Source organism: Microvirgula curvata, from assembly GCF_054781615.1.
Genome location: NZ_BAAGUB010000012.1, coordinates 1 through 55600 on the forward strand (window position 1 = coordinate 1; position 55600 = coordinate 55600).

54 protein-coding genes and 1 riboswitch (1 of these 55 cut by a window edge) are annotated in these 55600 nt (G+C 64.4%); of the genes, 22 read left to right on the forward strand and 32 right to left on the reverse strand.

The annotated features are described in order from the left end of the window. The 5 genes from ACYVG8_RS06755 to trkA form a co-directional block, all read right to left on the reverse strand. A partial coding sequence (locus ACYVG8_RS06755; protein WP_460745251.1) for a hypothetical protein occupies positions 1–677 on the reverse strand: 677 nt, incomplete at its 3' end. 94 nt (positions 678–771) lie between these two features. Continuing rightward, a complete protein-coding gene (locus ACYVG8_RS06760; RefSeq protein WP_315384855.1) occupies positions 772–1716 on the reverse strand; it encodes a complex I NDUFA9 subunit family protein in 945 nt (314 codons plus the stop codon). A gap of 24 nt (positions 1717–1740) precedes the next feature. Continuing rightward, on the reverse strand, positions 1741–3678 hold the full coding sequence (locus tag ACYVG8_RS06765; protein ID WP_460745252.1) for a lytic transglycosylase domain-containing protein: 1938 nt from the start codon (positions 3676–3678) through the stop codon (positions 1741–1743). A 37-nt stretch (positions 3679–3715) separates the two neighbouring features. Next, positions 3716–5170 (reverse strand): TrkH family potassium uptake protein, encoded by a 1455-nt coding sequence (locus ACYVG8_RS06770; RefSeq protein WP_028499741.1) that lies wholly within the window; start codon positions 5168–5170, stop codon positions 3716–3718. Continuing rightward, positions 5170–6543: a Trk system potassium transporter TrkA gene (gene trkA / locus ACYVG8_RS06775; RefSeq protein ID WP_028499740.1), complete on the reverse strand. Its 1374-nt coding sequence runs from the start codon at positions 6541–6543 to the stop codon at positions 5170–5172. Before trkA ends, ACYVG8_RS06770 begins: the two co-directional genes overlap by 1 nt. A 195-nt stretch (positions 6544–6738) precedes the next feature. Between trkA and ACYVG8_RS06780 the strand changes: the two genes are divergently transcribed. The 3 genes from ACYVG8_RS06780 to ACYVG8_RS06790 all read left to right on the forward strand — a co-directional run bounded on the left by ACYVG8_RS06780 (position 6739) and on the right by ACYVG8_RS06790 (position 10018). Further along, on the forward strand, positions 6739–7476 hold the full coding sequence (locus tag ACYVG8_RS06780) for a glutathione peroxidase (RefSeq protein ID WP_460745254.1): 738 nt from the start codon (positions 6739–6741) through the stop codon (positions 7474–7476). Positions 7477–7681: 205 nt separating this feature from the next. Next, positions 7682–9079, forward strand: a complete 1398-nt coding sequence (locus ACYVG8_RS06785; RefSeq protein ID WP_460745255.1) for a dihydrolipoyl dehydrogenase — start codon at positions 7682–7684, stop codon at positions 9077–9079. Positions 9080–9217: 138 nt separating this feature from the next. After that, positions 9218–10018: a VanW family protein gene (locus ACYVG8_RS06790; protein ID WP_460745256.1), complete on the forward strand. Its 801-nt coding sequence runs from the start codon at positions 9218–9220 to the stop codon at positions 10016–10018. A 5-nt stretch (positions 10019–10023) separates the two neighbouring features. Here the strand turns inward: ACYVG8_RS06790 and ACYVG8_RS06795 are convergent, their stop codons facing one another. The 3 genes from ACYVG8_RS06795 to dapF are packed head-to-tail and all read right to left on the reverse strand — an operon-like array spanning position 10024 to position 12043. Then, positions 10024–10596, reverse strand: coding sequence for a hypothetical protein (locus ACYVG8_RS06795; RefSeq protein ID WP_112692590.1), 573 nt, complete (start codon positions 10594–10596; stop codon positions 10024–10026). Then, the gene (locus ACYVG8_RS06800) at positions 10593–11237 is read right to left on the reverse strand and encodes a DUF484 family protein (protein ID WP_028499736.1); all 645 of its coding nucleotides are present in this window, start codon (positions 11235–11237) and stop codon (positions 10593–10595) included. The genes ACYVG8_RS06795 and ACYVG8_RS06800 overlap by 4 nt, the downstream gene beginning before the upstream one ends. Further along, positions 11234–12043: a diaminopimelate epimerase gene (dapF, locus tag ACYVG8_RS06805; protein ID WP_233495254.1), complete on the reverse strand. Its 810-nt coding sequence runs from the start codon at positions 12041–12043 to the stop codon at positions 11234–11236. Before dapF ends, ACYVG8_RS06800 begins: the two co-directional genes overlap by 4 nt. Before the next feature lie 130 nt (positions 12044–12173). Between dapF and ACYVG8_RS06810 the strand changes: the two genes are divergently transcribed. The 3 genes from ACYVG8_RS06810 (at position 12174) to ACYVG8_RS06820 (ending at position 13928) form a co-directional block, all read left to right on the forward strand. Then, positions 12174–12341: a hypothetical protein gene (locus ACYVG8_RS06810; protein WP_156952550.1), complete on the forward strand. Its 168-nt coding sequence runs from the start codon at positions 12174–12176 to the stop codon at positions 12339–12341. Between the two features lie 271 nt (positions 12342–12612). Further along, complete coding sequence (locus ACYVG8_RS06815) at positions 12613–12978, forward strand: H-NS histone family protein (protein ID WP_107889896.1); 366 nt, start codon at positions 12613–12615, stop codon at positions 12976–12978. A 134-nt stretch (positions 12979–13112) separates the two neighbouring features. Beyond that, complete coding sequence (locus tag ACYVG8_RS06820; RefSeq protein ID WP_460745257.1) at positions 13113–13928, forward strand: crotonase/enoyl-CoA hydratase family protein; 816 nt, start codon at positions 13113–13115, stop codon at positions 13926–13928. A 6-nt stretch (positions 13929–13934) separates the two neighbouring features. Here ACYVG8_RS06820 and ACYVG8_RS06825 read toward each other — a convergent pair whose 3' ends face one another. The 3 genes from ACYVG8_RS06825 to ACYVG8_RS06835 form a co-directional block, all read right to left on the reverse strand. Beyond that, the gene (locus tag ACYVG8_RS06825) at positions 13935–15578 is read right to left on the reverse strand and encodes a PipA/GogA/GtgA family type III secretion system effector (protein ID WP_112692591.1); all 1644 of its coding nucleotides are present in this window, start codon (positions 15576–15578) and stop codon (positions 13935–13937) included. Positions 15579–15725: 147 nt separating this feature from the next. After that, a complete protein-coding gene (locus ACYVG8_RS06830) occupies positions 15726–16073 on the reverse strand; it encodes a carboxymuconolactone decarboxylase family protein (protein WP_199489822.1) in 348 nt (115 codons plus the stop codon). 252 nt (positions 16074–16325) lie between these two features. Next, positions 16326–17288 carry a LysR family transcriptional regulator gene (locus ACYVG8_RS06835; protein WP_460745258.1) on the reverse strand — a complete coding sequence of 321 codons (963 nt, stop codon included), beginning with the start codon at positions 17286–17288 and terminating at the stop codon, positions 16326–16328. A gap of 110 nt (positions 17289–17398) precedes the next feature. Here ACYVG8_RS06835 and metE point away from each other — a divergent pair, with 110 nt between their 5' ends. Then, positions 17399–19690: a 5-methyltetrahydropteroyltriglutamate--homocysteine S-methyltransferase gene (gene metE, locus ACYVG8_RS06840; protein ID WP_460745259.1), complete on the forward strand. Its 2292-nt coding sequence runs from the start codon at positions 17399–17401 to the stop codon at positions 19688–19690. 125 nt (positions 19691–19815) lie between these two features. Next, positions 19816–20757, forward strand: coding sequence for a class I SAM-dependent methyltransferase (locus ACYVG8_RS06845; protein ID WP_051528938.1), 942 nt, complete (start codon positions 19816–19818; stop codon positions 20755–20757). Positions 20758–20799: 42 nt separating this feature from the next. Here the strand turns inward: ACYVG8_RS06845 and ACYVG8_RS06850 are convergent, their stop codons facing one another. Then, positions 20800–21351: a hypothetical protein gene (locus ACYVG8_RS06850; RefSeq protein WP_460745260.1), complete on the reverse strand. Its 552-nt coding sequence runs from the start codon at positions 21349–21351 to the stop codon at positions 20800–20802. A gap of 558 nt (positions 21352–21909) precedes the next feature. Between ACYVG8_RS06850 and mgtA the strand changes: the two genes are divergently transcribed. Next, positions 21910–24675 carry a magnesium-translocating P-type ATPase gene (gene mgtA, locus ACYVG8_RS06855; RefSeq protein WP_460745261.1) on the forward strand — a complete coding sequence of 922 codons (2766 nt, stop codon included), beginning with the start codon at positions 21910–21912 and terminating at the stop codon, positions 24673–24675. Positions 24676–24741: 66 nt separating this feature from the next. Here mgtA and ACYVG8_RS06860 read toward each other — a convergent pair whose 3' ends face one another. From ACYVG8_RS06860 to ACYVG8_RS06870, 3 genes are all read right to left on the reverse strand, one after another. After that, positions 24742–25395 (reverse strand): energy-coupling factor ABC transporter permease, encoded by a 654-nt coding sequence (locus ACYVG8_RS06860; RefSeq protein WP_028499727.1) that lies wholly within the window; start codon positions 25393–25395, stop codon positions 24742–24744. A gap of 40 nt (positions 25396–25435) precedes the next feature. Beyond that, positions 25436–25634: riboswitch (cobalamin riboswitch) on the reverse strand. After that, positions 25633–26055, reverse strand: a complete 423-nt coding sequence (locus ACYVG8_RS06865; RefSeq protein WP_051528937.1) for a MerR family transcriptional regulator — start codon at positions 26053–26055, stop codon at positions 25633–25635. (Overlaps the previous riboswitch by 2 nt.) A gap of 38 nt (positions 26056–26093) precedes the next feature. Further along, the gene (locus ACYVG8_RS06870) at positions 26094–26675 is read right to left on the reverse strand and encodes an NAD(P)H-dependent oxidoreductase (RefSeq protein ID WP_028499726.1); all 582 of its coding nucleotides are present in this window, start codon (positions 26673–26675) and stop codon (positions 26094–26096) included. Positions 26676–26813: 138 nt separating this feature from the next. Here ACYVG8_RS06870 and ACYVG8_RS06875 point away from each other — a divergent pair, with 138 nt between their 5' ends. Further along, complete coding sequence (locus ACYVG8_RS06875) at positions 26814–27731, forward strand: LysR family transcriptional regulator (protein ID WP_028499725.1); 918 nt, start codon at positions 26814–26816, stop codon at positions 27729–27731. 77 nt (positions 27732–27808) lie between these two features. Then, the gene (locus ACYVG8_RS06880; RefSeq protein WP_036386288.1) at positions 27809–28546 is read left to right on the forward strand and encodes an SDR family NAD(P)-dependent oxidoreductase; all 738 of its coding nucleotides are present in this window, start codon (positions 27809–27811) and stop codon (positions 28544–28546) included. Positions 28547–28582: 36 nt separating this feature from the next. Here the strand turns inward: ACYVG8_RS06880 and ACYVG8_RS06885 are convergent, their stop codons facing one another. Together ACYVG8_RS06885 and ACYVG8_RS06890 are read right to left on the reverse strand one after the other, a co-directional pair. Beyond that, complete coding sequence (locus ACYVG8_RS06885; protein ID WP_460745262.1) at positions 28583–28750, reverse strand: hypothetical protein; 168 nt, start codon at positions 28748–28750, stop codon at positions 28583–28585. A gap of 45 nt (positions 28751–28795) precedes the next feature. After that, positions 28796–29710: a hypothetical protein gene (locus ACYVG8_RS06890; protein WP_460745263.1), complete on the reverse strand. Its 915-nt coding sequence runs from the start codon at positions 29708–29710 to the stop codon at positions 28796–28798. A 135-nt stretch (positions 29711–29845) separates the two neighbouring features. Between ACYVG8_RS06890 and ACYVG8_RS06895 the strand changes: the two genes are divergently transcribed. Both ACYVG8_RS06895 and ACYVG8_RS06900 read left to right on the forward strand, forming a co-directional pair. Further along, the gene (locus ACYVG8_RS06895; protein WP_146745070.1) at positions 29846–30079 is read left to right on the forward strand and encodes a hypothetical protein; all 234 of its coding nucleotides are present in this window, start codon (positions 29846–29848) and stop codon (positions 30077–30079) included. 202 nt (positions 30080–30281) lie between these two features. Continuing rightward, entirely contained in the window at positions 30282–31382 is a 1101-nt protein-coding gene (locus ACYVG8_RS06900; protein ID WP_028499722.1) for a methyl-accepting chemotaxis protein, read from the forward strand. 46 nt (positions 31383–31428) lie between these two features. Here ACYVG8_RS06900 and ACYVG8_RS06905 read toward each other — a convergent pair whose 3' ends face one another. The 9 genes from ACYVG8_RS06905 to ACYVG8_RS06945 all read right to left on the reverse strand — a co-directional run bounded on the left by ACYVG8_RS06905 (position 31429) and on the right by ACYVG8_RS06945 (position 40345). Beyond that, positions 31429–32178: a hypothetical protein gene (locus ACYVG8_RS06905; protein ID WP_460745264.1), complete on the reverse strand. Its 750-nt coding sequence runs from the start codon at positions 32176–32178 to the stop codon at positions 31429–31431. A gap of 115 nt (positions 32179–32293) precedes the next feature. Beyond that, positions 32294–32722, reverse strand: a complete 429-nt coding sequence (locus ACYVG8_RS06910) for a TOBE domain-containing protein (RefSeq protein WP_084300151.1) — start codon at positions 32720–32722, stop codon at positions 32294–32296. A 62-nt stretch (positions 32723–32784) separates the two neighbouring features. Beyond that, on the reverse strand, positions 32785–34212 hold the full coding sequence (modD, locus tag ACYVG8_RS06915) for a ModD protein (RefSeq protein WP_460745265.1): 1428 nt from the start codon (positions 34210–34212) through the stop codon (positions 32785–32787). A 1-nt stretch (position 34213) separates the two neighbouring features. After that, entirely contained in the window at positions 34214–35014 is an 801-nt protein-coding gene (locus ACYVG8_RS06920; protein WP_460745266.1) for a class I SAM-dependent methyltransferase, read from the reverse strand. Continuing rightward, on the reverse strand, positions 35011–35796 hold the full coding sequence (locus ACYVG8_RS06925) for an ABC transporter ATP-binding protein (RefSeq protein ID WP_460745267.1): 786 nt from the start codon (positions 35794–35796) through the stop codon (positions 35011–35013). The genes ACYVG8_RS06920 and ACYVG8_RS06925 overlap by 4 nt, the downstream gene beginning before the upstream one ends. Then, positions 35793–36806, reverse strand: coding sequence for a FecCD family ABC transporter permease (locus ACYVG8_RS06930; RefSeq protein ID WP_036386282.1), 1014 nt, complete (start codon positions 36804–36806; stop codon positions 35793–35795). The genes ACYVG8_RS06925 and ACYVG8_RS06930 overlap by 4 nt, the downstream gene beginning before the upstream one ends. Continuing rightward, positions 36803–37828: an ABC transporter substrate-binding protein gene (locus tag ACYVG8_RS06935; RefSeq protein WP_460745268.1), complete on the reverse strand. Its 1026-nt coding sequence runs from the start codon at positions 37826–37828 to the stop codon at positions 36803–36805. Before ACYVG8_RS06935 ends, ACYVG8_RS06930 begins: the two co-directional genes overlap by 4 nt. Further along, positions 37825–38376, reverse strand: coding sequence for a DUF2478 domain-containing protein (locus ACYVG8_RS06940; protein ID WP_169735654.1), 552 nt, complete (start codon positions 38374–38376; stop codon positions 37825–37827). Before ACYVG8_RS06940 ends, ACYVG8_RS06935 begins: the two co-directional genes overlap by 4 nt. Then, complete coding sequence (locus ACYVG8_RS06945; protein ID WP_199489823.1) at positions 38351–40345, reverse strand: TonB-dependent receptor plug domain-containing protein; 1995 nt, start codon at positions 40343–40345, stop codon at positions 38351–38353. Before ACYVG8_RS06945 ends, ACYVG8_RS06940 begins: the two co-directional genes overlap by 26 nt. A 383-nt stretch (positions 40346–40728) precedes the next feature. On the opposite strand from ACYVG8_RS06945, the gene folE reads away from it, so the two are divergent. Together folE and ACYVG8_RS06955 are read left to right on the forward strand one after the other, a co-directional pair. After that, entirely contained in the window at positions 40729–41439 is a 711-nt protein-coding gene (gene folE / locus ACYVG8_RS06950; RefSeq protein WP_051528936.1) for a GTP cyclohydrolase I, read from the forward strand. A gap of 11 nt (positions 41440–41450) precedes the next feature. After that, positions 41451–41975 carry an acetate and sugar kinases/Hsc70/actin family protein gene (locus ACYVG8_RS06955; protein WP_107889913.1) on the forward strand — a complete coding sequence of 175 codons (525 nt, stop codon included), beginning with the start codon at positions 41451–41453 and terminating at the stop codon, positions 41973–41975. On the opposite strand, the gene ACYVG8_RS06960 is transcribed toward ACYVG8_RS06955, so the two are convergent. Beyond that, complete coding sequence (locus ACYVG8_RS06960; protein ID WP_036386278.1) at positions 41972–43282, reverse strand: ABC transporter ATP-binding protein; 1311 nt, start codon at positions 43280–43282, stop codon at positions 41972–41974. The genes ACYVG8_RS06955 and ACYVG8_RS06960 overlap by 4 nt on opposite strands. A 9-nt stretch (positions 43283–43291) precedes the next feature. After that, complete coding sequence (locus ACYVG8_RS06965) at positions 43292–45025, reverse strand: ABC transporter permease (RefSeq protein ID WP_107889914.1); 1734 nt, start codon at positions 45023–45025, stop codon at positions 43292–43294. Between the two features lie 523 nt (positions 45026–45548). Here ACYVG8_RS06965 and ACYVG8_RS06970 point away from each other — a divergent pair. The 4 genes from ACYVG8_RS06970 to ACYVG8_RS06985 all read left to right on the forward strand — a co-directional run bounded on the left by ACYVG8_RS06970 (position 45549) and on the right by ACYVG8_RS06985 (position 51455). Continuing rightward, on the forward strand, positions 45549–46268 hold the full coding sequence (locus ACYVG8_RS06970; protein ID WP_084300143.1) for a fumarate reductase cytochrome b subunit: 720 nt from the start codon (positions 45549–45551) through the stop codon (positions 46266–46268). Continuing rightward, the gene (locus tag ACYVG8_RS06975) at positions 46265–48196 is read left to right on the forward strand and encodes a fumarate reductase flavoprotein subunit (RefSeq protein WP_028499710.1); all 1932 of its coding nucleotides are present in this window, start codon (positions 46265–46267) and stop codon (positions 48194–48196) included. Before ACYVG8_RS06970 ends, ACYVG8_RS06975 begins: the two co-directional genes overlap by 4 nt. A gap of 1 nt (position 48197) precedes the next feature. Beyond that, the gene (locus ACYVG8_RS06980) at positions 48198–48944 is read left to right on the forward strand and encodes a fumarate reductase iron-sulfur subunit (protein WP_028499709.1); all 747 of its coding nucleotides are present in this window, start codon (positions 48198–48200) and stop codon (positions 48942–48944) included. A 210-nt stretch (positions 48945–49154) separates the two neighbouring features. Continuing rightward, positions 49155–51455, forward strand: coding sequence for an EAL domain-containing protein (locus ACYVG8_RS06985; RefSeq protein ID WP_051528935.1), 2301 nt, complete (start codon positions 49155–49157; stop codon positions 51453–51455). Here ACYVG8_RS06985 and ACYVG8_RS06990 read toward each other — a convergent pair. Next, positions 51433–52035 carry a hypothetical protein gene (locus ACYVG8_RS06990; RefSeq protein ID WP_107889916.1) on the reverse strand — a complete coding sequence of 201 codons (603 nt, stop codon included), beginning with the start codon at positions 52033–52035 and terminating at the stop codon, positions 51433–51435. The two genes, ACYVG8_RS06985 and ACYVG8_RS06990, sit on opposite strands and share 23 nt — an antisense overlap. A gap of 153 nt (positions 52036–52188) precedes the next feature. Between ACYVG8_RS06990 and ACYVG8_RS06995 the strand changes: the two genes are divergently transcribed. Both ACYVG8_RS06995 and ACYVG8_RS07000 read left to right on the forward strand, forming a co-directional pair. Next, the gene (locus ACYVG8_RS06995) at positions 52189–52374 is read left to right on the forward strand and encodes a hypothetical protein (protein ID WP_028499707.1); all 186 of its coding nucleotides are present in this window, start codon (positions 52189–52191) and stop codon (positions 52372–52374) included. A 106-nt stretch (positions 52375–52480) separates the two neighbouring features. Further along, entirely contained in the window at positions 52481–52669 is a 189-nt protein-coding gene (locus ACYVG8_RS07000; RefSeq protein WP_028499706.1) for a hypothetical protein, read from the forward strand. 61 nt (positions 52670–52730) lie between these two features. Here ACYVG8_RS07000 and ACYVG8_RS07005 read toward each other — a convergent pair whose 3' ends face one another. Continuing rightward, entirely contained in the window at positions 52731–52979 is a 249-nt protein-coding gene (locus ACYVG8_RS07005; RefSeq protein WP_199905483.1) for a hypothetical protein, read from the reverse strand. Positions 52980–52991: 12 nt separating this feature from the next. Then, entirely contained in the window at positions 52992–53216 is a 225-nt protein-coding gene (locus tag ACYVG8_RS07010; protein WP_107889917.1) for a hypothetical protein, read from the reverse strand. Positions 53217–53730: 514 nt separating this feature from the next. On the opposite strand from ACYVG8_RS07010, the gene ACYVG8_RS07015 reads away from it, so the two are divergent. After that, a complete protein-coding gene (locus ACYVG8_RS07015; RefSeq protein WP_331637901.1) occupies positions 53731–55356 on the forward strand; it encodes a methyl-accepting chemotaxis protein in 1626 nt (541 codons plus the stop codon). 68 nt (positions 55357–55424) lie between these two features. On the opposite strand, the gene ACYVG8_RS07020 is transcribed toward ACYVG8_RS07015, so the two are convergent. Next, on the reverse strand, positions 55425–55600 hold the 3' portion of the coding sequence (locus tag ACYVG8_RS07020; protein WP_028499702.1) for an ECs_2282 family putative zinc-binding protein. The gene runs 19 nt beyond the window's last position; 176 of the gene's 195 nt are visible here — the last part of the coding sequence; its start codon lies off the right edge, out of view — the gene reads right to left on this strand; the stop codon is at positions 55425–55427.

Genomic DNA, 55600 nt, shown 5'->3' on the forward strand with positions numbered 1-55600 from the left:
ACGTTCAGGGTCTGCCGGCGGCGGTTGCCGACGGCATCGGTCAACTGCCGCAGCGTACCGAGTGCGTCGTAATGGTAGCGGGAGGTGTAAACGGTGGTTTCCAGCGTCTTGCCGTCGTCGCCGAGGAACTGGCGCTGTTCGGTCAGCAGCAGGCCGGTCAGCGCGTAGGCGGGCGTGGAGACGCGTCCGGCCGGGTCGTCATGCTGCAGCAACTGGCCGCGGCGATTGGCACCGGCGACGACGGCCGTTTCGCCGTAGACCAGCTGTTCGCTGCTGACGCCGTTGTCGCTGACGCTGCTGAGGCGGTGCAGCGGGTCGTGGGCAAAGCGTTGCGAATTGCCGAGGGCATCGCGGTTCCAGACCGAAGCGCCCTCGATATCGAACAGGATCTGGCTGGCGCCGGCATCCTGGCTGGCGGTGGCCAGCGCGCGGCCGGACAGCGAGCACTGGTAACGGAAGTTGGCCGACTGGCCGCTGTCGGCCAGTCGGGCATCACTGCTGTCGAGCGGGAAGCCGGTGTGCGAGAAGGTGTGGCGCTCGATACGCTCGTCGGCGGCTTCATCGTCGAGGTGGTTGTAGCGAATGACGCGAACGGCCCGGCGCTGGTTGTCGTGGACAGTGACGGTCGGGGTGCCGGCGCAGCGATGGGCCGTCGGCATGTCTGGGAGCGTTGGCATCGCATGCTCCAGTGGCAGGCGCATTGACAGCTCTCAGCATAGAAAGCCCGCCATCACGGCAAGTGACATGCCGACAAACGTGCCTGTCCGCGTCTCAGCGGCGGGCGCCCGCGCGCAGCCGGTCGAAGGCGCTGTCGCCACCCGCCAGCCAGCCGGGGGCAATCGCATTCAATGACGACGGCGCAAAACCGAGCAGGCCGGACGGAAAACCCTGGCTGCCGACATTGTCGGTGGCCAGCGAACGCACATTGTCGCGCGACATCAGTGGCTGGCCGGGCAGGCACTCCATCAACCCGGCCTGCAGCAGTGCCAGTCCGGTCGGCAGGCCGATGACCGGCCGGGGATGACCGCTCCAGCGGCCGACCTTCTTCACCAGTTCGCGCAGGGTCAGGATGTCGGGTCCGACCAGCTCCAGTGTCTTGCCGACCGCGGCATCGCAGGCCAGCGCGGCCACAATGGCCCGGGCGACATCGTCGACCCAGACCGGCTGGAAACGGGTATCGGCACCGGCCAGCGGCAGCAGCGGCAGATAGCGCTGCAGGCAGGCGAACAGGTTCAGGAAGTGATCCTCGCGTCCGAACACCACCGACGGCCGGAACAGGGTCCAGTCCAGCCCGGAGTCGCGCACCAGGGCTTCTGCCTGCGCCTTGCTGCGCTGGTAGTCGCTGGCCGCGTCCGGGGCGGCACCGATGGCGCTGATATGGCCATAGCGGCGGACGCCAGCCAGCTGGCAGGCGCGCAGGATCGTGCCGGTCAGGTCGACATGGGCCCGCTCGAAATCCTGGCGACTGCCATGCAGGATGCCAACCAGATTGACCACGGCATCATGGCCGCGCAGCAGGGCAGCCAGCGCATCGGCGTCACCGATGTTGACTTCGGCCAGCTCAAGTTGCGGCAGCGACAGCACCCGCCGCTTCGCCCGCTCGAACTGCCGGGTCGGGATGGTGACCCGCTTGCCGGCACGGATCAGCCGCTCAGCGAGATAGGTGCCGATAAAACCGCTGCCGCCGATCAGGCAGAAGCGTTGCAGTGGGTACATGGTTGTTTCTCCGCAAGGGACAAATCAGTTGCCGTCCGGAGACGGGGACGGGTTGGCGACGGCTGCGCCACCACGCGGCGGAATGACGCCGAGGCGGTCCTTCAGTGCAATCCGGCTATGGCCGAATACCGATGCATAGTGGACGGCGTTGGCCATCACCTTCTGCACGTAATCGCGGGTTTCCGTGAACGGAATGGTTTCTGCATAGATCGCGCCCTCCAGCGGCCGCTCGGCCTGCCAGGCCCGCGCCCGGCCCGGGCCGGCGTTATAGGCGGCCGTGGCCCGCACGGCGTCGCCCAGCGAGGTATACACGTAGTTCAGATACCAGGTGCCGAGCTGGATATTGTGTTCGATATCGTTGACCGAGTAACTGCCCATGCCCGACTTGCTGGCCACCCATTTGGCGGTGGCCGGCATCAATTGCATCAGGCCGGAGGCGCCGACGCCGGAGCGGGCCACGTTGACGAAGCGGCTTTCCTGGCGGATCAGGCCATAGATCCAGGCTTCATCCAGCCCCATCTGGCTGGCGTAGCGCCGCGTCACGTCGCGGAACGGCGACAGGTAGCGCAGGCTCCAGTCGTGCTGGCTGCGGGTGCGGTCGGCACTGTAGATGCTCATGTCGTAGAAATTCGCCTGGCGGGCGATTTCGGCAGCGGACAGCAGCCAGGCGTCATTCTTGTCACGCATGGCCCAGCGCCATTCACGCTTGGCATCTTCGCGGAATTCCGGACGGGCATAGCTGTTGGCGATATTCAGCAGCGCCAGCGAGCGCTGCACCGCCGGCTGGGTGCGCACCTTGTCGATTTCGCGCGCATCGGGCTTCCAGGCCGACTGCGCCGGCTGCGAACTGCTGCCGAGCTCCTCGCGCGACATCAGCGGGTAGAAACCGTTGCCGGTGTCACTGGCGCGCTGGTAATCGCGGTTCGCGCCCGGCTTGCCCTGGGCGGCCAGGGCGCGACCGTGCCAGTACAGCCAGCTGGCGTTGTCGGCCAGCGTGGCGGGCATCGACTCGATCACGCTCTGTACCGTCGGCCAGCGGCCTTCGCGCAGCGCCGCACGTGCCCACCATTCCCACTGTTCATTGCTCAGCGACGCCTTGTCGGCGCGCGCGAAGTACGACAGGGCGCCAATGGTGTCCAGCTTGCGGGCCGACGCCAGTCCGATCTGCCCCCACAGCACGCCGACGTCCCGTGCCGGCAGCCGGTCCTGCAGCGAGGCCAGCTGTGCCGCGGCGCCGGTGATGTCCTTGCGCATCTGTTTCTGGATCGCATACAGCCGCAGAGTACGGCCGGCCGGGGTCGACATGTCGGCCAGTTCAGGCCGGGCGATGCCGGCGGCGGTCAGCGGCGTGGCGGTGCCGGCGGTCAGCTCGCGCGCAGCCGTGGTGCGATCGGCTGCCAGCAATGCCTGGGCCCGCAGCCACAGGTCGTCGTCGGTCACCATGCCGCTGCGGGCCACGGTGCGGATCAGGGTTTCGCAGCCGGCGGACTGGGCCCTGCCGATGCGCCAGCGCGTTTTCAGTGCGGTGGCGACGGCCGCCTTGTCGTTGTTGTCGAGAATGCGCTCGGCCAGGGCATAGCATTCGACTTCATCATCGCGTGCCGCTTCCGGCAGTGCCGCATACTCGGCGGCAAAATCCCGCCACAGGCCGGACTTCGCCAGCTGCTTGGCCCACAGCAGGCGCAGCTGTTCACCGAGCGGGCCGTCGCTGTTGCGGTCGATAAAACCATGCACTTCCGTGGGGGAGGCACGGTCCAGCGAGCGGGCCAGCCGCCAGAACTGAGGATAGCCGGCCAGCAGGTCGTTTTGCGCCGCGGCAGCAGCGGCGTCCAGCGCCACGCTGTCATTGCGTCGTGCCGCGTCGCGTGCGGACACGATGTCGGCATCACCGGCACAGGCCGGCAGCGAGAAAACGGCGAGGCAGGCGAGGGTGGTCAGTGTCAGTCGGGGAAACGTCATCATGGCTCAACTTGATTCATAAACGGTTTGCAACAGGCGGTCATTTGCGCCAGAACGCCGGGGTAACGATGATCAGCAGGGTGAAAATTTCCAGCCGGCCGAGCAGCATCAGCAGCGAACCCATCCAGATCTGGAAATCGTTCAGCACGCTGAAATTCGACGACGGGCCGACGACGCCCAGCCCGACGCCGGTATTGTTGATGCAGGCAATGACGGCGGTGAAGGCCGACAGGAAATCCAGCCCGCTCATCATGAAGACAAAGGTCGACAGTACCATGCAGGCGATGTAGGCAAAGATGAAACTCAGTATGGACTGCACCACCTGCGGTGGCACCACGCGCTGATTGATCTTGACCGGCACGACGGCCGTCGGGTGCAGCAGACGGATGATGTCGCCCGAGGCCTGGCGGAACAGGATCAGCGCCCGGCCCATCTTGATGCCGCCGCCGGTGGAGCCGGTGCAGACGGCAAAGCAGGACAGCATCAGCATCCACAGCGGCACCGACAGCGGCCAGTTGCCGAAGTCGGCGCTGACGAAGCCGGAACCGGTTGCCACCGACACCAGGTTGAAGCTGACCAGGCGCATGGCGGTGAAATAGTCGTAATTGCTGTGCCAGGCCAGGTAGCCGGACAGGCCGATGATGCTGACGCCCATCACGCCGAGCACGCTGCGGGTTTCGGCATCGTGCAGGAAATGGCGGATCGAACGGTTGCGGAAGGCCAGGAAGTGGTTGGCGAAGTTCATGGCGCCGAGCAGCATGAACACGATCATCACCAGCTCGATCGCCAGCGAATCGAAGTAGGCAATGCTGTCGCTGCGCGACGAGAATCCGCCCAGCGACAGCGAAGTGAACGCATGGCACAGCGCATCGAACCAGCTCATGCCGGCCAGACGCAGGCACAGGAAGGCCGCCAGTGTCAGCGCCGCATAGGCCGTCCACAGGTTTTTCGCGGTCTGCATGATGCGCGGTGTCAGCTTGCTGTCCTTCATCGGCCCGGCCATCTCGGCCTTGTACAGCTGCATGCCGCCGACGCCGAGCAGCGGCAGCACCGCGACCGCCAGCACGATGATGCCCATGCCGCCGAGCCAGCTGAGGAAGTGACGCCAGAAATTGATCGACTGCGGCAGGCTGTCGAGATCGGACAGCACCGTGGCACCGGTGGTGGTCAGTCCGCTCATCGCCTCGAAGAAGGCCTGGGCGACATTCATGTGCGGGTAGTACAGCAGGAACGGCGTGGTGGCCGTCGCGGCAAAGCCGATCCACAGCAGCGATACCAGCACGAAGCCGTCCCGCGGCCTCAGCTCGCGCTCGTAGCGGCGGGTCGCCGCCCACAGGAACAGACCGACGGACAGACCGACGAACATCGAGGCCAGAAAATCGTCGAGGGCGCCATCGTGGTAATAGATCGACACCAGCGACGGGAAGATGAACAGCCCGGAAAACAGCATGACCAGCTTGGACAGCACATGCAGGATGGGCATGAGCTTGTACATCAGAAGAACCCCAGCTTGACTTCGAACAGCTGTTCGACCTTGCGCACCTGGCGGCGACGGGCCACGAAGACGATCAGGTGATCGCCGGATTCGACCACCTGGTCATGGTGGGCCATCATCACCCGCTCATCGCGGACGATGGCACTGATATAGCAGCCCTGCGGCAGATCGACGTCCTGGATCATCCGGCCGACCAGGCGCGAGGTCTTGCGGTCGCCGTGGACGATGGCCTCCAGCGCTTCGACCTTGCCGCGCCGCAGCGGATGCACCGCCTCGATGTCGCCGCGGCGGATATAGGCCAGCAGCGAGCCGATGGTCGACAGGTGAGGGGACAGCACCACGTCAATGCGGTCGCCCTGCAGCAGGTCGGCGTACGACAGCCGGTTGACCAGCGCAATCACCCGCCGGGCCCCCATGCGCTTGGCCAGCAACGCGGACATGATATTGTCCTCGTCGTCGTTGGTCAGCGCGCAGAACATGTCCATCTCGTCGATGTATTCCTGCTCGAGCAACTCCTCGTCGGTGCCCTCGCCATGCAGCACCAGCGTGCTGCCCAGTCGTTCGGTCAGCCACTCACAGCGCTCGCGGCGCTTCTCGATCACCTTGACCTCGAAATCGGTTTCCAGCCGGCTGGCGAGCCGGAAGCCGATATTGCCGCCACCGGCGATCATGACCCGCTTGATCGGCGTTTCGCTGGCACGCAGCGCCCGCAGGATCGCCGGCACGTGCGGTGTCGCCGCGACGAAGAACACCTCGTCGCCGCTGTCCAGTACGGTCTTGCCATCGGGAATGATCAGCCGGTCGCCGCGATAGACAGCGCTGATCCGGCACTCGGCATCGGGAATGTCGTCGGCGATGGTGTCCAGCGTCTTGCCGACCAGTTCGCCGCCGGTATGGGCGCGAACCGCGACCAGCTGTGCGCGACCGTTGGCGAACTCGACTACCTGCAGGGCGCCGGGACAGGTAAACAGCCGGTACAGGTTGTCGGTCACGATCTGTTCCGGGCACAGCGTGGTGTCGACGCCAAACTGTTCCAGCGTGTGCCCATCACCATGCTCGACATAGTCGGCGGAGCGGACCCGGGCGATCTTGGTCGGCACGTTGAACAGGCTGGAGGCAATCTTGCAGGCGACCAGATTGGTCTCGTCATCGCGGGTCAGCGCCAGCAGCATGTCGCAGTCGGCGGCGCCCGCCGCCTGCAGCACTGACGGATGGGCGGCGTTGCCGACCAGGGTCTGAATGTCCAGCCGGTCCTGCAGCAGTTTCAGTGGCGCCGCGTCCAGATCGATCACGGTAATGTCATTGGCTTCGCTGGCGAGATTCTCGACCACGCTGGCGCCGACCTGCCCACCGCCCAGAACCAGTATTTTCACGTAAGCCCGCCATCCGTTTGCAGTTTGTCGATCGGGGTATTTTACGTGACGGACACGGCGAACCGAACCCCGCCGCCACAGCATAGTCAATTACAATCGACACATTGATGATAATAAATTAGACGCATACTGTGGCTGGCGGGATACTGCATCCCATCGAAGCTCCCCAGACAACGTCAACCCAAGGAGATGAACATGACCCAACTGACCCATCGTGAAGGCCAACGCGTACCGAACGTCACTTTCCGTGTTCGTGAAAACAACGAGTGGAAGGATGTCACCACCGATGATCTCTTCAAGGGCAAGACCGTCGTCCTGTTCTCGCTGCCCGGTGCATTCACGCCGACCTGCTCGTCGACCCACCTGCCGCGCTACAACGAACTGGCCCCGGCCTTCGCCAAAAACGGCGTCGATGCCATCCTGTGTGTATCGGTCAACGACACCTTCGTCATGAATGAATGGGCGAAGGACCAGGAAGCCGGCACCATCGTCATGGTGCCGGACGGCAACGGCGAGTTCACCGACGGCATGGGCATGCTGGTCGACAAGGCCGACCTCGGCTTCGGCAAGCGCAGCTGGCGCTATTCCATGCTGGTCAAGGACGGCGTGGTCGAGAAGATGTTCATCGAGCCGCAGGAACCGGGCGACCCGTTCAAGGTGTCCGACGCCGATACCATGCTGGACTACATCAACCCGAACGCCAAGAAGCCGGATCAGGTCGTGGTGTTCTCCAAGGTCGGTTGCTCGTTCTGCGCCAGAGCCAAGCGCCTGCTGGAAGAGAACGGCTATGTGTACGCCGACGTGCCGCTGGACAACAAGATCCGCGGCAAGGTGCTCGGCGCCGTGTCCGGCGAAATGACCGCGCCGCAGATCTTCATCAACGGCCGCCTGATCGGCAATGCCGAAGCGCTGGAAAAGTTCCTCGCTGCCTGATGCGTGATACCCCGCCTGCGCCGTCCGGCGCGGGCGGGACAGGATGCGGCGTCCTTGCCTGCGTTCGCGACATCCGGCGGCTTCCGCCGGCCGGATGTCTTTCCCGGTTTTCCCCTGATCCTGACCCGAGCCCGAACATGCCAGCGCAGTTCGCTGCCGCCGTGTTGCCATTTTCCGGTTCGCCCCCCTTTTCACGGAGAGCAAAATGCAAGAGATTCGTCCTGATGTCGCCATCATTGGTGCCGGCACTGCCGGCCTCGCTGCCTATCGCGCGGTCAAGGCTGCCGGCAAGACCGCTGTCCTGATCGAGGGCTATGCCCACGGCACTACCTGCGCCCGTGTCGGCTGCATGCCGTCCAAACTGCTGATCGCCGCCGCCGAAGCCGCCCATGAAGCCCGCCATGCGGCCCCGTTCGGCGTGCAGGTGGCCGGCGTGTCAGTGGACGGTCGCGCCGTCATGGAACGGGTACGGCGCGAACGCGACCGTTTTGTCGGCTTTGTTGTGCGCGGTGTCGACGACATTCCGGCCACGGACAAGCTGTCCGGCATTGCCCGCTTCATCGACAACACCACGCTGCAGGTCGGCGACGATATCCGGGTCCGCGCCGGGCGCATCGTGCTGGCCACCGGCTCGTCGCCGGTCGTGCCGCCGCCGTTCCGCGCTGCCGGCGATCGCCTGATCATCAATGACGATGTGTTCTCCTGGGACACGCTGCCGGGCCGGGTTGCCGTGTTCGGCCCCGGCGTGATCGGGCTGGAACTCGGTCAGGCGCTGTCGCGGCTCGGGGTCGGGGTGCGCCTGTTCGGCATGAGCGGCAGTGTCGGTCCGCTGTCCGACCCGGCCATCCGCGACCATGTCACCGCGCTGTTCCAGCAGGAGTTCTATCTCGACCCGGCGGCCACGGTCGGCGAGATCCGCCGCGACGGCGACGAGATCGTGATTCCGTATGTGAATCTGGCCGGCGAACAGGTCGAAGAGCGCTTCGACTACCTGCTGGCTGCCACCGGACGGGCGCCGAATGTGCGCGGGCTGGGGCTGGAAAATACCGGCCTGGCGCTGGATGCGCGTGGCGTGCCGCTGTTCGACCCGGTCACGCTGCAATGTGGTGACGCGCCGATTTTCATTGCCGGCGACGCCAACAATGTCCTGCCGCTGCTGCACGAAGCCGCCGACGAGGGGCGACTGGCCGGCGAAAACGCGGCGGCATGGCCTGCGCTGTCGGCGCTGCGCCGCCGCTCGACGATCGCCGTGGTGTTTTCCGATCCGCAACTCGCGATGGTCGGCCAGCGCCATGCCGAACTGGACCCGGAACGGATCGTGGTTGGTGAAGTCGATTTCGCCGATCAGGGCCGCAGCCGGGTCATGCTGAAAAATCGCGGGCTGATGCATGTCTACGCCGATCGTGACAGCGGTCGCTTCCTCGGCGCGGAATGGGCCGGGCCGCGTGCGGAAAACATTGCCCACCTGCTGGCCTGGAGCCATCAGCAGTCGCTGACCATCGAACAGATGCTGGCGATGCCGTTCTACCACCCGGTGGTGGAAGAAGGGCTGCGCACCGCACTGCGCGATGCTGCCACCAAACTGGCCGCGATCCGCAACTGAGTCCCCCGGGCGGGCCAGGCAGACTCACGCCTGGCCCGCCCGGGCAGTGCATGGACGCCCTGTTCCGGATAGGCTAAGGTGCCGGCGAAACTGTTTCCGCCGAGCACCAGAACCCCATGATTCATGAAGTAACGCGGCATGCGTAGGCCGCTGTCCTCGTACCATCCCGTGCTGTACTGGCTGCGCGTGCTGCAGAAAAGAACGTATCGTCGTCTCGGCTGGTGGCTGTCGTCCCGCCACTATGCGCGTACCCGCACGCCGATGCAGCGACTCGCCTATCGCCATATCAAGCACACGTCAAAGCTGATACGCAAACTCGGTGACAGCGATATCCGCCTGCAGCATAACAAGGTGATCAATCTGCGGCTGGCCAGCGCCGCCATCCACGGCACGACCATCGGCCCGGGCGAGTATTTCTCGTTCTGCCGGCTGGTCGGAAAACCGACCCGAAAGCGGGGTTTTGTCGAGGGCATGGAATTGTCGATGGGTGAGGCGCGCAGCGGGGTCGGGGGCGGGATTTGCCAGCTGAGCAATCTGATCCACTGGATGATCATGCATTCGCCGCTGGTGGTGGTAGAACGCGCCAATCACAGTTTCGACCCGTTTCCCGACGAAGGGCGCATTCTGCCATTCGGTTCCGGCGCCGCCATTTTCTACAATTACGTGGACCTGGTATTTCACAACCCGACGGCCAGCACGTTTCAACTGGTGTTCAACATGACCGGGGAACAGCTTGAGGGGGAGTTGCTGTGCAACCAGCCCCGCGACAGGAAATACCACGTCTATCAGAAAGCGCACCGCTTTGTTCGCCAGGGCGAAACCGTGTTCCGGCACAATGAAATCTGGCGCGATGTGTACAGCAAGGGTCACGACCCGGTGCTGCTGCATTCCGAACGGCTGTACCGCAATCACGTCGTGGTCAAATACCCTGTCGACTGAAGCCGTCAGCGGCCCTGCCACCAGGACGACAGTGCGGAGAAAAAGACAATGGCGGCCGGCGGCAGCACCAGAATGGACAGCGACACAAAGAGCCCGCCCAGGCGCCGGCCATGCCGCCGGGACTGGTACCCGCCCAGAATCAGGAAATAACAGAGGAAACACAGTGCCGTCGCTGACGGTGCATACAGGTAGGCAAGCAGGGCCGGCCGCGCCCACAGCGCCAGCACGGCGAAGCCGGCATGTCCGATCAGCACCGACAGGAACAGCGCATGCGGGCCATCCGGCCGGGCAGGGGACAGCAGCCAGTTCCATTTTTCCCGCGCCGTATCGCCCTGTGCCCGGCTGATCGACCAGAATACGCCGCTGATGCCGAGCAGCGCGTACGGGTACAGTCCGGGCAGCCAGACGGCGGCCAGTGGCATCGACGGACGCAGCGCCTTGAACAGCAGGGCCAGTACCAGCCAGGCGGCGAGGCTACAGGCAATGGCGATACCGTCGCGGCGCGAAACCATCAGCCATAGCGCATGCAGGTGGACCAGGATGAGCGGCAGCAGTGCCGCAGCCACCAGCAGGCTCATGCCCGGTCGAGTTCGCGCGTCAGGGCCGTGGCGATCAGTTCGGCAATATCGGCCAGCAGCAGGGTTTCCATGTCGGTGGCAAAGCGCTGCTCGTCCTCGCTGGCCAGCACCAGCGCGCCAAATGGTTCGCCATCAGCGGTTTTCAGCACGGCAAGGCCGAACGACTGCCAGACATGGTGGCCGGGCAGCCAGTCCATCGCCTGCTGGCTCAGGTAATGGCCGACGTATGGCGCCGCCACGGTGCGCTCCGCCAGCGGCAAGGGCGCCGCGTGCAGGCCGAAAGCTTCTGCCTTCGGATGCCAGAGCCGGATCGCCCAGCCACGCAGCTGGAAATCGTCTTCCAGCGAGCGCCGCACGGCAGCCATGATGTCCTCGACCCGGCGCGCGGCCAGCAGGCCGACCGCCAGCCGGTGCGCCTGGGCGACGATATTGCCATTGCTCTCGCCGTAGGCCATCAGGCGGGCCATGGCCACATTCAGCTGCCGCGCCTGATCCTTCAGCGCCAGCACCTGTCGTTCGATCAGCGGAATGGTATCGCCGCGCGCCGGTGCCGGAATGCGCAATTCCAGCAGGGTTTCGGGGTGACGGTCGAAGAAATCAGGGTTGGCGATCAGCCATTCGGCTACGGCTTGCGGAGTCACAGAGCAATTTCCCCTTGATAGACAGTGACGGCGGGTCCGGTCATCAGCACCGGCGATTGGTCGCCTTGCCAGCGGATGGTCAGGTCCCCGCCCCTGGCATGCACCAGGACCGTGTCATCCAGCAGTCCGCGCCGGATACCGGCCACCACGGCGGCACAGGCGCCGGTACCGCAGGCCAGCGTCTCGCCGGCGCCGCGTTCGAATACCCGCAGGCGGATCTCGCTGCGGGACACAATCTGCATGAAGCCGGCGTTGACCCGGGCGGGGAAACGCGGATGGGCCTCGATCAGCGCGCCGATGGCCGTGACCGGCGCGGTATCGACATCATCGACCACCTGTACCGCATGAGGGTTGCCCATCGACACGACCGTCAGGTCGATGGTGCGCCCGGCCACCTCCAAAGGGTGGATAATGGCGTCTGCCTCGGCCAGAAACGGGATCTGCTCCGGTATGAAACGCGGACTGCCCATGTCGACGCTGACCAGCCCGTCGGCTTCCAGCTTCGGCACGATCACGCCACGCGCCGTCTCGACCCTGATCTCGGCCTTGTCGGTCAGATGCTGGTCGTGAACGAAGCGGGCGAAACAGCGCGCGCCATTGCCGCATTGCTCGACCTCGCTGCCGTCATTATTGAAAATCCGGTAACGGAAATCATGGCCGGCTTCCCGGGCTGGTTCGACCAGCAGCAACTGGTCGAATCCGATGCCGAAGCGACGGTCACCCAGTCGACGGATCTGTTCAGCGGACAGCGAAATGGACTGGCGTACCCCGTCCAGCACGACAAAATCGTTGCCGAGGCCCTGCATCTTGGTAAACGGAATCTTCAATTTGAGCCAACTTTTATTGTAGAATCAACGCATTGAACGCAAGACGGCTTGCGCTTCGCCGCCTCAATATAACAAGAAAGCCATCGCCACAGGCCGGAGGCGGGATGTCATGTCGCGTCACGGTCCTGCAGGAAGTTGCAAGAATAGCAAAGGATGGCAGGGGCTGGCGTTGAATCGCAGCAATATTGCCGGTGAGGATGGTGCCGGTTTCGCATTACCGGATTTCCGTCCGGCGGAAACGCTGAAAATTTTTTTACAAAAGATTGATCACCATTGAAAAATGGCTAATCATGCAAGGGTGTCCACCATTCGGACGAGGGGCACACAACAGCTGTTAACGGCATGCGCTTGAAGACCGCTGTTCAGGCCCCCATCCTTGCGGGGGCGAGACGCCGGATCCGCCTCCCTTCCTCCGGGCCCACCTGCGGTCCGGAATATACTGTCATGCAACGGCTTGCGTAATGAACAGCCCCCGGCAAACACAGCGGGCGCGGTACCCGTTACCGGGATCCGGACGCCATTGAATTGGTGAGAAAGAGAATACACAAATGACAACACACAATGCAAAAGGCAGTGGCATGTCGACCAAGGACATGAAACAGCTTGTGAAAAACATGAATCTGTTTGAATTGTCCAGCCTGGCCGATGTCGTTCAGGAACAGATAGCCTCCCTCAGAAAGCACGAACGGCTTGAAGCCATCAATGCAGTCAAGCAGCTGGCCGCCAAGTTCGACATCGAACTTGAGGCCACATTGAGCAACAAGTCGCACGTTCCGGCCGAACCTGCGCCGTCTTCTTCCGCCCAGGAATCGCCTGCTCCGGCAAACCGTCAGAACAGGACGGGAAAACCGTCCAGAACGGCAGCAAAATCCATTCCCAAGGAATTGCTCGATTTATTCAACAATGAGGAGTGAATCGTACTGCTGTTTCAATTCAGTTTCACTTTTGCGGCGCTGCTTCCGATAATGAACCTGGCGATGCAATTCGTCGCAAGTTCGCTGCAGCACGGTATGATGGCCGCTGTCCAGCACTTGCCTATCGGGGAATCATGTTGAAACTTGAATCGATTGCCATTTTCGTTGAAAACCAGGTTGCCCACCTGAAACTGAACCGCCCTGATCGCGCCAATGCGATGGATGACACGCTGTGGCGTGAGCTTCACCAGGCATTCGACTGGGCAAGTGACGCGCCGGAAGTCCGCGCCGTTGTCCTGTCCGGCAATGGCAAGCATTTCTGCGCCGGCATTGACCTGCAGATGCTGATCGGCCTGCAGCAGCAGATTCAGGATCACTGTGAAGCCCGCAAGCGGGAAAAACTGCTGCTGACCATCGAGCGTCTGCAGCGCGCCGTCAGCAGCATCGAGCATTGTCGCAAGCCGGTCATCGCCGCCATTCATGGCGCCTGCGTCGGCGGCGGGCTGGATATTGCGCTGGCGGCCGACATGCGCCTGGCCGCCGGAGATGCGTTTTTCTCGGTCAAGGAAGTGGATGTCGGCATGGTCGCCGACCTGGGTACACTGCAGCGTCTGGCCGGCAATGTCGGTGAGGGCAGGGCACGGGAACTGGCCATGACCGGCCGCAGGATCGATGCCGCGGAGGCCGGGCGCATCGGCCTGGTCAACAGCTGCCATCCGGACGCCGAAGCCGTGCTGGCCGCCGCCGATGCCCTGGCCTGCGAAATCGCCACCAAGTCGCCGCTGGCCGTACGTGGCACCAAGCAGGTAATGAACTACAGCCGGGATCACAGCATTGCCGAAGGACTGGCCTTTGTTGCCCACTGGAACGCCGCCATGCTGGTTTCCGACGATATCCAGGTCGCCATCCTGGCGCAGATGAGCAAATCGACACCGAAATTCGCCGACTGAAGCGGCTTATGACCCGGCCGGCCCGTCATCGGGCCGGGAGACCGCCGCGATCGCCCGCCGGATCAGACCCAGCCGCTTGTATTCAATAGAGGGGCGGCTGCCGGAAGAGGCTCCCGCCTGCTCCGGCCGACGGCCTGCTTCGATCGATGCCATCTTGAGGCGAAGCAGGGCGCGCGCGTCCTGGTCGTCATTTCCCGCAAGCAAGCGCTCACGTATCAGTTGTGCTGAATGTGTGTGCTTGATGAAGTCCGCAGGCAGCAAGGCGCTGGGCAGCAGCAGAATGTCCATGCCGCTGAAAATGTCGTCCTTCACCCTGGCACAAGCCAGCTGACCGCTGCGGTGGTCGTGATGAAGCCGGGTGAAACTGGACGCATGCCTGTGCGATTTCAGCGCAAAGGACATGCAGAAAATCAGGCAGTCTCCCCGGCTGCGCTGCACATGGCTGTCGATGACAGCCAGCAGCATGCCGTCATGCCGGTCCGCAAACTGTCCCAGCGCCTGCGAAAAGCGCTGATAAAGCGGATGGGCGCTCGCTGCAGCTGCCGTTTCTATCAGGATGGCGGAGAGGGGCTGACCGGGCTGCGCGTCGATATCGGCAAAGACGTGATGGTAGCCATGGCGCGGCTCCCTGAAAACAAGCCGGAGATGAAAGGGCGGCGCCTTGCCGGCCAGCAGGGCAACCACCTCGTCCATCGAGCCGGCCAGCGACAGGTTCAGGCCGGTTTTCCTGTCGTTCTCGCATCTGGCCACCTCCCGCATGCTTGCCATGTCGCTCAGGGTCACCGCCGTGTCGGGCTGACGCCCGCACTGCACATAACGCTGTGCCAGCCGGAGCGCGCTCGTCAGCCTGTCGGCGGGCAAGGATGATGGCATATCGATATCCGCGGACGACTGGCGGGCAGGGCTGCTGCAGCCGAGTTCCTTGAGCACGATATTGGTGTATTCCACCGCCGCGCCACGCGGATGGCGGGCATCGATGGCATCCGGCACACCAAGCAGACCGCTGATGATTTCCTGCAGGCAACCGCGTGTCCAGCCCAGCGGCTGTTCACCGGAGACTGAGGGATAACTTGCCGCTTCCAGCCGGGCCCTGTCGAGCACGATGACCTGGCGGTGTCCGGCCACGCCGGGATCCTTGCCAGGCGACCCGAGCGCCCAGCGCCGCGCCGGGCAACGCAGATCGCTGTCCCAGGCGTGGTTGAACAGCCGCCGGAATGTCTCGCTGCTGCGGTAGGCCGTCGCCAGCGTCGAGGCGACGTGATGATGGTCCTCTGCCATGTCAGGGGGCGGCAGCGTGGCCTCGGCAAAAAGCTGTCCGGCAATCTCCCCGGGCGGGAAGCGGCAACGCGTGTCTGCCGCCTGCCGGTCATGAATGATCCTGCCTGGCGACGGGTCGCGCAGCTGCATGAGAAGGTCCGGAAATTTCCGCACCAGTTCGCGGTCCCGCACCATGGTGGACGTTGCCCCCGGTCCGGGCAGACCCGGCTGTTGCACGGCTGGCATGGGAGGAAGGACAGGTCTCATGCAGATTCCATTCCAGGTGTGGGCGTGCAATCGGGACAGGGTGAAGTGATAGCAGCGCCATCCGGCAAACGTCTTTCTGTTTTCTGCGCAATCTGTCGGTTTTTCCGGCGACGCATGTCGTTGCATGATGAAGATAACGTAATACGTAAATTACGTTATCTTTAATGCCAATTTTTTACTATTACCTTAATAATAGTAAGTGTTATGTATGGGAAGCCAGGTGCTGCCGCACCGGCCCCTGCAATGCGGGTTTTGCAGCCGCTTCCGCCGCCGTCACGTTGCCTGGCTGTCATCGGCCAGTGCATCCATCACCCGCGCCGAATACACCATGGCGGCGCCGGCATTCAGTGCCACGGCCACACCCAGTGCCTCGGCCACTTCCTCGCGGGTGGCGCCCTGCTTGATGGCGGCGTCCGCATGCACGGCAATGCAGCCGTCGCAGCGCGTGGTGACCGCCACGGCCAGGGCGATCAGTTCACGGGTCCTGGCATCCAGATGGCCGGTCTTCTGGCCGGCGCCCGAAAGCGCCTGATAGCCGGACAAGGTATCGGGAGACAGTTTTCCGAGTTCGCCGACCCGGCGCATGAGCTGTTTGCGATAGTCGTTCCAGTTCAACATCATGATTCCTTTCCCTGGGCTCCGGCATGCCGGAGAAGCGTCCGGGATGAACGCCATGCATTGAATATGGCGCAGAAAATCACGATTGCCGACAGATCGGCTGGCCGGCGCTGAATGTGCCGGCCTGGCCCGGGAAGCGCGACATGTCCTTCTGGCCGTGCCGATTTCGCCGGAAATCGAGCGGATGCTCTCCGGCACGCCCCTGCCCTGCTGCGCCAGCCTGGTCGCGCCGCGCGAAGCGACCCCGGCGTCCCTTCAGCTATCGGGGTGTATCAGCGGTCCTGCGATGCCATCCTGTTTCCCGTGATCCGGAAACCCGGCCTTGCTGTCCAGGGGTAATGGCTGGCGTGCCAGTTCGATAAAGGCGCGCAGATAAGGAATATCCACCTCCGTTTCGCGCCCCCCCAGGAAAATCTGCTTGCTGATGCCGCGGGGACCCAGCCGGACCGGCTGCACTTCCATCTTGCCGCTGTATTCCTGCACCAGCCAGCGCGGCAATGCGGCCACGCCACGTCCGCAGGCCACCATCTGCAGCATGATGTCGGTGGTTTCGATGACCTTGTGCCGTCGGGGACTGATGCCGGCCGGCATCAGGAACTGGTTGTAAATATCCAGCCGATTGATTTCCACCGGATAGGTAATCAATACCTCGCCAGCCAGTTGTACCGGTTCGACATGCGCCGCCCGGGCCAGCGCATGCCTGCGGTTCACCACCAGCACCTGTTCATAGTCGAATACCGGCTCGAAATGCAATCCGGGCTTGTACAGCGGGTCAGGCGTGACCAGCAGGTCGATTTCGTTGCCGAACAGCGCGCCGATGCCGCCGAACTGGAATTTCTGCTTTACGTCGACGTCGATGTCCGGCCACTGCAGCAGGTAGGGCGACACCACCTTGAGCAGCCATTGATAGCACGGGTGGCATTCCATGCCGATGCGCAGGGTGCCACGTTCGCCATGGGCAAACTGGCGCAGGCGGTCTTCCGCCCGGTCCAGTTGCGGCAGCAGCCGGGTGGCCACTTCCAGCAGGTAGTGCCCGGCCTGCGTCAGGCGCAGGTTGCGCCCTTCGCGCAGCCAGATATCGGTGCCCAGCGATTGCTCGAGCTTTTTCATGGTGTGGCTCAGCGCCGACTGGGTCAGGCACAGCACGCGGGCGGCGGCCGTCAGCGACCCCTGTCGTTCGACTTCGCGCACGATGACCAGATGGGCTCGCTCAAGCATGACTATCCATGAAAAATAGTAATTGATTGTTGAAATAATGCCATTTTACGTCATGGGTAGCCAGTCCCTAAGATGTGTCCATCCCCGTACCGGACACTGAAAAGGCCATCATGGTTACCACGCACAATCTCGGCTTCCCCCGCATCGGCGCCCGACGCGAACTGAAATTCGCACTCGAATCGTACTGGAAGGGCCAGTCCTCGCGCGACGCGCTGACCGCACTCGGCGCAACGCTGCGCCAGCGGCACTGGCAGCAGCAATCCGCTCTGGATCTGGTGCCGGTGGGCGATTTCTCCTTCTACGACCAGGTGCTCGACACCAGCTTCATGCTGGGCAATCTGCCGGAACGGGCCCGTCACTTCCATGGTGATACGCTGGACAATGTCTTCCGGGTCGCACGCGGCCGTTCGGCACAGGGAGCGGAGGAACACGCTGCCTGCTGCGCCGGCATTGCCGCCGGGGAAATGACCAAGTGGTTCGATACCAACTACCACTACATCGTCCCGGAATTCACGGCCGACACCACATTCCGGCTCGACGCGTCCCGGCTGTTGCAACAGCTTGCCGAGGCCAGGGCACAGCATGTCAGGGCCAAGCCGGTGATTATCGGCCCGGTCAGCTATCTGTGGCTGGGCAAGGCCAAGGATGACACCGACCGGCTGGCCCTGCTGGAACGCCTGCTGCCGGTCTATGCCGAACTGCTGGCGCAACTGGCGGCCCAGGGTGTGGAATGGGTGCAGATCGACGAGCCGGTGCTGGTGACCGAGCTGGATGCCGACTGGCAGCAGGCGCTGGGTCACGCCTACCGGCAGCTTGCGACCGATCACATCCGGGTATTGCTGGCCAGCTACTTCGGCCCGCTGCAGGACAACCTGCCGCTGGCCTGCCGCTTGCCGGTGGCCGGCCTGCATGTGGATGCGGTCAATGCCCGTGACGAGTTGCCGTCGCTGCTCAAACTGCTGCCGTCGGACAAGGTGCTGTCGCTGGGGGTCATCAATGGCCGCAATATCTGGAAAGCCGATCTTGCTGCCACACTGGACTGGCTGGAACCGGTCGCAGCGCAGCTCGGTGAACGGTTGTGGATCGCGCCGTCCTGCTCGCTGCTGCATGTGCCGGTCGATCTGGCCAGCGAGCAGAAACTGGATGCCGACATCCGCTCCTGGCTCGCCTTCGCCCTGCAGAAACTGGACGAACTCGCCGTGCTGGCCACGGCGTTGAACCGGGGGCGCACGGCCGTGGCGGCAGAACTTGCCGAGAACGCAGCAGCCATTGCAGCACGCCGAACCTCGCCCCGCGTGACCAATCCGGCGGTCAAGGCGGCCGTCAGCTGCATCAGCCCGGCGCTGGGCCAGCGCCAGAGTCCGTACCCGGTCCGCATCCGCAAACAGAGCGCCTTGCTGGCGCTGCCGCCCTACCCGACCACCACCATCGGCTCATTCCCGCAGACAGCGGAAATCCGTCAGGTGCGCAGTCGGTACAAGGCCGGGGAACTGGGCGAAGCCGCCTACCGGACGGCAATACAGGCGGAGATTGCCCACTGCATCCGCGAGCAGGAAGCGCTGGGACTGGATGTTCTGGTGCATGGCGAGGCCGAGCGCAATGACATGGTCGAATACTTCGGCGAGCAGCTGGATGGCTATGCGTTCAGCCAGTTCGGCTGGGTGCAGTCCTATGGCTCGCGCTGCGTCAAACCGCCGATCCTGTTTGGCGATATCAGCCGGCCGAAACCGATGACGGTCGAATGGATCCGCTATGCACAATCGCTGACCGACAAGCCGATGAAGGGCATGCTGACCGGCCCGGTCACGATCCTGAACTGGTCCTTTGTGCGTGACGACCAGCCTCGCTCGGTGTCCTGCCTGCAACTGGCACTGGCCATCCGCGAGGAAGTGCTGGACCTGGAGCGGGCCGGGGTGCGCATCATCCAGATCGATGAAGCCGCCCTGCGCGAGGGACTGCCCTTGCGTCGCTCGCAGTGGCAGGCCTACCTGGACTGGGCGGTGGAAGCGTTCCGCATCAGCGCCAACGGCGTGCAGGACGAAACCCAGATCCACACCCACATGTGCTATTCGGAATTCAACGACATCATCGCCGCCATTGCCGGCATGGACGCCGATGTGATCACCATCGAGACTTCACGCTCCGACATGGAACTGCTCGATGTATTCGACGACTTCAAGTATCCGAACGAGATCGGGCCCGGCGTCTATGACATTCACTCGCCGAACATTCCGACCCGGGAGCATATCGTGCAACTGATGCAGAAGGCGGCCGAACGCATCCCGGCCGGGCGCTTGTGGGTGAATCCGGACTGCGGGCTGAAAACCCGTCAGTGGGCGGAAGTCATTCCGGCGCTGACCCAGATGGTGGCAGCGGCCAGAACCTTGCGCTCCACCGTTTGAGACCTGCCGGGCGGGGCGCGTCACGGGTCGATGCGCCTCCCGGTTTTTTTCCTGTCAAGTCCGTCCGGTTGAGCAATTCCAGTTATCCTCTCGCTCGCGGTATTTAATGGTCGAAAGGTGATTCGGTGAAGCTCAATGATCCACGCAAGGTCCTGTCCTGGTTGCAGAGCAGGCCTTCCCAGCAGGCGCTGCGCGAAGCGTTTCCGGAAGAATGGGATGTCGTGGAAAAGGAACTGGCCGATGCCATTACCCGGCGCGACCCGGCCAGCCTGCACCGGTTGCTGAATCCACCCCCCCTGTCCCAAGTGCCGAAAGCCACGCTCGGCAAACAGGACAAGACCCGGCGCCTGCAACTGGCCATTCGCCAGCGGATGGCGGCGCTGGCCATCGAGCGCTACAGCCTCGCGGTGGCGACCGGCCGCAGCTCGGGCAAGGTCCGCTTCAATCTGTTCAACGGTCTGCTGGTGCAACGGCTGCTGTTCCGGCGCGGTTTCGAACGCAAGCCGGCCTCGCTGTTCTGGTTCCGGCTGCTGTGGCCGCTGGTCTGGCAAAAGCGTTTCCTGATGCCGCTGGCCGAACGCAAGGGCATCTACTGTTTCTACTCCCGGGCGCTGATTGATCAGCTGCAGCAGTTGATCGGCGATCGTTCCTGCCTGGAGATCGCCGCCGGCGACGGCACCCTGTCCCGCTTTCTGCGCGAACGCGGCGTCCGTATCACGGCGACGGACGATTACAGCTGGCAGGACCGGATCACGTTCCCGGAGTCCGTCGTCCGCCTGCCGGCCCAGATGGCGCTGCGCCAGTACACACCGAAAGTGGTGCTCTGCTCGTGGCCACCGGCGCGGAATCCGTTCGAAGGCGAGGTCTTCCGCACCCCCGGCGTGGAGCTGTATATCGCCATTGTCAGCCAGCACAAATTCGCCAGCGGCAACTGGGCAGAATACGAATCCCAGCGTCACTTCGATCTGGAGCCGCGCCCCGATCTGAGCCGATTGCTGTTGCCCCCGGAGCTGGGCGCCGAGGTTGTGCTGTTCCGGCGCCGTGCCCTGGCCGGGCAAGCTGACTGAGTCTGCTGCCGGCCATGAGCGTTGCGGTCTGCCGGCGTGGCGTCAGGGCACGTCGACGCGGGCTGATTGCGGCGTCGCCCATTCCATCCGCGGTGTGACGGCAAACAGGTTGGCCGCCAGCGTCCAGCCGGCTCCCCCATGAGTCACCGCAACCACGGTGACGGTATTCACGTCGATCTGTGCCGTCATGGTGCCCCCGTTGCCGGACAGCTGCGTGACGTAGGCGGGACGCGTCCAGTCCTGGTTGTCGGCAACGCTGGCGGCAATGGCAAAGCGTTGCCGGACCACCTCGTTCGGGTCATGGCTGTTGTTGTAGAACGTGGTGAACCGGGCGTCTGCCGTGGCCGGCGTCTGCAAGGTGCCGTTGGCCAGAATCTGTACATTGTGCTGAACATATATGTGGGTGTCGGTCACGATCACATAAGCCGAGCAGCTGTTCAGACCGGGAACGAACAACCGGTTGCCTGGCAGGCGTGGTGCGCGAACCTGATTGCTGACGACATTGTTGGCCTGGACCGGGTCCGCTGCCGTGCGGATCCAGGGGGAAAGATCGGCATACTGCGTACCGGTATCGACACAGAAAAAAACCGCCATGCTCAAACTCCGTCATTGAAGTGCTGATGTCATAGCATTCAATGGGCCGATTTTCAATGCATACGGCATTAAATGACTGCAATAAGACCCAATATCTAACTTTAGCTACCCGCAAAGAATGGCGTTATTTGCGTCAATTTACAGAAATTTGACGTTTTTCCATGCTGCTTCATGAATTCCCACCAGCGGCGCCCGCATTGCGATAGACAGGCCGGTCGCAAGCGGAGTATCTTGCGCCGGTCTTTTTCAGATGGAGTCCATCCGTGGACAGTTGCTCCAGTTGTCGATCGGGTATCGACCGCTAACGGCAAGGACATCGCAGGCTTTTCCTGCCGCTGCCCTTGCCGACCAGGCGGGTAGTGGCATCAGCGGGACCGTTCGGTCCGGCTCATCCCCTATTCCATACATCACCTGACTCATGACGTCGCCATCAGGCGAGGATCTGTCGCGTTCTGCTGCATGCAGAACGGCGATGGCGCCTTGTTGCCGCCTGCTGGCCGTCGGGGTCGACCCCGCGATGGCCGGGCCGCATCCGCGCGTGCCCGGCGGAGGGAAAGCATGCGTTTTGAAATCATGAAAAAGGGTCTGTTGACCTTTCTGCAAAAGGGCCTGAGTGCGCGTCAGTTTCGCCGCCAGGCCATTCTCGACCTGCTGCGCGGTGCGGCGGCAGGCAAGGAAATGCCACACCGGCTCACCGGGCGCCTGGAAGCGCTGGCGCGGCTGGTGCCCAGCGCGGTCGTCACGCGACTTGGCTCGCACGCTGACGGACTGACCGAGGCGGAAGCCGCCGGCAAGCGCGAGCTGACCGGGCTGAATGAAGTCGGGCACGAAAAGCCGATGCGCTGGTTCACGCACCTTTGGCTGTGTTACCGCAACCCGTTCAATGTGCTGCTGACACTGCTGGCCGCCATCTCGTGGCTGACTGACGACATGAAGGCCACTGTCGTCATCGGTTCCATGGTGGTGATCTCTACCCTGCTCCGTTTCGTGCAGGAAAAGCGCTCGAACTCGGCAGCGGACAAGCTGAAGGAAATGGTCAGCAACACGGCCACCGTGCTGCGCCGCGATGTGGCACAGGAAATCGCACAGGAAGCACGGCAGTACTTCGGCGTCCAGTTGCACCCGCAGGCGGCACGCCGGGTCGAGGTACCTATCCGGCTGCTGGTTCCCGGTGACATCGTCCTGCTGTCGGCGGGCGACATGATTCCGGCCGACGTGCGGTTGCTGGCAGCCAAGGACCTGTTTGTCGCCCAGGCCGCGCTGACTGGCGAATCGCTGCCGGTGGAAAAATTCTGCGCGGCCGGCCCCTGCCCGGACGGCAATCCGCTGGAACTCGGCAATCTGTGCTTCATGGGCACCAATGTGGTCAGCGGCACCGCCACGGCGATCGTCATCGCCACCGGCAGCGACACCTGCTTTGGTGCCCTGGCCGAACGGGTGACGACGCAGGACCGCACGCCGACCCAGTTCCAGGCCGGGGTGAACAAGGTCAGCTGGCTGCTGATCCGCTTCATGTTCGTCATGACGCCGCTGGTGCTGTTCATCAACGGTTTCACCAGGGGCGACTGGGTCGAGGCGGCGCTGTTCGCGCTGTCGATCGCGGTTGGCCTGACCCCGGAAATGCTGCCGATGATCGTGACCTCGACCCTGGCCAAGGGAGCGGTCATCCTCAGCCGCAAGAAGGTGATCGTGAAGCGGCTGGATGCGATCCAGAACTTCGGCGCGATGGATGTCCTGTGCACCGACAAGACCGGCACTCTGACCCGTGACCGGATTGTGCTGGAACGGCATACCGATGCCTTCGGCGCCGTCTCGGACGAAGTGCTGGACATGGCCTACCTGAACAGCTGCTACCAGACCGGGCTGAAAAACCTGCTCGACGTGGCGGTGCTGGAACATGCGGACCTGCATCAGAAACTGGATGCCGCCGGCAATTTCCGCAAGGTCGACGAGATTCCTTTCGATTTCAGCCGCCGGCGGATGTCGGTCGTCGTGAGCGAGCACGACGATCGCCACCTGCTGATCTGCAAGGGCGCGCTGGAAGAAGTGCTGTCGGTCTGCAGCCATGTACGGCACGGCGAGGCGACCGGAGTGCTGGACCAGGCGCTGCTGGCACGCATCCGTACCGTGACCGCCGGGCTGAATCAGGAAGGGCTGCGCGTGGTTGCCGTTGCGACCCGGGCGTTGCCCGCAGCCCGCGACACGTATGGGGTGGCTGATGAGTCGGGACTGACGCTGGTCGGCTATATCGCCTTCCTCGATCCGGCGAAGGAATCGACCGCGCCAGCGCTGGCGGCGCTGAAGGCCAATGGCATCGAGGTCAAGGTGCTGACCGGCGACAACGAACGGGTGACGCTGAAGGTGTGCCGCGATGTCGGGCTGGCCATCAGGGGGGTACTGGTCGGCACCGATATCGACGCGATGAGCGATGCCCGGCTGGCCGTCGCGGCGGAAAACGCGACCGTGTTCGCCAGACTGTCCCCGATGCAGAAGGAGCGGCTGGTGCGCGTGCTGCGCGGCAACGGCCATGTGGTCGGCTTCATGGGCGACGGCATCAATGACGCGCCGGCGCTGCGCGCGGCCGACATCGGCATTTCGGTCGACTCGGCGGTCGATATCGCCAGGGAAGCGGCCGACATCATCCTGCTGGAAAAGAGCCTGATGGTGCTCGACCAGGGCGTGATCGAGGGGCGCAAGACCTTCGCCAACATGCTGAAGTACATCAAGATGACCGCCAGCTCTAACTTCGGCAATGTGTTCTCGGTGCTGGTGGCCAGTGCATTCATCCCGTTCCTGCCGATGCTGCCGTTGCATCTGCTGGTGCAGAACCTGCTGTACGACGTGTCCCAGGTCGCCATCCCGTTCGACAACGTCGATGAAGACGCGCTGCGCCAGCCGCAGAAGTGGAACCCGGACGAACTGGGACGCTTCATGCTGTTCTTCGGCCCGATCAGCTCGGTATTCGACATCAGCACCTATGCGCTGATGTGGTTCGTGTTCGGCGCGAACACGGCGGCGCAGCAGACGCTGTTCCAGTCCGGCTGGTTTGTCGAAGGGCTGCTGTCGCAGACACTGATCGTGCACATGATCCGCACCCGCAAGCTGCCATTCATCCAGAGCCGTGCCGCCTGGCCGCTGCTGGCGATGACGGCGGTGATCATCAGCATCGGCATTTTCCTGCCGATGGGGCCGCTGGCCGGCTACTTCAAGCTGCAGGCGCTGCCGCTGAGCTACTTCCCGTGGCTGATCGCCACCCTGCTGGCCTATATGGCGCTGACCCAGGCCATGAAGGGATTCTATGCCCGCCGCTACGGCTGGCAGTAAGCGGGTTTCGCTGCAATGAAAAATGGCGCGAGTGTTGCACTCGCGCCATTTTCTGCAGGCCCGTGCCTATGCCACGGCCAGCGTCTTCACGCAGGTGAAGCGGCTGATCAGCAGCTTGTCGGCGTGCGGCTTCAGCGTGCGCACCACCAGGCAGGTGAACAGTGGTTCGCACAGCACCAGCGGCAGGTAGGACACGGCGAACAGCGCCCAGTTGTACAGCGGGGTCGGTTCTTCGCCGAAGGCCAGCCAGAAGCCGACCATGGCGACCACGCCGCTGTAGTACAACGCGTCGAACTTGACCACTTCAGCCCAGCGGATGCGGCGGCGTTCGTCCTCGGCGAAGAAGTGGCGGCCCAGCAGACCGTGTGCAGCCACCAGCGGCAGCATCAGCGACAGCGAGTTGACGCCGAGATGGACCAGATCCTGCGGCTCGAACAGCAGTCCCTGCAGCAGCAGGCCAATGGCGAAGCCGAACAGGGTGGGGATAAAGCCAAAGATGAAGTACACCGCCGATGCGCCGACGAAATGGAGTTCCGACGCGCCGACCGGCAGGTGGAAGATTTCCATGAAGACCGAGAAGAACACGGCAGCCAGCAGCGTTTTGACCAGATTGTCGGGCCGGGTGAACAGTCTGGGTGAAAAGGCGGCCAGCGCGCCGACGGCGGCGACGTTGGCGTACAGCACTTTGGCGGCATTGAGAATGCCGGGTTCGATATGCATCGTTCTCCCTCCGAGGAGATGCGGGTGAGGAATACGCCGGGGATCGGCATGTCTCGTGGCAGGTCTCCTGGCTCGCGGGTCGACATCCCGGTGCGCCTTCCCGGCCTTTCAGGCCAGTGACTTCATGCACGAGACTCACCGCTCACAGTTGCGGGGGCAGCGCGGTATCCGCCCGAAGGCTTGCCGACTTCCCTGTTTCCTCCGCCCACTTCGGCGGAACCACTAAGCGCGCATAGCTTAAGGGGTTTCCAGAACAGATGCATCTTTCTGCTGATGACGGGAACGGACAGGCTCACAGGCCGGGCTGCGCTGCTGCAGATCGGTGCAGGCACGGATCTCCGCCTCGATATGTATCAGCTCCTGGTCGAGCCTTTCGAGTCTCGCGATCTCCTGCCGCAGGCTGGCGCGTTTCTGCGCCAGCAGCGCCGCCAGCCGGTCCCAGTCCGGCTCGCCATCCCCGTTCAGTACCGGCGCCAGTTCGGCCAGCCGCAAGCCGAGGGCCAGCGCCTGGCGGATCATCTGCACCAGCGCCACGCTCTCGTCACGATAGACGCGGTAACTGCCCTGGCGCTGCACCTGCCCCAGCAGGCCCAGCGATTCGTACAGCCGGATGGCGCGCGCCGAGGCACCGCTCCGTTTCGCCAGTTCCCCGATATACATGGTTCCTCCCGCGCATGACCGCTGACTGGATAACGCGTTCAGAGTCGTCTGGCAAGCAGGCGGGCCCGTTCCAGCCAGGCCTCAAGGCGGGCGGGCGTAGCGCCGAGGACCGGCCCCAGCCGCTCTACCCGCACTGGCCGGATGCCGCAGAAGCGCAGCGTGGTGTCCTTCATCTGCCGGATCGCCGGGTCGCGGTAGACCCAGCGGAAATACCACGGCGGCGTATCCATCGTCGCCAGCAGCAGTGCCGAACGGCCGCTCAGCAGCCGGGCGGGAAACGCCTTGCCGGGCCGGTAGCGAAAGGCAAAACCGGGCAGGAACACCCGGTCCAGAAACCCCTTCAGCAGCGCCGGCACCCCGCCCCACCAGACCGGAAAGACAAAGGTCAGGTGCTCGGCCCAGTGGATCGCCTCGGTCGCCGCCTGCAACCCGGGTTCCAGCGGCTGGACCCGGCGGTAGCCATCATGCAGAACCGGATCGAACACCAGTTGGCCCAGCCGCAGCACCCTGACCTCGTGCCCGGCCTGCCGTGCAGCCTCGGCATGGGCATCGGCCAGCGCAGCGTTGAAGCTGTCACTGGCCGGATGGCCGAGAATCACCAGAACGCGTTTGCCGCTCATGCCGCCCCACTCTTGTCTGTCCGAAAGCATGCAGTGTGAACCCTGCCCCGTGGGACAGGGTCAAGGGCTTTCCATTCCGGGCCTGGCCATGACTGCTAGAATTGATAATTGTCGTTCATTTATCAAAAAATTTTTGACATGTATGCGATCAACGACCTGCGGCTGTTCATCCGCACCGCCGAGCTGGAAAACCTGTCCGCGGCGGCGCGCGAGCTGGGCTGCACCGCCGCCGCTGCCAGCGCGGCCGTACTGCGGCTGGAGAAACGGCTTGGCGTACGGCTGTTCGCCCGCTCGACCCGGCGCATGCGCTTGACCGAGGAAGGTCGGATCTTTCTGCCATCGGCCCGGGCCGCACTGGCGGCACTGGCCGATGGCGAGGCAGCGCTGGCGGCGCAACGCCAGCAGCTTGCCGGGCCGATCCGGCTGGCGCTGCCGTCCGATCTCGGCCGCCACCTGCTGCGACCGTGGCTGGACCCGTTTCTGGAGCAACATCCGGGCATTACCCTGACACTGAGCGTCGGCGATGCGCTGACCGATCTGGTGCGCAGCAATATCGACCTGGCGCTGCGTTACGGCCAGCTCGATGATTCGCCGCTGGTCCGGCGTCAGCTGGCGCTGACCCGCCGGGTCGCGGTCGCCGCACCGGCCTATCTCGATCGTCATGGCACGCCGCAGACCCCGGACGATCTGCACCGCCATGCGCTGCTGCCGCTGTTGCACGATGGCCAGCTGCGTGGCCCGTGGCGTTTCTGTGCCGGGGACGAGGTCCGCGAAATTCACGCCGAAGGCCGGCGCAGCAGCGACGACGGTGCGCTGATCCGCGACTGGGCGCTGGCCGGGCACGGCATCGCGTTCAAGAGCTGGCACGACGTGGCCGCGGATGTGACCGCCGGGCGCCTGCGCCTGCTGCTGCCGGACTGGAGCCGGGAAACCGTGCCGTTGCAGCTGGTGTTCCTGCAGAACCGCTATCCGGTCCATCGCCAGCGCCAGTTGATCGAGTACCTGCAGGCGCGCTTCACCGCCTTCGATGCCGACTGGCCGTTTCCGGCCGGCTGAACGGCATTGCCACGCTTGCGGGCGCGGGCAGGAGGATGAGAAGCTGCCCGGCATGGTTGACCAGACAGGAGGCTGTCATGCCCGAAACGCGATACATGCTGCTGACCGGCGCCAGCCGCGGCATTGGCCATGCGACCGTCAAGCTGTTCCAGGCGCATGGCTGGCATATCCTGACCGTGTCGCGCCAGCCGTTTTCCGAAGCCTGCCGCTGGCCCAGTGCCCGGGCTTCGCATGTGCAGGCCGATCTGGCTGATCTGGACGGCATCGATGCACTGGTGGCCGAGGTCCGCTCGCGATTGCCGAATGGCCAGCTGCATGCCCTGGTCAACAATGCCGGCATTTCGCCCAAGGGCGACAACGGCGCCCGCCTCGGCGTGCTGGCATCGGATGCGCAGACCTGGACCCGGGTGCTGAACGTGAACCTGCTGTCCACCGCCCTGCTCGGCCGCGCGCTGTTCCCGGAGCTGGTGGCCGGCCAGGGCGCCATCGTCAATGTCACCTCGATTGCCGGTTCGCGCGTCCACCCGTTTGCCGGCGTCGCCTACGCCGCTTCCAAGGCCGCGCTGGCGGCACTGACCCGCGAGATGGCGCACGAGTTCGGCCCGCATGGCGTGCGCGTCAATGCCATCGCCCCCGGCGAGATCGAAACTTCGATCCTGTCACCCGGCACCAGTGACATCATCGAGCACGACGTGCCGATGCGACGCCTCGGCGACCCGGCCGAAGTCGCTTCCACCATTCATTTCCTGTGCACGTCGGCGTCGTCATATATCAATGGTGCCGAGATTCATATCAATGGGGGGCAGCACGTGTAAGGACAAGCCGTGAGAACTGGGGCCGATCACAGGAATTTACTTCCAGCTTGCTGCGATGACTGGGGCAAGGGCGCGGCTGTAGTTTTCCGGCAGTGTCATCTGGCCGGCGGCTGGCGGAGAAAACGAGGCCATCGCCTGAACAAGGTTATTAACTTGTGCATCGAGTAGTATCTGACCGTCTGCCGTTGCAATCTGCTCGACCATGCACCTCAAAAGATTTAACACCGAATTGAAGCTCTACACCGATCGTCACTGCACGGGGACAATCGATTGGCTGGGCGTCGGTGATTCACTTAACGCCTTCATCGCCTTCTCTCCTTCGCGTTTGAAGAAGGCTTCTGCGCGCGCCCTGGATTCGCGCAGCGCCTGTCTCACGCGAACTCTCCAGGTTTGGGGTAACGTGACCAGCTTGTACGTTTGGGCTTTTTCCTCATATCCAGTGTTATTTGAGCTTAACCACCATGCATCTGCCGGTTCACCGCATCCCCCTCCCACAGTTACCAGCGACACACCGGAGAATGGTTCCCGGTCGTAACTGGCTATCCCCCAGTAGCTTCCGCCACGATCTTTATCACTATTCCAGTATCCCCCCTGCCACATGAGTTCCTTGCCCGTCTTTGGGTCGGTAAAGGGGGATCGCGGCAGAGGCACTCCGCCCCACAAGCTGGTGCGAGGACGCATTTCTTGGTTCGCCAATGAACCGATAAACCAGGACGACTTCGCAATGTCAAAGAGAGTATCTACAGGGTTCATTCGATCGTCCCACGGCAGCGGATTGCGTGTCTGATCGAAATACATGTCCATTTCGCACCGCACTTCATCCGTGCGGCATGCCTTGGGGTTTCCACCCCAGCCGCAGGTCTTGTACGGACGGGGGACCTCGCGAAAAGCCACGGCATCGACGCCCTTGAGCTCTGCCGAAATCCACTCATCAGGCATCTGGAAGCGCCTGGCAAATTCGGCGTTATAGACATACACGTGCGGGTCTGCGTCATGTACCCCTTTGCGGTTGGCAATACGGGAGGCATAACTGGTTTTCTCCGTCGGTGGATCACTCTTTAGATACTCCAACGGGGGCAGTGGGGCTTGTGCAATCGCCATCATGGGCAGCAACACGACGCCCAATATCATGTTGCGTGAGAAAATAGGGTCGTAAATGTTCATGCCGATCTCCGCCACGTTTTATCGTTTACGGTAAACATGTCACTCCCAAAACAATATTGGCCATCCCCGGGATAAAGCCAGACAAGTTCATACAGTGCGGGCAGAGGTGAGGCAGCAAGAACATCAAGCATCTTGATGCTTACCATCATCGGCGGTGCGCAAAGCGATTTCCATCAGACAAATCCGATTTTTCAAACTTCGACCGGATATCCACCAGAAAGCGGTGGGCACGAGGCAGGACAAGGGCTGGGCTCAAGGGGAGGACTGGGCAGTGGCAAAATCCGCATTCCGGGCAGCCGGTCTGCATGGCCGGCTGGCAGTCAGGGCGAGATCGTCGCCGGGCGGGCAGAAAAAACGGCCGGGGGCTGACCGGCCGTTCCTGCTTGCATAACCCTGGAGTGAATCGTCAGCTGGGGGCGACGAACATCTGTAGCGTAAACAGCCTGCCGTTCCCGCGCAATGCGGCTGATGGTCGCAGGGACACACGTGCAGAGAGTTGACGCATTTAAACATGTATTTTATATTCATCTTTAATTGCCACCCTCACCTGCTCCCCGGACGTGGAGCCATCATGCTGTTCTGGAAATACAAACACGCGCTGGCCGAAAGCGCACAGCACAATGCCGCCCTGCAACAGCAACTGGCCCGGGAGCAGGCACGGACCGCCGAACTGGATGCCGAGCGCAGCCGGCTGAGCGACGAAGCCGGTGCCTTGCGCCGACGTCAGGCGACGCTGGATGGCGTGTTCGCCAACTTCGGCCGCTTTGGCGAATCGCTCGGTGGCGTGCGCCAGTCGTTTCTCGGTCTGGCCGGCACCCTGAACGGGGAACGGCAGGCAGCCCGCGAAGCCGCCAGCCAGTCGGACAGCAACCGCCAGGCATTCGAGCGCATCGCCGGCAATCTGCGCGCCATGTTCGAGCGCATGCACGAGGCGTCACGTACCGTCGACGGCCTGCACCAGCGTGCGACCGAGATCGACGGCATCGTCCGCCTGATCAAGGAGGTCGCCGACCAGACCAATCTGCTGGCACTGAATGCGGCGATCGAGGCGGCGCGTGCCGGCGAGGCCGGACGCGGTTTTGCCGTGGTGGCCGACGAGGTGCGCAAGCTGGCCGAACGTACCGGCAAGGCCACGGCCGAGATCGCGACCCTGGTTGGCACCATCCAGCAGGAGACCAGTGCCGCCCGCTCGGTGATGGAGCTGGGGGCCGACGATGCCGGCCGCTATTCGACCGACAGCGAAGCGGCCATGCACAGCATGCAGCAACTGATGACGCTGTCGCGCGGCATGGAGCGGGCGGTATCGTCGTCGGCAACGCTGTCCAATGTCGAGCTGGCGAACATTGAAGAGCTGACGCTGAAGCTCGAGGTCTACAAGGTGCTGCTCGGCCTGTCCGATCTGCGTCCGGACGCGCTGCCGGACGAAACTGAATGCCGCCTCGGCCAGTGGTACTACGATGGCGAAGGCCACGAGCGCTTTGCCGGCCTGCCCGGCTACGCCGAGCTGGAAACGCCGCACCGCGCCGTTCACCAGCATGCGCGGCGGGCGATCGAGTGCCACTACGCTGGCGAATGGGATCAGGCGCTGGTCGAATTGCAGGCCATGGAGCAGGCCAACCTGCGGGTCATGGACGGTATCGGCCGCATGCTGGACAAGGTGGCGGTGCACTGAGCCAGCGTCGGCGGGCATCCGGGGGAGCCCGCCGGCAAACAGACCGTTACTGGCCGGTCGTCTGGCGATAGGACCACTGCGTTTTCTGGGTCTGATTCTGGAACTGCATGGCCTTGCCCATCAGATCTTCAATCAGGTCGGCCCAGCGGGTGAAAAAGCCACCGAAGGTGGCGGTTTTGTCGGCACCATCAAAGCTCCAGGTAAAACCGCCGACCGTCACGAACTCGCTTTTCTGCTCGGTTCCCGTCCGGTACATCAGATAGACACGAAAATCGAGGTGGTCGTCAGCGGCAATGTCCGGCCTGTCCTGCAGGAAGACCTGTTTTCCGGCACCGCTGCCGGTTGCCACGATGGTGCCGTTCCTCAGGTTCCCGGCAATGGTCGCGCCACTGAACGGACTGCCGGCGGCAGGCCCGCCGCTTATATATCGGGTCCCGCTGTCCACGCAGTCGGCCGTGTAGTCCAGAATGGTCTTGATCGAGGCCGGATCAAAACTGTCCATGAAATAGATGCAGCTCTGCTTTGCTTCGGCACGGAACAGGTTGTCGACAAACCACCCGTTGGCAGGATTCAGCGTTGCCAGCTTGATCGCATCCTCTCCTGTCGTCGAAGGATTCCAGCCAAGCTCATCGGCCGGGTTGCTGACAATGCCCCCGTCTTTTTTCGACAAGCGGCAGATCTGGCACAGCGCATAGTCGATGGCCTGACCGGGAATGCTTTTCGCGCTGGGTGTCAATGCGAAAGCCCCTCTCGGCGAGTTCTGCCACTGAGACGATGCCATCGTGATCACTTCCATGCCATTTCCTTTTCTGTTTCACCATCGGGCATGATGAACAATAGAAATCAATGAAATGGTATGCAATTGGTATTTGCAGGCGGGCGATATCATGACCGGTATCGCCCGCCTGCCGTCAGGCCGCTACGCCCAGAATCACGCTGGTTGCCTTGAACAGCGCACTGGCCGGCACGCCGACTGCCAGCCCGAGCGCCTGACTGCTCTCGTTGGTGATGATGGCGGCCACCGCGCCGCCGCCCGGCAGGTCGAGCACCACTTCGGTATTGACCGCACCGGTCTGCAGTCGCGAGACCGTACCGTGCAGGTGATTGCGGGCCGAGAAGCGGGCGCCCTGCTGGTCGGTCACGATAATGATCGACGATGCCTTGACCAGCGCGAACGCCTCGCCGCCAACGACCAGACCAAGCTGTTCCGTGCTGTCACACGTTACGGTCGCGACAATTTTCTGGCCACCGGCGACCACGAGTTCGATCTCGTCGTTCACCATGCCGGTCTTGATCTGCGACACCTTGCCGACAAACTGGTTGCGCGCACTGGTCTGCATGCTGGGCTCCTGAATTGAGTGATGATCGGGGGTGCGCCGAGTGTAGGCGAAAACCCGGTCGATCACACTCCATCTGCGGCAGGCCAGGGCTCGATCCCGACGCCAATATCAGCCGGTGGCGCGTAATGCAGGCTGCTGGTGACCAGCGCATCGACACCGCAACCCGCATAGTCTGCCGCATTGCCGGCATGGATGCCGCCGGCGGCGATCAGTGCCAGTTCGCCGTCATGGGCGCGCAGCGCGTTGCAGGCGGCACGCAGCGCGTCCGGCGCCAGCTTGTCGAACTGGATGACGCTGGCGCCGGCCGCCAGGGCCTGCCATGCGTCGTCGAGATCATGCGCCTCGATCACCACTTTTTTCTCGCTCAGCGCCCCGCAGACTCGCGCCAGCCGTTCGCGCAGCACGTCCCAGTCATCGAGCAGCGCCCGGTGCTGCGGGAAAACCAGCAGCGTTTCTCCCAGCCCCAGCCGGTGCGGAAACGCCCCGCCGGCAAGCGTGGCCTTCAGCGCCAGCTTGCGCATCCCGGGCGGATGCTTGCGCGTGGTCAGTACCGCCACGTCCGGGTTCACCGCCCGGACCGCATCGACCATGGCCGCTGTTGCAGTGGCCACGCCGCACGCATATTCGAGCAGGTTCTGTGCCACTTTCCACGCCCGCAGCAGAGCATCGGCGCGGCCGGTCGCACTCAGCAGAACCTGGCCGGCCGCCACCCGGCTGCCGCTGGGAACAAAACGCTCGACCCGCCCGCCGCAGCGCTCGACCAGCCGGACCGCCTCCTCGGTGCAGGCTGCCACGGTGGACTGACGCGAGCGAAGCCGCATGCGCGCCGGCCGGGTGCCGATACCGAGCAACTGCGTGGTCAGGTCCAGCAGCGGGGCGTCTTCTCCGATCCAGCTGTCGATCTGCGCCTCGTCGAAAAACACCGCATTGGCGAACTCGCCGCCGGCATGCTCCTGGGGGTGCGGCGCTGCTGCGGCCAGCAGCAAGGACTTCCAGTCCGGCACCCGGGTCAGGTCGGCGGAGAAGGACGGAAAATGGCGCTGGAACAGGGCCGGGACCGATTCGTGCCCGCTCAGGCCAAGGTCGCGCCACAGCTCGCGATGGCCAAGTGCAGCGGCGGCAATGGCCCGGGCCAGCCAGTCGGCGTATTCGGGGTTGAGGCTGTCGGCGCGATGGGCAGACAGCGCGGCCACCAGCTGCCGGTAGCGCTCCGGCACGATCTTGCCAATATCCGCATAGTCGTTGTCGTCCATCCGCTCCAGTGGGCCGATTTCCGGGAAGCAGCGCTCGATCAGCGACAGCAGCGAGGGTTGCGGCAGACCGAGGGTCCAGGCGAACAGCGGCAGTTCGCCGTCCTGTACGTGACGCAGCACGCTGGCCAGGATATGGACAATGTCTGCCGGCACGTCGCCGGCAGCAGTGCTGCCATACGGGGCGGCAGGATGGGTCTGACGATGGTGGCTGACCCAGCTTGAGAGGGGATGTGCCATGTCAGGCTCCCTGGCGCGGACGGCGAACGTCCCAGGAGATCAGCGCCCAGCGGATCGGCTCGATCGCCGCCGTGCCTTCCCGCTGGTACCAGTCCTGCAGCCGTGCGCGTTCGTTGTCGTCCAGCTCGCCGAGCGACCAGGCGACCCTGTCGGCAAAGCTGTCGAAATCCACGGCATCGGCCAGCCGGCTCGGGGTCTCGATATAGTCGATCCGCGGATGAATGCCCATCCGGTGCAGGATATTGACGATATAGATGTAGTCCGGCAGGCAGGGCTGGGTCCGCCCCAGCACCTGCAGCACGGCCGGATCGATAAAGCTGCCGCCGACGATATGGGTCAGGTACACGCGCAGTCGTGCGCTGGCGTCGAGCTTTTTCAGCGCAGCAGCCATGTCGGCGACCAGGGTGGAACGGGAGGCAACCGCGATGTCGCACTGCGGCAGGTCGGACCAGTCATCCTCCCAGGCCCGGTGGATCGCCTCGACATTGTCCAGCCCCAGCTCTGCGGCATTGGCGACCAGCATGTCGAGCATGGCGCGGCTGTAATCGAGCCCGTAGACCCGTTCCAGCCGGTCGGCCAGCGCCAGACCGATGGTGCCCGGTCCGCAACCGATGTCGAGCAGGGTGCGGGCGCCATCCAGGTTCATGCCGGCGATAAAGGCGTCGACATACGGGCCGCGCATGACTTTGCGCTTCATGTCGGCTGCGCGGGCATCCCAGTCGCTGGCGGGCTTGGGCGCGCGCGCGGCAGCGATCAGGTGATCCTGGTACAGGCGGCCGAAATCAATGGCGGCAATGGTCATGGCAATACATTCCTTTCCGGGGACAACAACGGGGACAGGCTCGCGGAGACGGCGCTTTCGCTGACACCGTACAGGGATGCGAGCCGCGCCGGGGTGATCATGGCGGCCGGCGGGCCGTCTGCGATCACCTGACCGGCATTGAACAGGGCAATGCGATCGGCGACCCGCAGGGCATGCTCGGGCTGATGGGTCGACATCAGCACGGCCATGCCCTGCCCGCGCAGCCGGCCGATATGGTCGAGTACGCGGATCTGGTTGCCGAAATCGAGGCTGGCGGTCGGTTCGTCCATGACCAGCAGTGCCGGCTGCTGGGCCAGCGCGCGGGCGATCAGCACCAGTTGGCGCTCGCCGCCACTGATCGCGGTATAGACACGGTCGTGCAGCGGCAGAATGCCCAGCATGTCCAGACAGTCTGCCGCGATGTCGCGATCCTGCCGCGACGGGGCCGAGAAACGGCCGATTCGGGCCAGGCGCCCCATCAGCACGACCTCCGCGACCGTAAATGGAAACACGCCGGCATGCGCCTGCGGCACATAGCCGACCTGGCGCGCGAAGGCGGCCCGCGACCAGCCGGCCACGGCTTCGCCGCAGACCCGGACCTCGCCGGCCAGTAGCGGCAGCAGGCCAAGCAGGGTTCTGAAAAAAGTAGTCTTGCCACTGCCATTCGGGCCGAGCAGGCACAGCACCTCGCCAGCGGCCAGCGAGAAGGCAATGTCGCGCCCCAGCGGCTGTCGGCCATGGCCGATGGCCAGCGCGCGGGTTTCGATCACCGGCGGCGTCATGCCGGCCTCCCGCCCCGGGCCAGCAGGAACAGGAAGAACGGCGCGCCAACCAGTGCGGTCAGTACGCCGAGCGGCAGTTCGATCGGCGCCACGGTACGCGCCAGGGTATCGGTCAACAGCAGGAAAATGGCGCCGAGCAGCAGCGACGCTGGCAGCAGGCGCGAGAAATCCGGGCCGACCAGCAGCCGGGCGATATGCGGAATGACCAGCCCGATCCAGCCGATAATGCCGGTCAGCGACACCGCGGCGGCGGTGGTCAGTGTGGCTGCCGCCACCAGAATCAGCCGCAATCGGGTCACATTGGCGCCCAGCGCCGAGGCTTCTTCGTCGGAGAAGCCGAGCAGATTGATGCGCCAGCGCAGCAGCGCCATCGGCAGCAGGCCGGCGATGATCAGCGGCGCGGTCAGCAGCAGATCGCCCGCCGTCACTGCATTGAGCCCGCCAAGCAGCCAGAAGGTCATTGACGCCAGCTGGGTATACGGATCGGCCAGCAGTTTCAGCAGCGAAATCCCGGCGCCGAGCAGCGCACCGACCGCAACACCGGCCAGTACCAGCACCAGCACCGGGTCATGGCGGCGCACCAGCCCGGCAATCAGATAGACCGCGCCAACGGCAAGCAGACCGCCGGCAAACGCCAGCCCCTGCACGGCCGACAGCGGCAGGCCGAGAAAAATCCCGAATGCCGCGCCAAGACCGGCGCCGGACGACACACCGAGAATATCCGGCGAGACCAGCGGGTTGCGGAACATGCCCTGGTACGCCGCGCCGGCTGCCGACAGGGCCGCCCCCACCAGCAGGCCGGCAGCGATGCGCGGCAGGCGAATCTGCCAGATCACCGTTTCCACGGCGACCGGCAGGCCGGATGGCGGGCCGCCGAGGCGGGCCACTACCCCGCGCAGCAGTTCGCCCGGAGCGACCGGGAACTTGCCGATGGCGAAGGCTGCAACCAGTGTGGCCAGCAGTGCCGCCAGCGCCACGGTCCAGCCAGTCAGAGGATGGCGCCGGCTCATCCCTCCTCTCCCAGCAGCCGGTCGCGCTGGGTGGCAGTCAGCTCGATGCCGTAGAACAGGCGGTAGAACGCCGACACCGTTGCCGGCAGCGCACGCACCCGGGCCGGCTCGCGATGCAGCCGCGCCAGCAGCCACGGCAGTCCGATCAGGCGATTGACGCCGGGCGGGCCGTCGAGCCAGCCAAACGGCAGCGTCGGCGCGCAGTGCACGCGGCCGTTGCGCACGGCGGACAGCGCACGCCATGCCGGGTCGCGGCGGGCCCGGGCGGCGAAGGCAGGATCCTGAGTCAGGATGACGTCAGGATTCCACGCCAGCACCTGCTCCAGCGACACCCGTGCCAGCCCGCCCTGCCCGGCTGCCGCCGCCACATTGCGCCCGCCGGCGGCAGCGATGATTTCCATGTTCAGCGAGCCGTCCAGCCCGGTTTCCAGCCCGTCGGCGCCCCTGCCGAGATAGACGCCCGGCCGGGCGCTGGCCGGCAGCGCCGCCCTGACTCGCGCGGCCTGCGCCAGCAGCTGCTCCGCATGCGTGGCCAGGGTCTCGCCACGCGTTGCGCGGCCGAGCAGCCGGCCGATCTCGCGCAGTTGCGCCGGCAGTTGCGCAAGGAGGCCTCCGGTCAGCACATACGGCAGGCCGGTCTGCTGCGCGACCTTGCGCGCGGTCGACACATAGGTGGCGCCCAGACTGCCGGCGTCGAGAATCAGGTCCGGCTGCAGCTGCAACAGGGTTTCGACCGGCATGGTCGTGCCGCGCCCGGCCAGTCGGCCGACAAAGGGCAGCGACCTCGCCACCGGCGGCAGCCAGCCCCGCGCTTCGGTGCTGAGCGGCATCGGCCAGCCCAGCAGGGTATCCGGCGCGAGCACACACGCCAGCACCCCGGCCGGCGCACCGGCGGCGAATACGCGCTTTATCCGGGGCGGCGGACGGCCAAAGACCGTAGCCGTAGCCGGCGCCGACCCGGCTTGAGTCAGGGTCAGCCACGGCGCCAGCGCCAGCCCGAGCAGCAGTTCGCGTCGCTTCACCGCGCGCGCTCCGCCACCCGGGTGAACCAGTCGCGCAGCGCCTCCGCCTGCGGCGGCAGCTCGTCGGCATCATCGCCGGTGAACGCCCGCCACGCGGCCAGGAATCTGGGCGCGACCACGGTCAGCACCGGCACGCCGTCGGCCATCAGCGCCAGCAGCTCGGCGGCAAAGCCACTGCCTTCGGCCTCCAGCACGCCAAAGCGGTTGACGACCACCAGTTCGGGCCGTTCGGCCAGTGCCCGGCGCAGCACGACGCTGGCTGCGGCGATGCCCGCCGGATCCAGGCAGCACGCGGTTGAACCGGGGCCGAGATCCTGCGAGATCGGATAGCTGCAGCCGCTGTCCAGGTCGAGCAGGCTCATGCGCTTGCCGGTCAGTACCGAATAGTCGGCGTCTTTCTGGACCACGCCGCGCACATGGTGCCCACGCTGCAGCAGTTCGCGGGCGAAGGTGTCGAGCAGGCGGTGCGTGCCCTGCTCGTCCTCGCCATGCACGATGGCGGCGACCCGGCGCACGGCGGGTTCAGAAGCGATAGGTGGCATTGGCATACCAGGTCCTTCCGGGCATTGGATAACCATCGGCCAGTTCATACCATTTGTCGCCGATATTGTTCATGCCGAGTTGCAGGCTCATGTCCTTGCGTGGCGTCCATTCGCCGTTGAGACCGAAGGTCGCATACCCGGCAAGGCTGCGGAAGGTCGAGCCATTGGCACCGGCATAGGCGACCTTGCGACCCTGCTCGGCCTCGGCAGTGGCATTGAATACCCACTCGTTGGCCGGCGCCCAGCTGACATGGGCAAACAGGCGGTGGCGCGGGGTATCGGTCGGCAGCGTGGCCGGATCGCTGAGGTTGCGCCGGGCCAGGTAGGTATAGGCCCCGCCGACCGACCAGTTGGCCGGCAGTTGCTGTTCGATCGACAGCTCGACGCCGGCGGTGCGGGCACGACCGACGTTCTGCATCTGCGGACAGGTCTTGCTGTTCTTGCCGCAGGTGCCGGTCGGCGCCGGTACGATCACGCTCTGCATCAGATCCTGGATATGGCTGTAGAACACGGCCAGCTGACCTCGTCCGCCGTCCCACGGCGTGCCCTTGACCCCGATTTCACCGTGATTGGCGGTTTCCGGCTTCAGGTCCGGGTTCGGCAGTGCCGCCCCCATCCTGGCCGAATAACGGTCCTTGATGGTCGGAAAGCGGGTCTTGTGCGATGCCAGCGCATACAGTTCGCTGCCGCTGTCGTCCAGAATATGGCTCAGTTCGATCAGGCCATTGGTGGCGCTGGTCGACCCGGTCGGCCACTGGTAGACCTCTTTCGCATCACGCCGGTCATGGCTGGCACCGAGCCGCAGGCGCCAGGCCGGGGCCAGTGTCACCGTATCCTCGATCGCCAGCGAGGTGGTCACGTCGCGATAGTTCTTGGTCGGCGACAGCGGGTTGCTGTCCTGGTGCTTGTCTTCCTTGTAGTGCGCGGCCACGCGCAGCTCGTGATCGCGCAGCAGATAGCTGGTCAGTTCGACCGAGGCGCCGCGCACCCTGTCGTCGTAATAGCTGGGGAAGTTCCTGTTTACGAGTTCGGTCGAGTACGTGCTGTCGCTGTACGCATACAGACCGTTCTTGTAGCGATCCTCGTACAGCCGGGTCTTGAGAATGTTGTCGCCCAGCCGGGTGTTGCTGATGAAGTACAGACTGTCCTTGTCCCAGTACGGCCAGCGCCAGTAGCGGATGCCGCTGTTCGAGTCGCCGGTATAGACCGGGTTGCCCTTTTCCCCGTCCTGGGTCACATAGCCGATCGCATATTCGTCGGTCGCATTCGGGGTAAAGCCGAGCTTGAATGACGCCCGGGTATCGGTACGGTACGCATTCTCGCGCTTGTCGCCGGTGTCGGTCGGCACTGCCTTGCGGTCCTTGAAGCCATGCGGCAGCGGAAACGAGTTCGCATCCAGATAGGACGCGCCAAGCTGCAGATACCAGCTTTCCTGATTGCTGCCGAGGTTGACCGCCACCTTGCTCAGGTCGCCGGAGCCGATACCGATGCGGATATCCCCTTCCAGCGGCTTGACCGGCTTGCGCGTCACCAGATTGATGGCGCCCCCCAGCGTGTTCGGTCCGTACAGCAACGAAGCATCGCTCCTGGCGACACGGATTTCGGCCAGATCGAAGGTGGTGAAACGGCCGAAGTCGACATAGCCGTCGTACGGCACGTACAGCGGAATCCCGTCGACAAACACCGGTACCTGACGCGCGTCGAAGCCGCGCACATACACCATGTCCTCATTGCGGCTGTTCTTCGACAGACTGACACCGGGCAGCATGGCCACGGCGTCGGCAACGGTATCGCGGTTCCCGCTCGCCATCTGTGCCGCGCTGACCACCGCTTCCCCGCTGGCCGACGGCGGCACCGGACTGCCGGTGACCACCACGGTACCCAGCTCGAACACCCCGTCTGCCGCCCAGACCGGTGCGGCGGCGAAGGCCGCACTGACCAGCGCCGGCAACCAGCGTCGACGCCAGTCGGGCACGGACGGACTGAGGGTGATCGGGCCCGGCACACGGCGGGGGAACGGAGGTGACGCTGGCGTAATCATTTCGCTCCTGTCTCGCTATATAAAACAATATATAGCGATAGGTAAAAAAATCAGAAACCCGGGCCAGCCCTGACTGGCCTGGCCCATGCGGACGCGAAATATACCCGAATATATTACGCAACCCAATCGGGATGGCCGGAGCCATGATGCATGTCAAGACGGCGGGAGGGGGAAAGCCCGCGGGGTGCGGCCGTGCGTCGTCGTCGCTTCATGGACCGCCCGCCACCGCCGGCCCGGCCCCGGCATTTGTCAACGGCGCGCGCGCGCTTTACCCTGCCTGTGACAAGAAACATCACCACCCAAGGCAAGAATCCAGAATGAGCCCCACCGACATCGAACCCCCGTCTTCCGTCCCGCCCGTTTCACAGCGCATCCGCGCCCGGCTCGAGGCCGCCGGCGTCCGTTTCCACGCCAACGACAATATTGCCGACCATATCGAGCCCGGCGAGCTGGACGCGCTGCAGGCCGAAGTCGCGCAGCAGATGCAGCGCGTGCTGGAAAGCCTGGTGATCGACACCCGCAACGACCACAACACCCGCGACACGGCACGGCGGGTGTCGAAAATGTTCATTCGCGAAGTGTTCCGTGGCCGCTATGTGCCGATCCCGTCCAGCACCGAATTCCCGAATGTCGAGCGGCTGAACGAGCTGATGATCATCGGCCCGATCACCGTGCGCAGTGCCTGCTCGCACCATTTGTGCCCGATCATGGGCCGCGCCTGGGTCGGTGTGCTGCCGAGTGAGCACTCGAACCTGATCGGCCTGTCCAAGTATGTGCGGCTGATCGACTGGATCATGACCCGTCCGCAGATTCAGGAAGAGGCCGTGACCCAGATCGCCGACCTGCTGATGGACAAGCTGCAGCCGGACGGACTGGCCGTGGTGCTGGAGGCCGACCACTTCTGCATGCACTGGCGCGGGGTCAAGGATGACCACGCCAAGATGACCAACAGCGTGATGCGCGGCGCTTTCCTGCGCGATGCCAATCTGCGCCGGGAATTCCTGGCGTTGATGAACAAGGGCGACTGAGCGGAGGACGCGTGCCTGTTTCACTGGACGACGAACGCCTGCGCCGCGACTACGCGACGCGACAGGCCGAAACCGGCGCACCGGTCACCGTGCTGCAGATCGGCGCGGAACAGACGCGGATCGCCAGCGGCCACGGGCCGGTGCCGGACGCGGTGCTGGCGCTGGATATCGGTACGCGGCGCACCGCCGCCGCGCACTTCCGCCATGAGCCGCCGACGGCAGACGAGCTGGAAAACGCCATCATGACGGTGGAGGATGCGCTGGCACCGGCACGTGCGCGGATCGTGGCCGGTTCCGCACTGTTCTGCAGCGATGCGATGGTGCGCGAGCTGGCACAACTGGCCGGCCTGCCCGACCGGCCGGCGGTGTCCCTGTCCCGCGAGGCGATCGAGCGCCTGTTCGACCGGCTGGGTCGGGTGGCGCTCGGACGGCCTGCCGCGCTGGAAGGGCTGCCGGCGCGCAACGATCTGGCCACCACGCTGCTGATCCTGCGCGAGTTCAGCCACCACATGGACTTTGCCGCCGTGAGGATCTAGGCGCGCGGCGCCGGTTCCGTTTCCGGCAGGTTCAGCATGCCGGTGTGGAAGTCGTACTCGTAGGTTTCGCCGTAGCGCCCCCATTCGATGGCGACCTTCAGCACGCGTTCGGCCTCGTCCTCCTTCAGGAACTCTTCCAGCCGCTCCAGGAACGGCTTTTCCGGCAGCGCGCCTGACGGTTCCGCTTCCAGGCTGCGACGGATATGCGCCGCCAGCGGCACATGGGTCAGCAGTTGCTGGCCGAAAATTTCCTGCTTCTGCACCTGGGCCACGGCGGCATAGCGCCGGCCCAGCGCGGTCAGCGTGATGTCGCCGCGCTCGACCTGGGCAAAGCCCAGCAGGCCCAGTGCCTCGCAGGCCGGGAACAGCGCCTCGTCCGGCAGTTCGGCCTCCTCGGCCAGTTGCGGCAGGTCGGCACGGCCATTGAATGGTGCGCCGGCCACCAGTTCCAGCACGCTTTCGATGCGGCCGATATCGGTTTCCGGCAGCCGGTAGCCCAGATGCAGCGTCGGCGACGCCCCCACGGCCGGCCCCTGGGCCGGGCGCATGGTCATCAGCGCATAGACTTCGTCGATCAGCGCCCGGACTTCCTGCGAGTCGGCATTGCGCGGGCGTGGCAGGTCGACGTGAATCTCGCTGCGCACCCGTCCCGGATCGCTGGACAGGATCAGGATGCGGTCGGCCATCATCACCGCCTCCTCGATATTGTGCGACACGATCAGGATGCCCTTGGTCGGAATGCGGCTCTCGTCCCACAGTTCGAGCATATCGTCGCGCAGCGTCTCGCCGGTCAGCACGTCGAGTGCCGAAAACGCTTCATCCATCAGCAGGATGTCGGGGTTGGTGACCAGCGCGCGGGCAATGCCGACCCGCTGCCGCATGCCGCCGGACAGTTCGCGCGGCAGGGCACCGCCGAAGCCGGACAGTCCGATCAGTTCCAGCACCGCGTCGGCGCGCTGCTCGCGTTCGGCCGGCGGCACGCCCTGCGCCTCCAGCCCGAGCTCGACGTTCTGCTGCACGGTCAGCCACGGGAACAGCGCGAACGACTGGAACACCATGGCGATGCCGGCCGCCGGCCCGTAGACCGGCTGGCCGCGATATTCGACCCGCCCCTGGTCGGCCGGCACCAGCCCGGCCATGATGCGCAGCAGCGTCGACTTGCCGGACCCCGACTTGCCGAGCAGCGCGATGATCTCGCCTTCCCGCAGCGTGAAATCGACGTTTTCCAGCACACTGCGCGGCTTGCCGTCGGACGACAGGAAGGATTTGGCTACCTTGCCCAGTTCAATCAATACATTCTGGTTCATCACGATCTCTCAACGGCTGCGGTCTTCGGCCAGCAGGTACAGCTTGCGCCAGAAGAAACGGTTCAACAGCATCACGAACAGGCACATCACGCCGATGCCGAGCGCAATGCGGTGGAAGTCGCCGGCGTCGGTCATCTGCTTGATGTAGCTCCCGAGCCCGTCGGCCACCAGCGTGGTCTTGCCCCAGGTCACGTACTCGGCAACGATGCTGGCGTTCCACGAACCGCCGCTGGCAGTGATCGCGCCGGTCACATAGCTGGGGAATACCGCCGGCAGATAGACACGCTTCCATTTCAGCCAGCCTTTCAGTCCCAGGTTGTCCGCTGCCAGCCGCAGCTCGTTCGGGATCGCCGATGCACCGGCGACCACATTGAACAGGATGTACCACTGGGTGCCGAACACCATCAGCGGGCTCAGCCAGATATTGGGATTCAGGCGCCACGCCACCAGCAGGAACACCACCAGCGGGAACATCAGGTTGACCGGGAAGGCGGCCAGGAACTGCGCCACCGCCTGCACCCGCTGCGACAGGCGCGGACGCAGACCGATCCAGACCGCAACCGGCACCCAGACCAGCGACGCCATCCCGATCAGCAGCATGACCCGCGCCAGCGTGACCATGCCCAGCCCGACCACGTGCAGCGCTTCGCGCCAGCCAACATCGCTGTGCACGAACAGCACCAGCTGGGCGACCGCGCCGACGCCGGCCAGCACCAGCAGCAGGTCCCAGGCACGCGACCACAGCGGGCTGGCGGACCGGGGTGACGACTGCGGCGACAGGCCGTCATGGCGGGCCGGGAACCAGCCGAGTGCACGCCGCATCAGGGCCCAGAAGCGGTCGGTCAGTGCATGGAGCCAGCGGCTGCGACGGCCCCAGTCCAGCAGCCACGAGCGTTGCGCGGTATCGCCCTGCGACTCCTCGAAACGGAATTTGTCGGCCCAGGCCAGCAGCGGACGGAAGAACAGCTGGTCGTAGAGCAGGATGCCGGTCAGCATCGCCCCGATCGCCCAGGCGATGGCGCCGAGATCGCGCGCCTCGATCGCCACCGCGATATACGAACCGATGCCGGGCAGCTTGATGTCCTGGCCGGCCACCGAGATCGCCTCCGCCGCCACCAGGAAGAACCAGCCGCCGGACATCGACATCATCATGTTCCACAGCAGGCCCGGCATGGCGAACGGCAGCTCCAGCCGCCAGAAGCGCTGCCAGCCGGACAGGCGGAACACCCGGGCCGCCTCGTTCAGTTCCGGCGGCACGGTGCGGATCGACTGATACAGGCTGAATGCCATATTCCACGCCTGCGACGTGAAAATGGCAAAGATCGCCGCGCACTCGACCCCGAGCAGGTTGCCGGGGAACAGGGCAATGAACGGCGCGATGGCGATGGCCTGAAAACCGAGAATCGGAACCGATTGCAGGATGTCCAGCATCGGGATCATTGCCTTCTCGGCCTTGCGGTATTTGGCTGCGATCGCGGCGAACATGAAGCTGAACAGCAGCGAGAAGGCCAGCGCGGTGAACATGCGCAGCATGGTGCGCAGCAGGTAGTACGGCAGGTAGACCGGATCGAGCGAAACCGGCAGTGCCTCGCCGACCACGAACGGCCGGCTCATCTGCATGGCGCCATAGGCGGCAACGACCAGCAAGGCCAGCACCAGCGGCAGCAGCACCCAGTCCCAGCGATTGGGCGCCGCACCGGGCCAGGCGCGATAGGCGCGGCGTTGATCGAACAGCGGCAACATGATCAGGCCTCTTGTTGTTCTTGTGATGGATGTCGGAACGACCGTTGCGCAGTCTATACGGGATGGATGTCGCCCCGGTGACAGCGCAAGCGGTGCAGGCCCGGTCCGGGCCGACGCCTTGATACCACAGCAGACTTTGCGAAAACATAGCGAGCCTGGTGCATGTCGCCATCCGGGATGGCATTGATCCTTTCCGCGAATGCGGCCGGCAGACCCGGCTCCCTGCCATCGGGAACGTCAACAACGGACCGGCCCCCCGCGGGAAGCGCCGGCCCGCCGGTTTCACCGGCACCCCGGCCAGGTTGCGCCGCCGCAACAGCCCGCGCCTTTTCTGCGGGAAAACCCCTACTTAATTACCGCCTGTACATACGGAATTTGCATGCCGCAATGCTAATTGCTGTGCGCTGCAGCAAACCGGCTGACAGCGATTGCCAGCGGTGATGGGCTTGGGCATGATCCGCCGAAAATAAGCATTCCGTTGTGTTGCAATATGCTGATCATGAATCCCCTGGGAGATAGCCGGATGGACACCTGTAACCGGGCGCGCCGCGACGCGCGGCTCGATGTGCTGCAAAGCGCCAGTGGCGCCGTGCTGGCGCTGTTTTTGTGCATACACCTGTTTCTGGTCGCCTCGATCCTGCTTGGCGAGCAGACGATGTATCACGTGGTCAAGGCCATGGAACTCGGCTTTCTGTCCGCCGACGGGCTGCACGGTTATCCGTGGGTCGTCAGCCTGATCGGGCTTGGCGTCGGCGCGCTGATCGCACTGCATGCCTTCATCGCCCTGCGCAAGTTTCCGCAGAACGGGCGCCAGTGGCGCCGGCTCGGTCACCAGCTCGATACCCAGGCGCACGGCGACACCCGGCTGTGGGTATGGCAGGTGGCGACCGGCTTTGCCCTGTTCCTGCTGCTGCCGGTCCACCTGTGGACCATGATCCTGCAGCCCGAGGCCATCGACCCGTGGCGCTCCGGCGAACGCGTGCGCGATCTCGGCATGATCTGGGTCTATGCGCCGCTGCTGCTGGTCGCCGACCTGCACGCGATGATCGGCCTGTACCGGCTGGCGCTGAAGTGGTTCGGCCCGCAGCCGGCCCGGCGCACCCTGCTGCGCCGGCTGAAAACCGGTTTCAGCCTTGCCTTCATCGGACTTGGCGCCCTGTCGCTGCTCGCGCTGTGGCGCGTGGCGCCGCCGGACGGCTCGATCCTCTACCTGACCCAGTCCACGATGGAGCGCCCACGATGAAAACCGTTTACACCGACGCCCTGGTCATTGGCGGCGGACTGGCCGGCCTGCGGGTCGCCATCGCCTGTCGCCAGCGTGGCCTCGATACCCTGGTGCTGTCGCTGGTACCGGCCAAACGCTCGCACTCGGCCGCGGCCCAGGGCGGCATGCAGGCCAGCCTCGCCAATGCCCGCAAGGGCGAAGGCGACAGCGAGGACATCCACTTTCTCGATACCGTGCGCGGCTCGGACTGGGGCTGTGACCAGCAGGTGGCACGGCTGTTCACCCACGTCGCCCCGAAAGCGGTGCGCGAAGCGGCTGCCTGGGGCGTGCCATGGACGCGCATTCGCGCCGGCAAGCGCAAGGTCATCATCAATGCCCGCCAGGAAGAGCTGGAAGAACCGGCCGGCGCGCACGGGCTGATCAATGCCCGCGATTTCGGCGGCACGCGCAAGTGGCGGACCTGCTACACCGCCGACGGTACCGGTCACGCCATGCTGTACACCATGGACAACCAGGCCATCGGCCTCGGCATTCCGGTTCACGAACGGCAGGAAGCGCTGGCGCTGATCCATGACGGCGAACGCTGCCACGGCGCCGTGGTGCGCGACCTGATCACCGGCGAGCTGTACGCGTGCATCGCCCGGACCACCACGGTGGCCACCGGCGGCTATGGCCGGCTGTGGGCGGTATCGACCAATGCCATCATCTGCGAAGGCACCGGCCAGGGCATCGCGCTGGAAACCGGGCTGGCCGTGCTCGGCAATCCGGAGGCGGTGCAGTTCCACCCGACCGCCATCGTGCCGGCCGGCATCCTGACTACCGAAGGCTGCCGGGGTGACGGCGGCGTGCTGCGTGATGTCGATGGCCTGCGCTTCATGCCGGACTACGAGCCGGAGAAGAAGGAACTGGCATCGCGCGATGTGGTGTCGCGGCGCATGACCGAGCATATCCGCAGCGGCAAGGGCGTACCCAGCCCCTACGGTCCGCACCTGTGGCTGGACATCACCCAGCTCGGCCGCGCGCATATCGAGAAGAACCTGCGTGAAGTGCAGGAAATCTGCCAGCACTTCCTCGGCATCGACCCGGCAGTCGACTGGATTCCGGTCCGGCCGACCCAGCATTACTCGATGGGCGGAATCCGTACCGATGTGCGTGGCGAAAGCCCGACCCTCAAGGGCCTGTTCTCGGTCGGCGAAGCCGCCTGCTGGGACCTGCACGGCTTCAACCGCCTTGGCGGCAACTCCCTGGCCGAGACCGTCGTCGCCGGCATGGTGGTGGGCGAGCATGTCGCCGACGCCAGCCTGGCCGCCCCCGGCCCGGATGCGCAGCTGGCCCGGACCTTCGTCGAGCGGGAGGCCGCCGCGATCGACGCCCTGCTGGCGCGTGAGGATGGTGAAAACGTGTTCGCCCTGCGCCACGAAATGGAGCAGATCATGATGGACAAGGTCGGCATCTTCCGCCACGACGCCACGCTTGGCGAGGCGGTCGCCGCCCTCGAAGCGCTGCTCGAACGCAGCCGGCGGCTGTGCGTGCGCGACAAGCGCCGCCATGCCAATCCGGAACTGGTCGCCGCACTGCGCCTGCCGCGCATGCTGAAGGTGGCGCTGTGCGTTGCCGCCGGCGCCCGTGCCCGTACCGAAAGCCGTGGCGCCCATGCCCGCGAGGACTTCCCGCAGCGCAATGACCGTGACTGGCTGTCGCGCACGCTGGCACGCTGGCCATCTGCCGACGCCACCCGGCCGGAACTGCAGTACGAAGCCCTCGACGTGATGGCGATGGAACTCCCGCCCGGCTATCGCGGCTACGGTCCCGACAATGCCATTGCCCACCCCGACACCCGGCGCCGACAGCAGGCACTGGCCGACCAGCCGGTCGACCAGCCACTGCCCGACGCCTTGCCCGCCAAATACCGCCCGGCCAACCAGCGCCGGCCAGGAGCCCAGTGACATGGCTGCCAGAACCCTGACTTTTTCCATTTTCCGCCACGACCCGCAAGGCGGCGGCCAGCCCGTCATGCAGGACTACCAGCTGGAAGAAACACCGGGCATGACCGTGTTTATCGCGCTGAACCGCCTGCGCGAGGAACAGGACCCGTCGCTGCAGTTCGATTTCGTTTGCCGCGCCGGCATCTGCGGCAGCTGTGCGATGGTGATCAACGGCAAGCCGACCCTGGCCTGTCGCACGCTGACTGCCCGCTTCGACCCGCCGCACATCACTCTGCTGCCCCTGCCGGGCTTCGAGCTGATCGGTGACCTGTCGGTCAATACCGGCAAATTCATGCGCGCACTGTCCGAGCGGCTGGCCGCCTGGCTGCACCCGCAGGACGGTGCAGTCGACCTGCATGCGGTCGAGGCCAGCATGGACCCGGACCTGGCCGACCGGCTGTACGAGGCGGAACGCTGTGTCGAGTGCGGTTGCTGTATTGCCGGCTGTGCCACGGCGCAGATGCGCGACAGCTTTGTCGGAGCGGTCGGCTTCAACAAGGTCGCCCGCTTCGCCCTCGACAGTCGCGACAGCCGCTCGCTGGATGATTTCTACCATGTGATCGGCAGCGAGGATGGCGTGTTCGGCTGCATGTCGCTGCTCGGTTGTCAGGACAACTGCCCGAAAGGCATCGACCATGCCGGCCAGATTGCCTATCTGCGCCGCAAGCTGGCGTTCAGCCGCAAGGTGTGGCGATTGTTTCCGGCCTGACAGCGCAACCGGCCGGCTTCCGGCCGGCGTCAGACCATGGATGACCGGCGGTCCTGCGTCGCCGGTCCACGCCCGGCGGACAGCGCCGGAGTCCGTCTCCCGCGTGCCAATACCGGGTTAGCCCCGTGACAGGTCAGCTGCTATTCTTTCTGCATAAAGCCCAGCGATTGCGAAGCGACTTCTTGCACCGGGAAATGAGCGTACCTCGCCATGGTTCTACACTTCTTCCAGAGCATCACGCTCATCCTGGCGCTGTGCTGGCTGCAATCGGTCAACACGCGCTTCTGGCGCGGCCGTTCCGTTCCCGCCCAGGTCACGTCCGGACTGCTGTTCGGCGCGACCGCCATCGTCAACATGCTCGACCCGATCTGGCTGGCACCGGGAGTCTTTATCGATGCGCGGCTGGCGGTACTGGGCATGGCCTGCGTATTCGGCGGCCCGCTGGCCGGTTGCCTTGCCGTCTCCATGGCGGTCGCCTACCGGCTGGAGCTGGGCGGCGCCGGCGCCGTTCCCGGCGCGGCAGGCATGCTGATCACCGCCCTGCTCGGCTTTGCCTACCGCCATGCGCTGTCCCGGCGCTGGGTGCGGGGCGGTGCTCCGCAGATGCTGGGTTTCGGCTTCCTGATCCACCTGCTGGCGCTGTTCCTGCTGCTCGTCCTGTCCGGCCTGGCCCCGGTCAGCGTGCTGATCCTCAGCATGACCCTGACGCTGCCGGTCGTCACCCTGATGCTGGCCCTGCTGCTGCAGGACCTGCAGCAGCGCAGTCAGGCCAGCTCCGCGCTGGAGGAAAGCGAGGCCCGCATGCGGGCCATCACCCATGCGATTCCCGACCTGCTGCTGGTGCTGGACGAGGATGGCCGCTATCTGGATATCGTGTCACCGGTCCAGCACCGGCACCTGCTGTATGACGATGCGGCAAGGCTGCAGGGACGGCGCATGCACGACGTGCTGCCCACGGCCAAGGCCGACCGCCTGCTCGCCTTTGTCCGCCAGTCACTGCTCAGCAGAACGCCGGAAGCCATCGAATACACGCTGGACATCGGTGCGACCCATCGCACCTTCGAAGGCCGCGCCCAGGCACTGGACATCAATCTGGACGGCCGCAAGGCCGTGGTGATGGTGGCGCGCGACATTACCGCGCACAAGGCGGCCGAGGCCGAGATCATGCAACTGGCCTTTTTCGACCCGCTGACCGGCCTGCCGAACCGCCGCCGGCTGATCGACCGGCTGACCCAGATGCAGGCTCGCAGTGCCCAGGACGGGACCTTCTCCGCCCTGCTGTGCATCGACCTCGACGACTTCAAGAAAATCAATGACCTGCGCGGCAGCGCCGCCGGCGACCAGATGCTGCAGCAGGTCGCGTGCCGGCTGGAGAGCTTCACCCGCGAGACCCATAGCGTGGCACGCATGGGCGGGGACAAGTTTGCGGTCCTGCTCAGCGGGCTGTCGACCGTGCGCGAGCAGGCCCACAGCGCCGCCAGCCTGGTGGCCGGCCAGTTGCTGGAAGCCCTGCGCGCACCGTACCAGCTGGGCCCGAATGTGCAGTTCAGCAGCGGCAGCATCGGTATCGTGCTGTTCAATGAAACCTTTTCGGCCAATGAGCTGCTGCAGCAGGCCGATCTGGCCATGTATGCGGCCAAGGATGCCGGCAAGAACACCTGGTATTTCTTCGTGCCGGCCTTCCAGGAGGCCGTCAATTCCCGCCTGCGGCTGGAAGAGGAAATCCGCCAGGGCCTGCTGCGCGGCGAATTCCACGTTCATTACCAGCCGCAGTTCGACGAACGGGGCCACCTCGCCGGGGCCGAAGCGCTGGTACGCTGGCAGCATCCCGAGCACGGGCTGATGATTCCGGGTCACTTTATCGGGGCAGCCGAGCAGGCCGGGCTGCTGCAGCAACTGGACCACTGGGTCCTGGTCGAGGCCTGCCATCAACTGGCAGCCTGGAGTGGTCATCCGGTCATGGGCAGTGTGCCGGTGTCGGTCAACATCAGCGCCGTCCAGCTGCACCAGGGCGATTTTTCCACCCAGGTCATGGGCGTACTGGCCGAGACCGGCGCGCCGGCGAACCTGCTGATGCTGGAACTGACCGAATCGGTACTGGTGCGCGACATGGCGCTGGCCATCGCCCACATGGAGGCCCTCAGGGTCCACGGCGTGCGCTTTGCGCTCGATGATTTCGGCACCGGCTATTCATCGCTGTCCTATCTGCAGCAACTGCCGCTGGACGAGCTGAAAATCGACCAGTCCTTCGTCCGCAGCCTGCCTGCCGATACCGGCAGCCTGGTCATCATCCGCGCCATCACGGCGCTGGCGGAATCGTTCGGCTTCGACGTGATTGCCGAAGGCGTGGAGACGGACGCCCAGCACACATTGCTGGCCAGCAATGGCTGCCGGTACTTCCAGGGTTATCTGTTCGCCCAGCCGATGCCGGCGGAAGCCCTGACCACCCTTGCCACCACCCTGCCCCGGAACGAGAGACACGCTGCCGCTAGCGGCATTCGTCGGCGCTGACCGCGTTGTCCAGCGGCAGCAGTACCACCTGCTCACCCTCGGTCTGGATGCGCCTGACGGACAGTTCACAGGTGCCGTGGGCAAAGGACAGATCCATGGACGCTTCGTAGTCGGCGCCCGCTTCCGGCACGAAACTGCGTGCAATGTTCTTGCAGTAATAACCGCTGACATCACGGAACGAGGTCAGTACCGTCAGCGGCTCCCCTGCCGCCACGCTGTATTCCTTGAAATAGGCCTTGGACAGCACGCCGCTCCGGGCGGACAGGTTGCGGGTCGCAGGGCTGTCCGGCATGCCGATGCGGGTGTTCGAACTCGCCCCCAGCAATGACAGGAAGGCATCCCCCGCTCCGCCGGACACCACTTCCGCACCGCCGGAGCCAAACAGGCCGCTCTTGTAGCAGGCGCTGTTGCGGTAGAACTTCACGCTGATGCCATTCTGCCCGAACAGCCGGATTCGGGCGCTGGCAGCAGCATCCGGCACGGGGGACGTATCTGCCCGTGCCATCGCGGACAGCGCCAGCAGACCGGTGGCACACAGTGAGGCGGCCAGGGCGGCAGCGGAAATCGGGAGCCATGTCATGCGGATGCCTCATTCACTTTGATCCAGTCAATGGATTCATTATATCCCATATGGATTTTTCATCCGCGGGCACGTGATGCCGCAGCGCTTGCTGCAATATTTGTCCCTCATGCTGGCGGGACAGCCACCGTCATCCACCAGCAGGAAAGGCCCATGATGAACCAAGCGAACAGCCCGCACAGCATTCCGGCCAGCCAGGTGCGCCCCGGTCCGCACTGGGTTCGCACCGCACCGGACAAGGACTGGTTCATTCTCGATATCCAGGTCCCGGAGCGCTTGCTGTACGGCATGGCCCAGGCCGAATACGTACCGATCCGCAAGCCGGGTTGCGACACCTGACGGACGGTCGATTTTTTCCCGTTTTTTCAGTGGGCTGAATATTGATAATAAATTATCAGGCGTCTACTCTGGTCTGGCACCGCATGAACGGTCGAGAGGAGGACGCATGCCACTGGAAAGAGCCCTGAACGAATTCAAACGCGCCGAAAGTGCCTTCAGGCAGACCTGTGCCACGGAGGTCCTGACCAGGCAGCATGACGTACTGGCGCTGCAGGAAAGCTTCAGTGATGCCATCACCGAGCTGACCCGTGTGGTTGCCGAACAGCTGCGTGCGGAAATGGCGAAAAAGCAATGACAATGGCCGCCAGTCACTGGCGGCCATCAGGCTGTCCATGCCCCCGCCGCATGGACGGCAGCTATTCGAGTGGCGCCTCGCAGAAGCGGTCGAAAGCGGCGGCATCGGCGCCCAGCCCCTGCTTCCGCGCCAGCTCCCACGGACGCTCGCAACGATCTGTCCGCGCGCACCACGCATAACCGGCCGAGCCGATACAGCCATGTGAATCCCGATCCGAGCCCGGCATCGGCTTCTGCTGCTCGGCGGCCATCCCCACACACCCGCCCAGCAGCACGGACAGCAGCAGCGGCCATTTGCGCCAATCGTTCATGACACCCTCCATTCACGGTTCATCCCGGGTTGCCTGCACATAGAGCCACAGCAGGAACTGGCAAACGTTCAGCAGCACATAATAGATAGTGCCAACGTTGATGACGCCACGCAGCAACAACACCCACATCTCCCGCATGCTGCCGGGCGGCAGCCACTGGGCCAGCCGATAGCATGCAATGACGATGCTGACTTCCAGCACCATCCTTTTCGACACCACCCGCTCCTTGCCACTCATCACCACCGCCTCCCGCCTCCATCCGGACAGCGCGTTTCACGCGCGGACCGCTGCCACCAACGCCCGGATGCAAGGGTAACCGGCACGCCGGCCCAGGGCCAGAGGGGTGATTCAGCCCGCCGCACGTGATGTCGGATGAAAAATTATTCTCTTTCCATCAGCCCGGATCGGATGTCCGGTGCGAATGGTGCTGAACAGGAAGGCATTCCTGTCCATCTCTCCGCAGATTTTCACGCCAATGTCATAAATTTTGCAATTTAAAATCAATGATTTGAGGCATTCAGGTTTATTTCGCCATTCCAAAAGCATTTCGATGAAAAAAAATATTCAACGTAGGGTTTTGTCTGCCGCGTTCAGGCCGATAAACCAGTGAGCAGACGGCGAATCGGAACCGGGCCGTACCGGCCGACGGAGACCGGTGACAAGAAAACCGCCATTCGCCGGGTGACATGGAGGACGGGGGCCCACTCCCGCACTCGCAATCCTGATACGCATAGACTTGCAAGGTGACTGAATGAAAATCTCGACCAAACTGTACGGAATGACCCTGATCAGCCTGATCGGCCTGACGACCATGCTGGGGACGCTGTATGTGCAGATGCGCGAGCTGGAAGGACACGTTGTGGATGCGACGCAAAACGCCATGCCATCCATTATCGCGGCGGAAGAAGTCAAGACGCGCTACCTTGAGGCGCGCCGCCAGGGGGCCCTGCATACCGCCGCCCAGGATGCCGCGAGCAAGCAGGAAGCCAAAGCCGAGATCCAGAAAAACGTCGACCAGCTGCTGAAGGAACTGGACAGCTACAAGGCCACGCTGGCCACCAATGACGAAGACCGTGCCAATACCGATGCCACCATCGCCGCCGTGAAAAAGTGGCAGCAGCTGATGGACACCTTCCTCGCCCTGTCCGACAAGGGCACGGCCGAAGGCAGCGCGGCCGCTCTCGAATTCAGCAAGTCGACCGTTTCCCCGGTCGCCACCGAGGCCTACGCCGCCATCGACAAGATGGTGGAATTCAACAAGCAGCAGGGCACGCAGGCAGGCAGCGATGCGATTGCCGCGGGCCAGAGCGCAAAGCAGGCGCTGATGGCGCTTGGTGTCCTGCTGCTGGCATTGATCACCGGTGCCAGCTTGTGGGTGGCGCTGAGCGTCAAGCGTACCCTGAGCCAGCTCGACCGGAAAATTGCCGAGATCACCAGCGAACGCAATCTGACCCTGCGCGTCGACGACAGCGGCAAGGACGAGATTGCCCATATCGCCGCACGCTTCAACCAGTTGCTGCAGATGCTGCAGACCAGCTTCGTCGAGCTGACCCGGATCGGCCAGAGTGTCGGCGGGCATGCCTCGGAAGTCGCCAGTTCGTCGGTGCAGATGTCACAGGCGGTCGAACAGGTCAGCGAATCGACCTCCAGCATGTCGGCCGCGGTCGAACAGATGACGGTCAGCGTCAACCATGTGGCCGACCGCTCGGCCCAGGCCGACCAGAGCGCCCGTGAAGCCGGCGAAGAGGCGGCCATCGGCGCTGCCGTCATCAATGACACCATCGGCATGATCCGCAGCACCTCGGACAGCGTCAAACACGCGGCCACCCAGATCGAACAGCTGAAGGAAAAGACCACGTCGATCGGCACCGTGGTCGGCGTGATCAAGGACATCGCCGAACAGACCAACCTGCTGGCACTGAATGCGGCCATCGAAGCCGCCCGTGCCGGCGAAACCGGCCGTGGCTTCGCCGTGGTCGCCGACGAGGTGCGCAAGCTGGCCGAACGCACGGCGATCTCGACCCAGGAAATCACCGGCACCGTGTCGTCGATGCAGAGCGATGCGAATCAGACCGTGACCTCGATGCAGAATGTCGTGAGCCAGGTCGAAACCGGCATGGCTGCCGCCAACCAGGCGACCGAAGCCATCCAGCGCATTCTCGACCGCACCGGCGGCACGGTCGGTCAGATCGCCGAGATCTCGCACTCGATGCGCGAACAGTCGATGGCCAGCACCAATATCGCCCAGCAGATCGAGCGCGTGGCGCAGATGGCCGAAGAAAGCCATTCCAGCTCGCAGAACAACTCGGCCACCGCCGCCAACCTGAACGAACAGGCACAGCGGATGCTGACCACCATCGCCCAGTTCAGGGTCTAGCCAGCGCCATCCCGGCCGGCATGCCCGTCACGGCCCGGTCTCCCTTGCGGGAGGCCGGGCCGCTGTCATCAATGGCGAACCGCCCCGCCCAGAAAACCGGCGAACAGGTTCTCGGCCTGCACGCGCGTGATCTCGCGAATCGCTCCGGCTTTCAGCAGATGTCCGCAGTGGGTGCAGACAAAGCTGCCCGCCTTGTCCGCAGGCTTGAAGGTGCTGCCCTTGCACACCGGGCAGTCGATGGGAG

Bases quoted from the DNA above. Each gene is read 5' to 3' on its own strand.
- ACYVG8_RS06920 (WP_460745266.1), bottom strand. From the start codon at position 35,014: ATGACCATTGCCGCCATTGATTTCGGCCGCCTGTACCAGGATCACCTG.
- ACYVG8_RS06815 (WP_107889896.1), top strand. From the start codon at position 12,613: ATGACAACACACAATGCAAAAGGCAGTGGCATGTCGACCAAGGACATG.
- metE (WP_460745259.1), top strand. From the start codon at position 17,399: ATGGTTACCACGCACAATCTCGGCTTCCCCCGCATCGGCGCCCGACGC.
- ACYVG8_RS06895 (WP_146745070.1), top strand. From the start codon at position 29,846: ATGCTTACCATCATCGGCGGTGCGCAAAGCGATTTCCATCAGACAAAT.
- ACYVG8_RS06880 (WP_036386288.1), top strand. From the start codon at position 27,809: ATGCCCGAAACGCGATACATGCTGCTGACCGGCGCCAGCCGCGGCATT.
- ACYVG8_RS06850 (WP_460745260.1), bottom strand. From the start codon at position 21,351: ATGGCGGTTTTTTTCTGTGTCGATACCGGTACGCAGTATGCCGATCTT.
- ACYVG8_RS06820 (WP_460745257.1), top strand. From the start codon at position 13,113: ATGTTGAAACTTGAATCGATTGCCATTTTCGTTGAAAACCAGGTTGCC.
- ACYVG8_RS06785 (WP_460745255.1), top strand. From the start codon at position 7,682: ATGCAAGAGATTCGTCCTGATGTCGCCATCATTGGTGCCGGCACTGCC.
- ACYVG8_RS06870 (WP_028499726.1), bottom strand. From the start codon at position 26,675: ATGAGCGGCAAACGCGTTCTGGTGATTCTCGGCCATCCGGCCAGTGAC.
- ACYVG8_RS06930 (WP_036386282.1), bottom strand. From the start codon at position 36,806: ATGAGCCGGCGCCATCCTCTGACTGGCTGGACCGTGGCGCTGGCGGCA.
- ACYVG8_RS06885 (WP_460745262.1), bottom strand. From the start codon at position 28,750: ATGGTCGAGCAGATTGCAACGGCAGACGGTCAGATACTACTCGATGCA.
- ACYVG8_RS06835 (WP_460745258.1), bottom strand. From the start codon at position 17,288: ATGCTTGAGCGAGCCCATCTGGTCATCGTGCGCGAAGTCGAACGACAG.
- ACYVG8_RS06830 (WP_199489822.1), bottom strand. From the start codon at position 16,073: ATGATGTTGAACTGGAACGACTATCGCAAACAGCTCATGCGCCGGGTC.
- ACYVG8_RS07010 (WP_107889917.1), bottom strand. From the start codon at position 53,216: ATGAGTGGCAAGGAGCGGGTGGTGTCGAAAAGGATGGTGCTGGAAGTC.
- ACYVG8_RS06995 (WP_028499707.1), top strand. From the start codon at position 52,189: ATGATGAACCAAGCGAACAGCCCGCACAGCATTCCGGCCAGCCAGGTG.
- ACYVG8_RS06810 (WP_156952550.1), top strand. From the start codon at position 12,174: ATGTCGCGTCACGGTCCTGCAGGAAGTTGCAAGAATAGCAAAGGATGG.
- ACYVG8_RS07005 (WP_199905483.1), bottom strand. From the start codon at position 52,979: ATGAACGATTGGCGCAAATGGCCGCTGCTGCTGTCCGTGCTGCTGGGC.
- ACYVG8_RS06990 (WP_107889916.1), bottom strand. From the start codon at position 52,035: ATGACATGGCTCCCGATTTCCGCTGCCGCCCTGGCCGCCTCACTGTGT.
- ACYVG8_RS06970 (WP_084300143.1), top strand. From the start codon at position 45,549: ATGGACACCTGTAACCGGGCGCGCCGCGACGCGCGGCTCGATGTGCTG.
- ACYVG8_RS06905 (WP_460745264.1), bottom strand. From the start codon at position 32,178: ATGGAAGTGATCACGATGGCATCGTCTCAGTGGCAGAACTCGCCGAGA.
- ACYVG8_RS06865 (WP_051528937.1), bottom strand. From the start codon at position 26,055: ATGTATATCGGGGAACTGGCGAAACGGAGCGGTGCCTCGGCGCGCGCC.
- ACYVG8_RS06965 (WP_107889914.1), bottom strand. From the start codon at position 45,025: ATGTTGCCGCTGTTCGATCAACGCCGCGCCTATCGCGCCTGGCCCGGT.
- ACYVG8_RS06825 (WP_112692591.1), bottom strand. From the start codon at position 15,578: ATGCAACGACATGCGTCGCCGGAAAAACCGACAGATTGCGCAGAAAAC.
- ACYVG8_RS06900 (WP_028499722.1), top strand. From the start codon at position 30,282: ATGCTGTTCTGGAAATACAAACACGCGCTGGCCGAAAGCGCACAGCAC.
- ACYVG8_RS06875 (WP_028499725.1), top strand. From the start codon at position 26,814: ATGTATGCGATCAACGACCTGCGGCTGTTCATCCGCACCGCCGAGCTG.
- ACYVG8_RS06940 (WP_169735654.1), bottom strand. From the start codon at position 38,376: ATGCCAATGCCACCTATCGCTTCTGAACCCGCCGTGCGCCGGGTCGCC.
- ACYVG8_RS06780 (WP_460745254.1), top strand. From the start codon at position 6,739: ATGACCCAACTGACCCATCGTGAAGGCCAACGCGTACCGAACGTCACT.
- ACYVG8_RS07000 (WP_028499706.1), top strand. From the start codon at position 52,481: ATGCCACTGGAAAGAGCCCTGAACGAATTCAAACGCGCCGAAAGTGCC.
- ACYVG8_RS06890 (WP_460745263.1), bottom strand. From the start codon at position 29,710: ATGAACATTTACGACCCTATTTTCTCACGCAACATGATATTGGGCGTC.
- ACYVG8_RS07015 (WP_331637901.1), top strand. From the start codon at position 53,731: ATGAAAATCTCGACCAAACTGTACGGAATGACCCTGATCAGCCTGATC.
- ACYVG8_RS06860 (WP_028499727.1), bottom strand. From the start codon at position 25,395: ATGCATATCGAACCCGGCATTCTCAATGCCGCCAAAGTGCTGTACGCC.
- ACYVG8_RS06985 (WP_051528935.1), top strand. From the start codon at position 49,155: ATGGTTCTACACTTCTTCCAGAGCATCACGCTCATCCTGGCGCTGTGC.
- modD (WP_460745265.1), bottom strand. From the start codon at position 34,212: ATGGCACATCCCCTCTCAAGCTGGGTCAGCCACCATCGTCAGACCCAT.
- ACYVG8_RS06960 (WP_036386278.1), bottom strand. From the start codon at position 43,282: ATGAACCAGAATGTATTGATTGAACTGGGCAAGGTAGCCAAATCCTTC.
- ACYVG8_RS06925 (WP_460745267.1), bottom strand. From the start codon at position 35,796: ATGACGCCGCCGGTGATCGAAACCCGCGCGCTGGCCATCGGCCATGGC.
- dapF (WP_233495254.1), bottom strand. From the start codon at position 12,043: ATGCAGGGCCTCGGCAACGATTTTGTCGTGCTGGACGGGGTACGCCAG.
- mgtA (WP_460745261.1), top strand. From the start codon at position 21,910: ATGCGTTTTGAAATCATGAAAAAGGGTCTGTTGACCTTTCTGCAAAAG.
- ACYVG8_RS06765 (WP_460745252.1), bottom strand. From the start codon at position 3,678: ATGATGACGTTTCCCCGACTGACACTGACCACCCTCGCCTGCCTCGCC.
- ACYVG8_RS06980 (WP_028499709.1), top strand. From the start codon at position 48,198: ATGGCTGCCAGAACCCTGACTTTTTCCATTTTCCGCCACGACCCGCAA.
- ACYVG8_RS06910 (WP_084300151.1), bottom strand. From the start codon at position 32,722: ATGCAGACCAGTGCGCGCAACCAGTTTGTCGGCAAGGTGTCGCAGATC.
- ACYVG8_RS06790 (WP_460745256.1), top strand. From the start codon at position 9,218: ATGCGTAGGCCGCTGTCCTCGTACCATCCCGTGCTGTACTGGCTGCGC.
- ACYVG8_RS06770 (WP_028499741.1), bottom strand. From the start codon at position 5,170: ATGTACAAGCTCATGCCCATCCTGCATGTGCTGTCCAAGCTGGTCATG.
- ACYVG8_RS06975 (WP_028499710.1), top strand. From the start codon at position 46,265: ATGAAAACCGTTTACACCGACGCCCTGGTCATTGGCGGCGGACTGGCC.
- ACYVG8_RS06795 (WP_112692590.1), bottom strand. From the start codon at position 10,596: ATGAGCCTGCTGGTGGCTGCGGCACTGCTGCCGCTCATCCTGGTCCAC.
- folE (WP_051528936.1), top strand. From the start codon at position 40,729: ATGAGCCCCACCGACATCGAACCCCCGTCTTCCGTCCCGCCCGTTTCA.
- ACYVG8_RS06760 (WP_315384855.1), bottom strand. From the start codon at position 1,716: ATGTACCCACTGCAACGCTTCTGCCTGATCGGCGGCAGCGGTTTTATC.